This window comes from Rhodococcus sp. GQ147, from assembly GCF_059759155.1.
The window spans coordinates 222,747-276,826 of record NZ_JCAXDU010000005.1; the positions used below are offsets into that span (position 1 = coordinate 222,747).

A 54,080-nucleotide genomic window follows, 5' to 3' on the forward strand; every position below is an offset into this window, starting at 1 on the left:
CTGATCCCCGCGCTCGTCGTGTGCGGTGCGACGCAGAGCTGGTGGCCGCTGGGTTTGATCGCGCCCGTCGCTCTGCTCGTGCTGGGTCTGCTCCGCTACACCGTGGTGGTCGACGCGGACGGGATCCGGGTGTCGAATCTGGCCACCGACGCGCTCGGATACGACCTCGACGAGATCGTCGGGGCGAAGGTCACCGAGACCCGCCCGTTCCAGGACTGGGGCGGCTGGGGCCTGCGGGCCGAGGGCGGCAAGCGGTACGGCCTGGTCACGCGCACCGGGCCTGCCGTCGTGGTGACCACGGCCTCGGGACACGAATTCACCGTGACCGCAACGAGGGCCGAGGAGATGGCCGGCGCGCTCAACACTCTCGCCGACGCCCGCTGACCGGTCCCGGTCGCCCGAGGGGGCTCAGTTGCGCTCGACCTCGATGGGGTGCGTCGCGAGCAACGCCATCGGCAGCGGCTGCCGGCGCAGCACCCTCGCCCACACGTCGAGGTGCGCGGGGGCGAGCACATCGGTGGGCAGTGCCGAGACCACCATCCAGTCGTCGTTGCGTAGTTCGCCGTCGAGCTGACCTGCGCTCCACCCCGCGTATCCCGCGAAGATCCGCACACCCTCGACGTAGTGGGCGATGTGCCCGGGGTCGACATCGAGGTCGATCATCACCACTCGGCCGTCGACGTGGCGGATGCCGGGGACGTCGGTGATGTCGGCCCCCACCCGCAGCGTGCCGAGGCACAGCGCCGAACTGCGGTGGACGGGACCGCCTACGAACAGGGTCTTCGGTTCGGCGGCGAGCCACGACCATTGCGGCAGCATGGCGTCGACGGAGGTGTCGCTGATGCGGTTCAGGACGACACCGAAGCTGCCTGCATCGGTGTGCTCGATGATGTAGACGACGGTGCGGCGGAAGGTCGGCTCGGTGAGATCGGTGGCGGAGACGAGCAGGCTTCCGGCCCGCACCCTGGGTGTCGAGGGTGCGGTGCGGTCCTCGGGTTCGTCCTGATGCTGCGCCACGTCAGCCATTCTGTCACCGCCGTCACCGGCGCGTGGGGTGGAACCCGACGGTCTGTGCCAACAGGGCGAGATGATGTTCGAACAGGACCTCGCGGTCCGGAAAAGTGTCGGGGCCGTACTGCCCGAAGACCTCGAAGCTCACGGACCCGAACAACGACGGCCACACCCAGAGACCGCGTGCCAGTACGGAATCCGGGGCCGTGAGGGAGAACTCGTCCCGGATCCGGCCCAGCGGTTCCCCCAGGCTCTCCGGAGGTGGGGCAGCGGCCGTGTCGTCCAATACACCCGCGGCGTGGGCCTCGTCCACGATCCGGGCCAGTCGCAGGACCACGCGGATACCGGGTGCGGTGGTGCGCTCGGCCGGGGCAGCGTAACCGGGCACCGGACTGCCGAACAGCAACCCGTAGCGGGCCGGTTCGGCCAGCGCCCACGAGCGCACCGCCCGGCCGAGGGCGAGAAACCGTTCGCGGTGATCGGAGGGGTCGACTGCGTCGACGGCACGGTCGACACTGTCGCCGAGTTCGTCGTAGGCGTCGACGACGAGCAGGGTGAGCAGCTCGTCGCGGCTCGAGACGTAGCGGTAGACGGCGGAGGAGACGACGCCCAGGTCTCGGGCGACGGCACGCAGCGACAGCGCCGCCGCTCCGTGGGTGCCGAGATGCTCGCGGCCGATCCGGAGGATGTCGGCCATCGTCTGTGCGCGTGCGCGCGCCCGTGGTGTCGTCACCGGACCATTCTGCCGTCGAACAGAGAGCACCGTCAACAAATGAGAGCACTGCTCTTGACAAGCACGGCTGCACGGAGGATCGTCGGCGGCATCAGAGAGCAGTGCTCACACTTTTCCGAAGCGAGGAATCATGTCGCATCTCCAGGTGGTCGCAGGAGCCGGACCCGTCGGCTGGACCGTCGCCGAACAGATTGCCGCACAAGGACATCGCGTGCGCGTTCTCACCCGATCGGGCAGTGGACCGGAAGGCGCGGGCATCGAACGCCTGCGTGTCGACGTCACGGATCCCGAGGCCGCGGCCGCAGCACTCGTCGACGAAGACGGACTTGTTGCCGACGCGGTGTACATGTGCGTCCACGGGTCGGCCTACCGCGCCGACGTGTGGGCACGCGAACTCCCCGTCGCCGAGCGGGTCGTTCTCGACGCCGCCGCGAACCTGTCGGAGAAGACGGTCGTCGTCTTCCCCGAGAGCCTCTACTCGTACAGCGAACCCGACCGGGTCATGACCGAGGACTCGCCCCGCGAGGCCGACACCGGCAAGCGCGGTGTCCGACGGCAGCTCCTCGCCGCCCGGGCAGCGCATCGCGCACCGACGGTGAGCGTGGTCGCGTCGGACTTCTTCGGTCCGCGGGTACTGAACGCGATGGCCGGCGCACGCATGGTGCCCACCGTGCTCGCCGGGAAGAAGGTGCGGGTGCTCGGCTCGGCCGACGTCCCGCATTCGTTCACCTACGTTCCCGACCTGGCCGCGGCGATGATCGCGGCAGCGGGGGAGCCGACCGTGTGGAACACCGTGATCCACGCACCCACCGGACCGGCCGTGGCACAGCGCGAGATCGCCACCGCCTTCACGCGGACGGCCGGCCTGCCCGCGCCCGCGGTGGGGACGATCCCGTCCTGGCTGGTGCGGGCCGGCGGCCACGTGAACCGGGACATGAAGGAACTCGCCGAGATGCTCTACCAGTTCGATGCCCCGTTCGTCATGGACTCGACCCGCACCGAACAGGTACTCGGCCTGTCGCCCACCCCGCTCGACGAGGCGGCCGCCCGCACCGTCGAATGGTGGCGGAGCCGATAGTGTCGTGCTTGTGCGAGACTCCGGGCGGCAGTCCAGGCAGCGGGCGTGGCGATCGACCGCAACCGCCCTGCGGAACTCGCCGGGTCTCGTACGACTGACCGGAGTGCGGTTCGCGAGCCAGTTCGGTGACGGACTGTTCCAGGCCGCACTCGGCGGGGCGATCCTGTTCAACCCCGAACGTCACACCGACCCGGTGACGATCGCGGCAGGCTTCGCGGTGCTGCTGTTGCCGTACTCGGTGATCGGTCCGTTCGCCGGCGCCCTGCTCGACCGGTGGGACCGGCGCCTCGTCCTCGTCTGGGCCAACCTGCTCCGCGGAGTGTTCATCGCGGCAGCGGCGGCCGTGTTGCTCCTCGGGGGACCGCAGACCCCACTCATGCTGCTCGCGCTCGCCGCCATCGGTGTGAGCAGATTCGTCCTGGCGGGCGTCTCGGCCTCGCTCCCACACGTGGTCGCCCAGTCGTGGCTCGTCCCGGTCAATTCCGTTCTGGCAACGGTCGGTTCGGGTGTCTCGGCGGTCGGGGCCGCCACGGCGGTCGCGACCATAGGATTCGTGGGCGCGGGCGACACTGGCTCCGGGACGGCCGTCCTCCTCGGAGTGAGCGGTTCGCTCGTCGGTGCGGTCGCCGCAGCGGGATTCGCCGCGAATGCCCTCGGCCCCGAGGGAATACGTCCCCGTGCCGTGATCCCCACCGTCCTGTCAGGTCTGCGGACCGGTGCAGGGGCCGTCCTCGAAGCTCCTGGCGTGACGATCGCGATGCTCGGAATCGGCGTGCACCGCATCGTGTTCGGCATCGACACGCTCATCATGGTGCTCGTCCTGCGTGCCGAGGAGAATGGCTCCGACCTGCTCGCGGGATTCTCCGGATTCGGTGTCGCGGTCGCCTGCACCGCCACCGGCATGCTCCTCGCAGCGGTGCTCGCACCGATCCTGATCCCGCGGCTGGGCCGGCCGCGCACCGTCACAGTCGGGTTGATCGCCGCCGCGATCGTGCAGTTCGCGTTCGTCACCACCGTGTCGGCCGGACCGTTGCTCGTCGCGGCCTTCCTGCTCGGCCTCGCCGGTCAGACCATCAAACTCACCGGCGACGCCGCGATGCAGATCGATATCGACGACGCGCGCCGAGGTCAGGTCTTCGCGCTGCAGGACACCGTCTTCAACATCGCCTTCCTCGGCGCGATCGTCGTGGCGGCCTTCGTCATCGACCCCGACGGGCGCACACCCGAGCTGGCCGTCGCAGGTGGGGTCGTCTACCTGATCGGGCTCGTCGCCGTGTTCGTCGTGCGCCGCACGCGGCAGTAGCGATCACGCGCTCAGCGCGGCCGGATGGATCCCCACCTCCGTGGCCTTGACGACGAACCATACGGAGTCGCCCGGATGGACGTCGAGGTCGGCGAGTGCCGCCGTCGTGATCTCCGCGGCGATACCCGTATCCGATCGCACGAGCACCGACGAACCCTGCGCCTCGAGTTCCGCGATCCTCACCCTCAGGGCGTTGCGCGGGCTCCCGTGCGGGGCCTCGGTGTAGACGGCGACCGCCGACGGCGCGAAGACGGCGACGGCGGCCGTACCCGGGACGCAGTCGTCGTGGACGCGGCCGTGGACGAGACCGTCCGCGGATTCCAGCGCCTCAGCTCGCACGATGCCGGTGACGAGATTGCTCCCCGCGATGCGGGCGGCGAAGGCACTGCGCGGCCGGGTCAGCACCCGGCGTACCGGCCCGTCCTCGACGATCCGCCCGGCCTCGATCACGATCACCCGATCGGCGAGGGCGAGCACGTCGAGCGGGTCGTGGGTGACGAGCAGGCCCGTGCGTCCACTGTCGCGCAGGACGCGTCGCAGCAACGACCGCAACACCGGTGTCGCGGTGACGTCGAGCGCGGCCATCGGCTCGTCGAGCAACAGCAGGTGCGGTTCGGCCGCGAGGGCACGTGCGAGCGCGACCCGTTGCGCCTGCCCACCCGATAACTCGTGCGGACGACGATCGGCGAGTGCTGCGGCATCGACCTCCTGCAGCCACCTCTCGGCGCGCACACGGGCCTCACGCCGACCCGCACCCGCACTGCGCGGTGCGAACTCGACGTTGTCCGCGACCGTCAGGTGCGGGAAGAGCAGCGCCTGCTGGGCGAGCAGCACCACCGACCGGTCGTGCGGAGCGACGGCGACGCCGGTCGCGGTATCGGTGAGGACGCGACCGTCGAGTTCCACGCGACCCGCATCGGGACGCAGCAGACCGGAGACCACTCCCAGCAGCGTCGACTTGCCGGCTCCGTTGGGGCCGAGCACCGCGACGATCTCACCCTGCGCGACCTCGAGGTCGACGTCGACATCGCGTGCGGCGACCCGGGCCCGCACCGTCAGGCTCACAGCGGGCGGTCCTTCCGCCGCGAGTACACGGCCACGACGATCACGACGGCCACCAGGATCAACACGAGCGACAGCGCGACGGCGGCATCGGGATCGGTTTCCCGCTGCAGATAGATCTCGAGCGGCAGCGTGCGCGTCACACCCTGGAGGCTGCCGGCGAAGGTGAGGGTCGCGCCGAATTCGCCCAGTGCGCGGGCGAATGCGAGTACCGAACCGGAGACCAGGCCGGGCAGCACGAGGGGCAGGGTGATGCGCCGGAAGACCGTCGTGGGACGCGCACCGAGTGTGGCCGCGACGTCCTCGTAGCGTGAACCCGCACTGCGCAGCGCACCTTCGAGACTCGTGACGAGGAAGGGCAGTGCGACGAAGGTCTGCGCGAGCACGACCGCGGTGGTGGTGAAGGCGATGTGGATCCCGAGCGCATCGAGGTGCTCACCGATCAGTCCGCGACGACCGAAGGTGTAGAGCAGGGCGATACCGCCCACGACCGGGGGCAGCACGAGCGGCAGCAGGACGAACCCGCGGATCACCGACATCCACCGGAAGCTACTGCGCGCCAGCACCATTGCGAGAGGCACGCCGAGCAGGATGCACAGGATCGTGGCGGCCGCGGAGGTGCGCAGGCTCAGGACGAGCGCGTCGAGGGACGCCGGGGATGTCACCAGCGCGGGGAAGGTCGTCCAGTCCACGGTGAGCAGCATCGACACCAGGGGCACGACGACGAACAGCAACCCGAGTGCCGCGGGAACGAACAACCACCGGGGCAGTCCCGTCGCGGTCACGGTGCACCGAATCCTGCGTCGGCCAGGACGGCACGACCGCCCGTGCCGGTGACGAAGCGCACGAAGGCGTCGGCGCGACCGGGATTTCGGGAATTCGACAGTGGTGCAACGGGATAGATGTTGACGATCTCCGCAGCTTCCGGGACGGGGACAACGGTGACCTTCTCGCCGGCCCCCCTCGCGTCCGTGACGTAGACCAGACCGGCGTCGGCCTGACCGGAAGTGACCTTGCCGAGCACGTCGGTCACCGACGATTCCTCGGACACCGGCGCGAGCTCGACACCGCCGGTCTCCTCGAGTCGCTCGGTCGCCGCCCCGCACGGCACCTGGGGCGCACACACGACCACCGAGAGACCGTCGCCGGTGAGATCGTCGAACGAGGTGACGTTCTTCGGGTTCCCCGGTTCGGTGACGATCGTGAGCATGTTGGTCGCGAACGGGATCGGCTCACCGGCAACGAGCCCGGCCGCGACGGCGGCGTCCATCGTCCGGGTGTCGGCGGAGGCGAAGACGTCGGCGGGTGCCCCCTGCTCGAGTTGGGTCTCGAGATCGGACGAGCCGGCGAACGAGAATTCCACCGACACTCCGGGGTTCGCCTCCTCGAATCGTTCGGCGATCTCGGTGAACGGCGCCCGGAGCGAGGCCGCCGCATAAACGGTGAGGACATCCGAGCCACCGCCGGTGCCGCACGACGTCAGTGCCGCAGCGGTGAGACCGGCAGCGAACGCGGCGAGCGCCCGGCGCCTCATCCGTCCCCTCCGGGTGTCTCGACGATGACAGTGGTCGCCTTGACGACGGCCACCCCGATGCTGCCCGGCTCGAGACCGAGTTCGTTCACGGCCTCGGTGCTCATGAGCGAGACGATGCGGTGCGGACCGCACTGCATCTCCACCTGCGACATGACGGTGTCGGAGACGACGCGCGTAACCAGCCCGACGAAGCGATTGCGAGCGGAGCTGCCCACCCCGAGCGGATCGGGACCGGCATCGGCCTGAGCGCGGGCGAACTCCGCCAGCTCGCGACCGTCGACTGTCTTGCGTCCGGCGGAATCCTTGCCGGCGCGCAGCAGCCCCTGGTCGATCCAGCGACGGACCGTGTCGTCGCTGACCCCCAGCAACGACGCGGCGTCGCGGATCCGGAGGGAGGTCACGGGTATCTCCGCAGATGCGTCATGAACCCTACGTTATACCCGCATCTGCGGACCGACAAACAGATCAGTAGACATCGCGGACGTACCGCTTGTCGGCGGCCATCTGCTCGACGTACGCCGCGGCGGCGTCCCGGTCGAGCCGTCCGTGCGCCTGCACCACCTCGCGCAGGGCCGCGTCGACATCCTTCGCCATACGTCCGGCGTCGCCGCACACGTAGAAGTGGGCACCGTTCTGCAGCCACTTCCACACCTGCGCGCCATGCTCGCGCATCCGGTCCTGCACGTAGATCTTCTGCCGCTGGTCGCGGGAGAAGGCCAGTCCCAGCTCGGTGAGGAAACCGTCGGCGTGCATCGACTCGATCTCGTCGCGGTAGAGATAGTCGGCCTCGGATCGCTGGTCGCCGAAGAACAACCAGTTGCGGCCCGTGTGCCCGGCCTCGCGACGGTCGTGGAGGAAACCGCGGAACGGTGCGATGCCCGTACCGGGACCGACCATGATCATGTCGGTCTCGGGTGCCGGTGGCCGGAAGTGCTCGTTGCGCTGCACGAAGATCGGGATGTCCACACCCTTGCTGTGATCCGCGAGGAACGACGAGCACACGCCCGCCCGGGATCGACCCTCGAATTCGTAGCGCACCACCGACACCGTCAGTTGCACCTCGCGCGGGTTCGTCTTCGGGCTCGACGAGATCGAGTACAGGCGCGGACGCAGACGGCCGAGGAGGTCCTTCCATTCGTCCCAGGGCGCCTTGAACGGGTACTCGGCGATGACGTCCATCGCCTGCCTCCCGTACAGCCACTGCTGCAGCTCGATCTTGTTGCCCGGTCGCAGGAGTTTCGCGAGTTCGGCACTGCCGCTCTGCTTCTGCACGAACCGGAGCAGTTCCGGTGTCACCCGGGTGATGTCGAGGTGACGGGTCGCGGCCTCGCGCAGCGGCACGGTAGGACGGTCGCCGAGTTCGACGGCGGTCTCCGGGTCGAGGGCGGTGACCTGCAGCCATTCGTCGACGGCCTCCGGGCCGTTCGTCGGCATCACCCCGAGTGCGTCGCCGGCCTCGTATTCGAATGCTGGATCGAAGATCTCGAATCCGAACTGACGCACGTCCTTCGCCGAACCCGCACCGCTCAGTGCAATGTTGCGGGTGATCCGGGTGACGAGCGGCGAGTTGCGGGTATAGGCAGGGGCTGCGGGAGCAGCCGATGCGACCGGGGTCGTCGAGCCTCCCAGCAGCGGTACGAGGGCGTCGAGCCAGTTCTGCGCGCGCTCGTCCTCTCCGGGTTCGCAGTCGACGCGCTCGGCCAGGCGGGTCGCGCCGAGAGTGCTCAGACGGTCATCGACACGGCGCCCGAAGCCGCAGAAATCGTCGTAGCTCGAATCGCCGAAAGCCATTACTGCGTAACGCGTTCCGCTCAGTTCGGGCGCGGTGTCCGCCGCGAGCGACCGCCAGAACGACCCGCCGTTGTCGGGTGGGTCGCCGTCGCCGAAGGTGCTCGTGACGACCACGAGGTCGTCGATGTCGGCCAGCGCGGCGACGTCGAGTTCGTTCAACCCCCTCAGCCGCACGGCCCGACCGGCATCGCGGAGCCGTTGTGCGCAACTCGCCGCGAAGGATTCGGCGTTGCCCGTCTGCGACGCCCAGGCCACCACGACGACCGGCCCGTCCGGCACCGCCTCGGTGGGCGTCGCGTCGGGAACCGGGGCCGAGTGCGCGTACATCCCGGCGAGCAGTCCGTTGACCCATACCCGCTTGTCGGCCGGGAACGGCGCGGTCGGCGGAAGGGTCGGCGCGGCAGTGATCTCCGCCGTCCTGAGTCCGGCGAGAAGACCTGCGAGATAACCTCGTTCGGCGTCGTCGAAGGTGGGTGCGGGAATCGTCCCGAGTCCCAGCGCAGACTCGAGACGGTCGAGCACCGAACCGCTCTCGAGCACCGGTTCGACCGCACCCGCGACCTTCTCCACCGACACGGCGCAGACCTTGAACTCGGGCTGCAGGGATGCCGGGTCGACGGCGTCGTTCGTCACGGCGTTGATGGCGAGATCGTCGCCGAAGAGGTCGTTCCAGTGGAAGGGCGCGAAACAGTTCCCGGGCAGCACCCGGTCGGTGACGACGGCCGGCAGCACGGCCCGGCCGCGCCGCGATGCGATCTCGACCCGGTCGCCGTCGACGATCGACAGTCGCTGTGCATCATCGGGATTGATCTCGACGAACGGTCCGCGATTCAGTTTGGTGAGTTTCTCGACCTTCCCGGTCTTGGTGAGGGTGTGCCACTGGTGCGGGACGCGTCCGGTGTTCAGGACGAAGGGGTGGTCGTCGTCCGGCATTTCCGCGGCGGGCATGTGCGGGCGAGGGAAGAAACGAGCGCGGCCGTCGGGGGTCGCGAACGCCAGTCGCGGACGGGAACCGTCCTCGCGCACCACCGGGGTCCGGCTCGTCCCGTCGTTGAGATAGCGGACGGGGTGCCGTGTCGCGGCCGACTCCGGCGGGCACGGCCATTGCACGGGCCCTTCCCGCAGTCGGTCGTAGGTCATGCCGCGCAGGTCGTAGCCGGTCTGCGGATTCGCGAATCCGGTGATCTCCTCGAAGATTTCCTCGGCACTCGAATAGTCGAAGGCGTCGCCGAAACCCATTTCCTGAGCGACCCGCGCGATGATCTCCCAGTCGGGCAGCGACTCACCGACGGGTTCGACGGCCTGCTGTAGAAGATTGACGGTGCGGTCGGATCCGACGGTGACATACTCGGATTCGGCCCACAGAGCTGCGGGTAGGAGAACGTCTGCGTACGAAGCGGTTTCGGTCTCGCGATAGACGTCCTGCACGATCACCAGCTCGGCCTTCCCGAGTGCCTCGAGAACGGTGCTCCGATTCGCGATCGACGCTACGGGATTGGTGCAGATGATCCAGCACGCCTTGATCTCTCCGGCGGCCATGCGCTCGAACATGTCGACGGTGCCGGCGCCGCCCTCGGTGCGCAGCGTGCCGCGCGGCAGCGACCAGCGATCTTCGACGAACGCGCGGTCGTCGTCGGAGAGGACACTGCGCTGACCGGGCAGACCCGGTCCCATGTATCCCATCTCGCGGCCGCCCATCGCGTTGGGCTGACCGGTGAGGGAGAACGGCCCGCTGCCGGTGCGGGAGATCGCCCCGGTCGCGAGGTGCAGATTGCAGATCGCGTTGGTGTTCCACGTGCCGTGGGTGCTCTGGTTCAAACCCATCGTCCAGCAACTCATCCACTCCCCGGCCTCGCCGATCCACTGCGCCGCGGTGCGGATGTCGGCCTCGGCCAGACCGGTGACTTCGGCGACGACGTGCGGTGGGTAGTCGGCGAGGAAGGACTCCATCGCGTCCCAGCCGTCGGTGTGCTTCTCGACGAAGGCGCGGTCGACGTGTCCGTTCTCGACGATCAGGTGCAGCAGACCGTTGAGAAGCGCCAGGTCGGTGCCCGGCGCGATCTGCAGAAACAGGTCGGCCTTGTCGGCGGTCGCGCTGCGCCGCGGATCGACGACGATCAGTCGCGCTCCCGCCTTGACCCGATCCATCATGCGCAGGAACAGAATGGGATGGCAGTCGGCCATATTGGAACCCGACACGAAGAAGACGTCGGCGCGGTCGAAGTCCTCGTACGAGCCGGGCGGGCCGTCGGATCCGAGCGACTGCTTGTACCCGGTCGCGGCGCCGGCCATGCACAGTCTCGAGTTCGATTCCATGTGCGAGGTGCGCAGGTATCCCTTCGCGAGCTTCGTCGCGAGATACTGGGCCTCGAGCGACATCTGTCCCGAGACGTAGAGAGCCACCGCGTCGGAGCCGTGGGCCGAGACGATATCGTTCAGGCGCCGCGCGGTCTCGGCGATCGCATCGTCGAAGGGGAGCGGGGCGACCTCGGCCGCCCGCTCGGAACGCATCCACGCCGTATCGAGCCGGCCCCCGGCCGCGAGCATCTCCGCGCTGGTCGCGCCCTTCGTGCACAACCGACCCCTGTTGGTCGGGTGATCCTTGTCTCCGTATGCCCTCACCACGCGTCGGTCACCCGTCTCCGGGTCGACGGCGACGTCGAGGAGCATCCCGCATCCCACACCGCAGTAGGAGCAGGTGGATTTCACCGTGGTGATCTCGTCCTGCATCCCGCAACTCCTCGACACCGTCTCGACTACGCCGGTGTCCATGCTGGAGAAGCGGTGTTGCGGTGGCGTCACCCGCGGTGAGCACGCGGTGACATCTGGCTCACGCCGCCGTCACGACGATGTGAGATCAGACGTTCGGAGTCAGGCCTCCTGCTGCTGTGCCCACCACTCGAGCAGCGCGGCCTCGGCCTCGTCGCGCTCGAGCGGGCCGCGGTCGAGTCGCAGTTCCTTGAGGAAGTTCCACGCCTTGCCGACCGTCGGACCTGCGGAGATACCCAGCAGTTCCATGATCGCGTTGCCGTCGAGGTCGGGCCGGACCTTGGCGAGATCCTCCTCGGCGGCGATGCGCTCGATCCGTTCCTCGAGACCGTCGTAGGTGGCCTGCAGCGCGGCGGCCCGACGCTTGTTGCGGGTCGTGCAATCGGCGCGCACCAGCTTGTGGAGCTTCGGCAGCAGCGGCCCGGCGTCGTGCACGTAACGGCGCACGGCCGAATCCGTCCACTGTCCCCTGCCGTAGCCGTGGAAGCGCAGGTGCAGGAAGACCAGACGGCTGACGTCCTCGATCATCTGCTTCGAGTACTTGAGGGCGCGCATGCGCTTGCGCACGAGCTTCGCTCCGACCACCTCGTGGTGGTGGAAGCTGACGCCGCCCTGCGGCTCGTTGCGTTTGGTGTCGGGCTTGCCGATGTCGTGCAGCAGCGCGGCCCACCGCAGGACGAGATCGGGATCGCCGTCCTCGAGGTCGATGGCCTGCTTCAGGACGGTCAGCGAGTGCCAGTACACGTCCTTGTGCTGGTGGTGCTCGTCGATCTCGAGCTTCATCGCGGGGATCTCGGGGATCACCCGCTGCGCCAGACCGGTCTCGACCATCGTGTCGATGCCCTCGATCGGATAGTCGCCGAGGATCAGCTTGTCGAGCTCGGCCTGCACCCGCTCGGCGCTGATCCGCAGGATCTCGTCGGCCATCGAGACGATCGCGGTGTGCACGCGCTCGGTGAGGGCGAAGCCGAGCTGGGAGACGAACCGCGCCGCGCGCAGCATGCGCAGCGGATCGTCGTGGAAGGAGTCCTCGGGCTTCGCCGGGGTGTCGAGCACGCCGGCGAGCAGGGAGTCCATGCCGCCGAGCGGGTCGACGAACTCACCCGCACCGTCCGGTCCGATCCGCACGGCCATCGCGTTGACGGTGAAGTCGCGGCGCACGAGATCGTCCTCGAGACTCGTGCCGTACTTCACGATGGGGTGACGCGTGACACGGTCGTAGGCGTCGCTGCGGAAGGTGGTGATCTCGAGTTGCTCGAGTCCCTTCACCGCACTGATGGTCCCGAAGTCGATACCCGTGTCCCACTGGTGGTCGACGAATCCGCGCAGCAGCTCCTGCACGACCTCCGGACGCGCATCGGTGGTGAAGTCGAGGTCGGTGCCGAGGCGACCGAGCACCGCGTCGCGCACGCTGCCCCCCACGAGATACAGCTCGTGTCCGGCTTCGGCGAATCGCGCCCCCAGCGGGGCGAGGATGTCGGACAGATCGCGCAGAGTGGCCTCGGCTCCGGCGAGCAGCCGGGTACGACGGTCGGTGTCTGCGGTGGGGGAGTTCACGTCTTTGCACCTTACCGAGCAGCGCGTTCGTGTGGTTGAGCCGGGACCGACGTCGGTCCATCTACTATCTATGAGGTGTCGCCCGCCGAACGTGCCAACCGTAACCGCCGCAGCTCGCGGCGGCGTGGCGCGGGCGCAAAGAAGACCGCACACGGTGCTTCGCCCGGATCGTCCGCTTCGCCCGGACCTCGCATGCGGACCGTCCGCGAGACTTCCGCGGGAGGTCTGGTGGTCGACGGACTCGGTGGTCCGCCCGAGAAACTTTGCGCAGCCCTGATCGGCCGCACCGACCGGCGGGGACGCCTGCTGTGGTCGTTGCCGAAGGGCCACATCGAGCAGGGTGAGACCGCCGAGGAAACCGCGATGCGCGAGGTCCGCGAGGAGACCGGCGTGCGCAGTTCGGTGCTCGCCGAGCTGGGCAGCATCGATTACTGGTTCGTCACCGAGGGCCGCCGGGTCCACAAGACCGTGCACCACTATCTGCTGCGTTATCTCGGCGGAGAACTCTCCGACGCGGACGTCGAGGTCACCGAGGTGGCGTGGGTGCCGCTGCGCGAACTGCGGACCCGCCTGGCGTACGCCGACGAACGCAAGCTCGCCGACATCGCCGATCAGCTCATCGCCGAGATGGACCACACGCGACTCCCCGATGCCGACGAACCGGGGGCCCCACGCGGATGACGGTGGTGGTGTCCCGGGCGGGCGCCGCGGTGCTCGCCGTGCTCGTACTCGTCCTCACAACGGCAGGCGTGACGCCTCTTCTGCCGACGACTCTTCTCCCGACGGCCTCGGCGAATCCGGCCGCAGCCCAGACCGACCCCGACGAGCCGCGCTTCCTCGAGTTGAGTATCGACGAGGTGACGCCGCAGACGGTGACTCTCACGAGCGAGTCCGTCGTCACGGTCCGCGGCACGGTGGCGAACATCGGCGACCGGGACGTCGAGGACGTCTGGGTGCGGCTGCAGCGCGCACCGGTGGTCTCCGACTCCGCAGCGCTGCGCACCTCGCTGTCCCTCGACCAGGCCGGATTCGACACGGTCGGTGAGTTCGAGGAGGTCGCCGACCGGCTGGGGCAGGGCGAACGTGCCGACTTCGAACTCGAACTGCCGCTGCGCTCCGATCTCGTGCCGTCGCTCGACATCGACACTCCCGGCGTCTACCCGCTGCTGGTGAACGTCAACGGGGTCCCCGAATACGGCGGGGCGGCCCGGCTCGACGACGCACGCTTCCTGCTGCCCGTGCTCGCGGTTCCCGCGAGCGACGAGGTCACCGAGGAGACCGAAACCGGGAACGGCGGGTCGCGGGGCACGACCCGCTCGTCCGACGACGGCCGGCTCGACCGCGAGGAGAAGGCGTTCCCCGCCGTACCGCCCGACGTGTCCCGCCCCGCCGCGGTCACGATGCTGTGGCCACTGGCCGATCGGCCGAGGCTCGCCGCCGGCGTGGCCGGTTCCGGCACCGAGCCGGTACGCCTGGTCGACGACGACCTCGCGGCCTCGCTCACCGAGGGCGGGAGGCTCGACGGTCTGCTGCGCGCCGTCGAGGACACCGCCCGCACCGAACCCCGCGTCCTCGAGGGACTGTGCCTGGCCGTGGACCCGGACCTGCTCGTGACCGTCGCGAACATGACGCGCGATTATCTCGTCGTCGAGGATCCGAACGAACCGACCGGCGATGCGCGTCCGGGCTCGGGCACGGATGCCGCGGTCGCCTGGCTCGAGCGGTTGCGTGCCCTCGCGGCGACGACCTGCACGATGGCCGTGCCGTTCGCACAGGTCGACCTGACCGCGCTCGGCGACCTCGCCGACTCGTCCCTGACCGACTCCGCGCTCGAATCACCGGCGGCCATCGTCGACTCCATCCTCGGCGTCACCTCCACCCCGGGCGTGATGTGGCCCGACTCCGGCGTACTCACCGAGAAGACCGGATCGATGCTCGCCGCCGACGGCCCGGTGACCGCTCTGGTGTCCGACAACGCCCTCGAGGGCGGACGCGCCCTGCTCGCGGGCACGTCGTCGACGCCGTCCACCGCGCCGGGCGGCAACGGCTTCCGGATCTCCGGTGTCTCCGGCCTCACCGCCGCCCTGTTCGACTCGTCCGCGTCCGCGGCACTGGCCGGGATGGGCACCGACCCGCAGACGCCGTCCTTCGTCCCCTCCTCGGCGCGCTACGACCTCTCCCGCGATTCCTCGACGGCCCGCCTGCAGGACGCCCTCGGCGCGCTGGCCTGGCCGGCCATGGTGCCGACGGTCAGCGAGGTCACCGGGGCGGCACTGCCGGCCGCAGGCCGATCGGTGCTGTTCGCGCCGCCGCAGAACTGGTCGGCATCGCCCGACGACGCCGCCTCCGTGCTGTCGATGCTCTCCACGCTCGTCCGCTCGGGCCTGACCACGCCGCGACCGCTCGCCGCGCTCGTCGACGCGGCCGCGAACACCGCGAACGACCCGACGGCCTCGATGCTGGTCTATCCCGAGCAGGCGATCACCGACGGCGCCTCCGCGGCGGTCGTGTCCGAGGCCGAGGAACAGATCGGCCGCCTCGACGCGATCCAGACGGCGCTGGTCGAGGACCCGCAGGCCCAGCTCACCCCGCAGCAGTTCACCGCCCCGCTGCGCGAGGACCTGCTGCGCGCGATGAGCCTGGCCGGTCGTCGCGGTGCCGACGCCGACGGTGCCTACGCGACCGGCGAGCACCGCGCCTCCGAGGTGCGGGAGGCCGTCGACGACATCTACGACGCCGTGACGGTCATCTCGACCGGCGGTGTGTACACCCTGACGTCCGAACAGAGTCCGCTGCTGCTCACCGCGCGCAACGACCTGCCCGTGGGCATCACCGTGCGGCTGCAGGTGGACGCGCCCGACACGGTGGACATCACCGATATCGGGCCGACCCAGCTCCCGCCGCGCGGCAGCCGCACCCTCACGGTGCCGGCTCAGATCAGCGACTCGCGGAACCTCCGGTTGGAGTTCGCACTCACCACCGACTCCGGCCTGCCTCTCGGCAGCTCGACGACGGTGACGGTACGTTCCAATGCGTACGGCCAGATCCTCGCCGTCGTCACGGGATGTGCGGGAGCCCTCCTGCTGTTCCTGGCGGGCAGGCGACTTCTGCACCGGTTCCGGGGAGAGCCGGATCCAGCCGACGAAGGGTATGAGAAATGACCGGGAACTCCACACGGGACGACGTGGAGACACACCCGAACCCGGGACCGTCGGACTCTCCCACCACCTCACCGGACGTCACGGGTGCCGGTGCGGGTCGCCGCAGGCCGCAGAGCCTGCTCGCGGCGACCGGCTCCATCGCCGTGGCGACCCTGGTCAGCCGCATCACCGGCTTCCTCAAGCAGCTGCTCATCCTGACCCTGCTCGGTGCGAGCGTCGCGTCGTCCTTCACCGTGGCGCACCAGATCCCCAACATGATCTCCGAACTGGTGCTCGGCGCCGTCCTGACCTCGATCGTCGTGCCGGTGCTGGTGCGGGCCGAGCGGGAGGACCCCGACGGCGGTGAGGCCTTCGTCCGGCGACTGTTCACCGCGGCGCTGGTGCTGCTCGGCACGGCGACCGTTCTCGCGGTGGCCGCGGCCCCGGTCCTGACCACCCACGTCTTCCTCGACGAGTCCGGCAAGGTCTCGACGTCGCTGACCACAGCGCTGTCGTACCTGCTCCTGCCCGCGATCATGTTCTACGGGTTGTCGGGCCTGTTCACGGGCATCCTCAACACCCGGCAGGTGTTCAAGCCGGGCGCCTGGGCCCCGGTGTGCAACAACCTCGTGGTGCTCACCGTGCTGGTGATCTACTACCTGATGCCGGGCGAGATCACGCTCGATCCGGCGCGGATGAGCGATCCGAAACTGCTCGTCCTCGGCATCGGCGTGCTGCTCGGCGTCATCACGCAGGCGATGTGCCTGGTACCCGCGCTGCGCCGCGAAGGCATCAATCTCAGGCCGTTGTGGGGTCTCGACGACCGGCTCCGGCAGTTCGGTGGCATGGCCGCCGCGATCGTGCTGTACGTGCTGATCAGCCAGGCCGGGATGGTCTTCGCCACGCGTGTGTCGTCAGGCGCCGACGAGGCAGGTCCCGCGATCTACAACAACGCGTGGCTGCTGCTGCAGCTGCCCTACGGCGTCCTCGGTGTCACCGTGCTCACCGCGATCATGCCGCGCCTGAGTCGCAACGCCGCCGCGGACGACACCCCGGCCGTCGTCGACGACCTGTCCGTCGCGACCCGCCTCACCATGATCTCGCTCATCCCGATCGTCACCTTCCTGACGATCGCGGGTTCGCAGGTCGGCGCCGCGCTGTACGGCTACGGCAACTTCGGCGGCAGCAACGCCGAACGCCTCGGCCAGGCGGTGAGCTGGTCGGCGTTCACGCTCATCCCGTACGCGCTGGTGCTCATCCACCTGCGCGTGTTCTATGCCAGGGAACAGGCCTGGACCCCCACCTGGATCATCCTCGGCATCACCGCCGTCAAGATCGGCCTGTCCGCGCTGGCGCCCGTCGTCGCGGCGAACGGCGAGCAGGTGGTGCTGCTCCTCGGCGCGGCCACGGGCGTCGCGTTCACCGTCGGAGCGTTCATCGGCGGCTATCTGCTGCACCGCACACTCGGCGACCTGCAGATGGCAAACGTCGGACGCACCGTCTGGCACGTCGTGCTCGCGTCGCTCGCCGCGGCGATTGTCGTGCTCGTCACCGACCGTCTCCTGCAACTCGACGTCCTTGCCGACCGCTTCGGGGGCATCGGCTCGCTCGTGCGGGTCGGGCTCAACGGTGTGCTCATGGTGCTCGTCGCGCTGGTCGGGATGTACCTGCTCAAGGTGCCCGAGATCCTCGCGATCGAAGCGGCCGTGCGACGGAAGGTCGCGGCACTGCGCGGCACCGTCCCGGTCGAGGAGGCCCCCTCCGGACCCGAGACCGGAACCACCTCCGACGAGGCACCGGCTCCCGCCCCCGTCCCGCGTCCGCGCTACGCCGAATCGGATGCCGAGAAAACCGTCATCCTGCCGCGTATCGACTACGGCGAGTACGGCGTCGGACCTTATGACGCCATCACAGAGGTCATGCCCGCCATCAGGGACGTGCCCGGTCGCAGCAATGCGCACGGACAACTCCCGTACCCTGATCAGCAGCAGGTACGGTCCGGGAGCCGTCGACCACGGTTCTTCGCGGCCCCCAGCGGCGACCCGCGTCTGCACACCGGAAGTGGACGAGTCGACAACGAAGGAGTGAGGGTGAGCGACGACCACGCTGCCGGCAAGTCCACCATCGATGCCGCCGCACGGCAGAAGTCTGCCGACAAGGACGGCAAGCGCCCGCCGCGCGATCCGAACCTCGACACGGGTGTCATCCCCGTCGGATCCCCGCAGCTCCCGCCGGTGCGTGTCGCGGGCCCGGCCTCCCAGCCGCGCCGTCCGATGCGCGGCCCCGATCTCATCGCCGGTGCCTCGGTCGCCGGTGGTCGCTACCGTCTGCTCGCCCCGCACGGAGGCGCGCGTGGTCTGCGTTTCTGGCAGGCACTCGACGTCAAGCTCGATCGCGAGGTCGCGCTGACCTTCGTCGACGCGGAACAGCGCGCGGCCGACGGCACCGGCCCCGACTCGCCGCAGGCCGTGCTCTCGCGCACCCTGCGCCTCGGTCGTATCAATTCGCCCGGACTCGCCCGCGTCCTCGACGTGGTGCGCGGCAGCTCGGGCGGCATCGTCATCTCGGAGTGGACTCCCGGCCGGTCGCTGAAGGAGATGTCCACCACCGAGCCGTCGCCGATCGGTGCGGCACGCGCGATCCGCGCGCTCGCGGCCGCCGCCGAGGCGTCGCACCGTGCGGGCAGCGCGCTGTCGATCGACCACCCGGATCGCATCCGCATCAGCGTGGCGGGTGACGCCGTGCTGGCCTTCCCCGCGACCTTCTCCGATTCCGACGCGATGTCCGACGTGCGCGGTCTCGGCGCGAGCCTGTACGGACTCATCACCGGACGGTGGCCGCTCGGTGAGCCATCGGCTCCGGGCGGCGTTCCCGTCCCGCACCACAGCGGTGCCACCGTCGGCGGAATGCCGGAGCCCGACCGCAAGGACGGTGTGCCGGTGGAGCCGCGCGTCCTGCGTCCCGATGTGCCGTTCGAGATCTCGGCGGTCGCGGTGCGTGCCCTGTCCGAGGACGGCGGTATCCGGACCGCCGCGACCGTGCAGCACATCCTCGACCAGGCGTCGGTCGTCGATCAGAAGACCGAGATGATCCCGGCACTGCGGATCGGGCAGCGCGCTGCCGCCGCGGAGACGCATGCACTCGCGGATCCCGAAGCGCTGGAACAGAAGAAGAAACATTCGCAGCGGATGCTCATCGCCCTGGCCGCGCTCGGTGCCACGACAGTGCTGTTGCTCGCGCTCATCGGATGGTGGATCGCGAACCTGCTCGCCGGCGATGCCAACGATGCTCCGCTGACGAGTCAGGAGTTCGGTCTGACTCCCACTGCCGAGGCACCCGCCGAGGAGGGGGCGGGCGACGAGCAGGTCGAGGCCGCGCCGCCGCGACCGGCGGCGAGCGCTCCGGTCTCCGCGACCTCCGTGTCGGTGTTCTCGCCTCAGGGCACACCCGATTCGCCCGCCACCGCGTCGCAGGCGATCGACGGTGATCCGTCCACCTCGTGGAGCACCGATGCCTACTTCGATCCGTTCCCGTCGCTGAAGAACGGTGTCGGACTTCTGTTCACGCTCGCCGACGCGTCGGAACTGTCCGCGGTGAAGGTCACCACCGACACGCCGGGCACGGTCGTCGAGGTGCGCAGCGCACCGTCCGAGTCGACGTCGCTCGATCAGACGCAGGTGATCGGTTCGGGCACACTGGCTTCCGGTGAGACCACGATCCCGGTCGAGGCGGACGGCCAGACTTCGCACGTGCTGGTGTGGATCACCGATCTGAGCTCGAGCGGCGGAAGCAACAAGAGTTCCCTCTCCGAAGTGGAATTCGAAGCCGCACGCTGACCGCGGACAGCCGGGCGGAATCGTCCGGATCGGCTACCATCCGCGCGTGCGAATTTTCGGGGGGATCGCAAAAATCGCCGTGCCCGACGGGGGTGTCGACGACGGCGGAAGCGTGTCGGACGGGGTGGCGTCCGATGGAGCAGTGTCGGATGCCGAGCTGCTCGCAGCACACATCGCAGGCGATCGGCATGCCTTCTCCGCCTTGCTGGCACGACATCACGACCATCTGTGGCAGGTCGCGCGGCGGACGAGTTACTCGAACGAGGACGCGGCCGACGCGCTGCAGGAGGCACTGCTCTCGGCGCACCGGAGGGCTTCGGGTTTCCGGGAGGACGCCGCGGTCCGCAGCTGGTTGCATTCGATCGTCGTCAACGCGTGCCTCGATCGCATCCGCCGCAATCGTGTCCGCGTGACCGTCCCACTGTTCGAGGACGATTCGCACGACCTGCGTACCCCGCGCGATCCCATCCACGACACCGAGATCGCACTCGACATCGAATCCGCCCTGTTCGCACTGCCACCCGACCAGCGGGCAGCCGTCGTCGCGGTGGATGTGGAAGGTTTCTCCGTCCGGGAGGCGGCGCAACGTCTCGGTGTTCCGGAGGGAACGGTCAAGAGCCGCTGTGCCCGCGCGCGGAGCCGGCTCGCAGTTCTTCTCGACGACCTTCGCTCCGAGGGGAACCGATCGTGATCCCCCTCCGTCTTACTCTGGTGAGGGATGCCGAACCGCGGAGGAGAGTCGCGCATGAACGAGGACGAGATGCGTCCGTCGAACTCCGCCGAGATGCGCCCGCCGTACTCCGCGGAGTTGCTCGCCGATCTGCATGCCGGGGTGCTCGACGAGGAGCTCGCCGCCCGGTTGTGGCCGCGCGTGCGCCGCGATCCCGGGGCCGTCGTGTATCTGGCGCGGCTCGACGCGACGCAGGCGCGGTTGTCGGCCCTGCGCGGCGCTCCACCGAAAGAATCGATTCCGCCCGAGATCGCCGCGCGTATCGGTGCCGCGCTCGCGGAGGATCGATCCGACGACCGGTCCGATGTCCGGTCCACACCGTCCCGCATCGCACGGCGTCGCCGGTGGGCGGTGGCCGGTGCCGCGGTCGCGGCTGCAGTGGCGGTGTTGCTCGTGGTGGTCGTGCGCGAAACGGCTTTCGGTAGCGACGACCCGACCGGTGTTCCCGTCGCGGCAGCGGAAGACGAGGCCCTGTTCGAACCCTCCACCCTGCGGGCGATGATCGGCGACACCGATCCCGGTCTCCTCGGTGGAGCCGATCGTCTCCGAGAATGCTTGGACGCGAACGGTTTCGAAGGCCGGTCACCGATCGGTTCACGCGCGGTGCGGTACGCCGGCGACGATGCCGTCCTCGTCCTGTTGAGCGGACCGGACGCACCGGCGCTTACCGCTCTGGTGGTCGGAACCGACTGCGACGCAGATGATCCCGCGATATTGGTCCGCAAGACGATCGGCTGACCTTTCGGCGCTCGGGTCCGGCGCTCGGGTCCGGCGCTACGCCACGGTCGACAACAGTTCCAGGATCCGCGCGCGCAGCGCGGGTGTGTCGTCCTCCGCGGCGATAAGGCCGGCGAACAACGCCGACCCCGCTGCCATCACGAGCACGGCCTTGGCGTCGATCTCGACGTCCGAGCCGTCGCCGTCGGCGAACAGGGCGGTGCTGGGGCCGCTGAACGTGCGCCAGAGCGTGTTGCGGAGGTCGTCGTGGTCCCGCAGTGCCGCGAGAAGCCCCGGGAGCGCAGCGCGGACCTCCGGCCGGGAGAACAATTCGATGCTCCCGGTGACCACCCATTCGATCCAGCCCTTGCGATCGATGCCGTCGTAGGGCGTCAGATCGGGTGCGGAACCGAGCAGTGCGTCGAGCACCAGGTGGGCCTTGGTCGGCCACCGACGCGTGAGTGCGGCGCGGCCGACGCCGGCGCGGGCGGCGACCGCCCGCAGGCTCAGCCCGTCCCAGCCGTGGGAGCGGAGCATCTCGCGGGTGGCGGTGAGGACGTCGTTGTCTATTCGGGGGTCGCGGGGGCGCCCCGGAGCGGTGCTGGGCATGGGATCCGTGATGTCGGGACCGAGTGGGAATCGATCTGGCGCGGAGTGTGACGAGCGTTATAGTCGAAGCGCAATTACGATACCACTGGCATCGAAAGTAGGGGCATGTCTTCGCCGCGACCCACCGTGTTCGAACCGGCCCGACTCGGGCCGCTCACCCTCCGCAACCGCATCGTCAAGGCGGCAACCTTCGAAGGGGTCATGCCTCGAGGAGCCGTCAGCGACGAACTCGTCGAATTCCACGCCGAGGTCGCCCGCGGCGGCACCGCCCTCACGACCGTCGCCTACTGCTCGGTCTCCCACGACGGCCGCGTCCACCGCGACACCCTCGTGCTCGACGCCGACTCCGTCCCCGGCCTGACCCGGCTCACCGACGCCGTGCACGCCGCCGGGGGTCTGGCCTCCGCGCAGATCGGCCACGCCGGACTCGTCGCCAACCAGATCTCCAACAAGATGAAGACGCTCGCGCCGTCCACGCGCATCAGCGCCCCCGCCATGGGGCTCGTCCGCGGCGCGACACTCGAGCAGCTCGATCGGGTGGTCGAGGACTACGCACGCGCCGCGCGCTTCGCCGTCGAGGCCGGATTCGACGCCGTCGAGGTCCACCTCGGGCACAACTACCTGCTCAGCTCCTTCATGAGCCCGAATCTCAACAAGCGCTCCGACAAGTACGGCGGCAGCATCGAGGGCCGTACCGCCTTCCCGCGTCGCGTGCTCGAGGCCGTCCGCACGGCGGTGGGGGAGGGGGTGGCCGTCATCGCGAAGTTCAACATGACCGACGGCGTGCCCCAGGGTCTGTGGCTCGACGAGTCCCTGCCCATGGCCAAGCTCATCGAGTCCGACGGCACCATCCATGCCATGCAGCTCACCGGCGGGAGCTCGCTGTTGAACGGGATGTACTTCTTCCGCGGCGACGTCCCCATGAAGGAGTTCCAGGCGTCGCAGCCGAAGGTCGTCGGCTGGGGACTGAAGGTCTACGGGCCGAAGATCTTCCCGAAGCTCCCGTTCGAGGAGGCATTCTTCCTGCCCATGGCCCGGCAGTTCCGCGAGGAACTGAAGATCCCGCTGATCCTGCTCGGCGGCATCAACCGGCTCGACACTATCGAGACGGCGCTCGACGAAGGCTTCGAGTTCGTCGCCATGGGCCGCGCGCTGCTGCGTGATCCGTATCTCGTCCGCAAGTTCGAGGAGAAGACGGCACACGAAGGTCTGTGTATCCACTGCAACAAGTGCATGCCGACCATCTATACGGGCACGCGTTGCGTGATCCGCGAGACGCTGCGGGACGTGCCCGGCGCGGCCTGAGACCGTACCGGTTCGCATCGAGGGCGGGCCGGTCGGGCGACCGGCCGGTCCGTACAGGGCGTCTGTGGCGGGACGCACGGCGGAAGGGGAACAACACCGTTTACCCTGGTGTTGACAGTATCTGTAGGCTGCCGTCCGGTTCCGGCCGGATCGCCCGCAGTCCTCGCGCCCCCGTTCACCCAACCGGAAGGCTCCGCCGCATGACGACCTCGCCCACGATTCACGACCTCATCATCGTCGGTTCGGGACCGGCCGGATACACCGCCGCCATCTACGCGGCCCGCGCCGAACTCACCCCGCTCGTCTTCGAGGGAACGCAGTTCGGTGGCGAGCTCATGACCACCACCGAGGTCGAGAACTTCCCGGGCTTCAAGGACGGGATCATGGGCCCGGAGCTCATGGACCAGATGCGCGAGCAGGCACTGCGTTTCGGCGCCGATCTGCGCACCGAGGACGTCGACGAGATGGACCTCACGGGCCCGGTCAAGACGGTCGTCGCCAATGGCGAGACCTACCGCAGCCACGCCGTCATCCTCGCGATGGGCGCCGAGCCGCGTTACCTCGGTGTGCCCGGGGAGTCGCAGCTGCTCGGCCGCGGCGTTTCCGCCTGCGCGACCTGCGACGGCTTCTTCTTCCGCGACCAGGACATCGCCGTCGTCGGCGGTGGCGACTCCGCGATGGAGGAGGCGACCTTCCTGACGCGCTTCGCGCGCAGCGTCACCCTCATCCACCGCCGCGAGGAGTTCCGCGCCTCGAAGATCATGCTCGAGCGCGCCCGCGCCAACGAGAAGATCCGCTTCGTCACCAACGCGAAGGTCGCCGAGGTGCAGGGCGAGAACAGCGTCACCAACCTCGTCCTCGAGGACACCGTCACCGGCGAGCGCAGCGACCTGCCGGTCACCGGCTTGTTCGTCGCCGTCGGCCACGACCCGCGCAGCTCGCTCGTCAAGGGTCAGGTCGACCTCGACGACGAGGGCTACGTGAAGGTCTCGGCGCCGTCCACCGCGACCTCCGTGCCGGGTGTCTTCGCCGCGGGCGACCTCGTCGACCACACCTACCGCCAGGCGATCACCGCCGCCGGCACCGGATGCTCGGCGTCCATCGACGCGGAGCGGTGGCTCGTCGCGAACCGCGAGGTCGAGGCGCCGACGCTCGCCGAGGCCTGATCCACCACCCCGTTCCACATTCCACCCCGAGATTCAGGAGACATCCGTGGCCGACAAGAACACCGTCACCATCACCGACTCGTCGTTCGTCGAGGACGTACTGCAGTCCGAGAAGCCCGTCCTCGTCGACTTCTGGGCCACTTGGTGCGGTCCGTGCAAGATGGTCGCTCCGGTTCTCGAGGAGATCGCAGCCGAACACGGCGACAAGCTGACCGTCGCCAAGCTCGACATCGACGCCAATCCGTCGGCCGCACGCGACTACCAGGTCATGTCGATTCCCACGATGATCCTCTTCTCCGGTGGCAAGCCGACGAAGACGATCGTGGGGGCCAAGGGCAAGGCGGCGTTGCTTCGGGATCTCGCGGACGTCCTGTAGTACCGTCCCAGGATCAACCTCTCGGATGTGCCCGTGAGCCCGTCTTCACGGGCACATCCTTCATCCCACTCCCGTTCGATGCTGCCCAGCCCTCACGCCGGGCACCGATCCTGTCAGCACGGAAAGGCCCGATACATGCGCCCTCTTCGTCACGGCGACCACGGTCCGGCGGTCGCCGAGATCCGGAGCACCTTGGCCGGCCTGGGCTTCCTGCACAACGAGCCCGAGGAGTCGGGCGACTGGATGGGATCGGACGTCCCCTTCGATCGTGAACTCGACGGAGCCGTGCGCGCGTTCCAGCAGCAGCGCGGTCTGCTCGTCGACGGGACCGTAGGCCCCGCGACCTACCGTTCCTTGAAGGAAGCGTCGTACAAGCTCGGTGCGCGCACCCTGATGTATCAGCTCTCCGCTCCGCTTTACGGCGACGATGTCGCGGCCCTGCAGACCCGTCTGCAGGATCTCGGCTTCTACGTCGACCGCGTGGACGGCTACTTCGGGCCGAAGACCCACGAGGGTCTGTGCTCCTTTCAGCGCGAGATCGGACTCGCCTCCGACGGCATCTGCGGTGCCGAGACACTGCGCTCGCTCGAACTGCTCGGCACGCGCGTGTCGGGCGGGTCGCCCCACGCGATCTCCGAGGAGGAGATCGTGCGCCGCTCCGGTCCGCAGCTCAGCGGCAAGCGCATCGTCATCGACCCGGGTCTCGGCGGTAACACCCACGGCATCATCGTGCCGAGCCCTCACGGCCCGATCTCCGAGGCCGACATCCTGTGGGATCTCGCGCGTCGGCTCGAGGGCCGGATGGCGGCGACGGGCATGGAGACCTTCCTGTCGCGGCCGTACCACGTGAATCCGACCGACGTCGAACGCGCGGGCACGTCCAACGCGTTCGGTGCCGACCTCATGATCTCGCTGCGGTGCGACGCGAGCCACAGCCCCGCCGCGAACGGCATCGCGAGCTTCCACTACGGCAACTCGCACGGGTCCGAGTCGATGATCGGACAGGTGCTCTCCGGTTACATCCAGCGCGAGATCGTCGCCCGCACGAGCCTGCAGGACTGCCGCAGCCACGGCCGCACCTGGGATCTGCTGCGCCTGACGAACATGCCGACGGTGCAGATCGATCTCGGTTACCTCACCAACGAGCAGGACGCCGCGCTGCTCGCCGATCCGCGCAGCCGCGACATCATCGCCGAGGCGATCCTCATCGCGGTGAAGCGGCTGTACCTGCTCGGCCAGGACGACCAGCCGACCGGCACGTACACCTTCGCCGAGTTGCTTGCCGAAGAGTTGTCCATCTCCGACAGTCGCTAGCAGGCCCGTAGACGAGAAAAGGACCGCCTCGCAGAGTCTGCGGGGCGGTCCTTTTTCGTCGGTGTCGGGTGTACGTCAGTGGGCGCCGACGGCCGAACCTGCGGTCAGATCCGCGACGGTGAGAGAGGACTCCTCGAGGAGCCGATCGAGGGCGGCCTCCACGGCGAACTTCCACTCGTGGTCGCGGTCGAGCTCGAGACGCAGCCGCGGGTAGCGGTAGTGCGGGGCGACGACCTCGAAGCCCATGTCCTCGAGGAAGTCTGCGTCGATCATGCACTCCGTGTCGGAGCACCCGAGTGCGGCCGTCGCGTGCGGCACATCGCTCGCTTCTACGTCGGCGGTACGTCGGATCCCGAAGGCCTCGATGGCACGGACGTTACGACGGACGAGATCGGCGACGACACCGCGGATGAGGTCGGCTCCGACATCCGGCTCGTCCGCGTGCGGTTCGGTCCGCATGGATGTCAGCAGGATCGCGTCGGCGCTGACGGGCGCGGTAGGGAAGGCCTGCGCGCGGGGAACCATGCCCGGCGGAGCGTAGAGCGCGCACCCGGCGGCCTTGTCGCCGATCGTCGCGATCTGGCCGCACGACCCCCATTCGAGAAGGACCATGGACAGCCATGCTTCCTTCTCGAATTCGGGGTCGGCGAATTGCTGAACGTCGGGCGATGAGGTGGGATCCAGCTCCCAGAAAACGCACCGTCGCGCATGAGCAGGCAACTGCTCGATCCCACTCAACGTGAGCGGTGATACTCGGGTCGACACGGGATAGCTCGCCTCCACGTCTTTCGTCTACAGACTGTTGTCTTGCTCCGACGAGGAGTCAAGAAAGGTCGGTCTGAGACTCCATCATCTTCACGATGCGTTCGAGGTCGTCGACCGAACCGAACTCCACCACGATCTTGCCCTTGCGCTTGCCGAGGCTCACGGTCACGCGCGTGTCGAAGGAGTTCGACAGACGCTCCGCGACGTCCTGCAGCCCCGGCATCTGGATGGGCTTCCGACGCTTCTGCTGCGGAGCGTCGGGGGTGTCGTTGCGGTTGGCGAGCACGACGGCTTCTTCCGTCGCCCGCACGGACAGGCCCTCGGCGACGATGCGTGCGGCGAGTGCCTCCTGAGCGTCGGCACCGGCCTCGAGCGCCAACAAGGCACGCGCGTGCCCGGCCGACAGCACTCCGGCCGCCACGCGTCGTTGCACCGCGACCGGCAATTTGAGCAGCCGGATCATGTTCGTGATGACCGGCCGCGACCGTCCGAGCCGACTCGCGAGTTCCTCGTGGGTGACCTCGAACTCCTCGAGCAACTGCTGATAGGCCGCGGCCTCTTCGAGGGGGTTGAGCTGCACCCGGTGGATGTTCTCGAGCAGCGCGTCGCGCAACAGCGATTCGTCCTCGGTGTCGCGGACGATCGCGGGGATCGTGCCGAGGCCTGCCTCCTGGACGGCACGCCAGCGACGCTCACCCATCACGAGCTGGAATCGGTCGCCTTCGAGACGGCGGACCACGACCGGCTGCATGAGCCCGAACTCGCGGACGGAGTGGACGAGCTCGGCGAGCGCTTCCTCGTCGAAGACCTGCCGCGGCTGCTTCGGGTTGGGCTCGATCCGGTCGATCGGGATCTCGAGGTACACCGCTCCGGTGGGGGAGGGGAGGGGTTCGCTTTCGGATGCCGCTCCGGACGCCCGTGCCGCGTCGTCCTCGACAGGCTCCGCCGGGGACGCGGGCGCCGGCGTTCTGCCGTCGCCGATGATGAGATCGGCGGCTGCCATACCCAAACCCGAGGACGGGAGGTTCAGGACCGACGAGCCGGGGCGACGCGACGCAGCCGACTTGGACTGTCCGCCCGAAGCAGGCTTCGACGGTTCACCCGCGGCCGGTGCGGACTTGGCCGGCGCCGCGGTATTGGTGGGAGCGGTGGCCGTGGGGGCGGCGGCAGTGGAACTCGGGGCGGTCGTGGGCTTCTGCTCTGCATCCACCGGGGGACCGGTGGGGATGAGCGCTGCCAGACCTCGACCGAGCCCACCTTTACGTGTCGCGCTCATCCGTTCCCCTGATTCTCGTGTACCCCGCGTGCCGCCAACTCGCGCCCGGCGTCGAGGTAGCTCATCGCGCCGCGCGATCCAGGATCGTAGTCGAGAACGGTCATCCCGTAACCGGGAGCTTCGGAAACCTTCACGCTGCGGGGAATGACCGAACGCAGCACCGCGCTGCCGAAGTGCGCACGCACCTCTGCGGCGACCTGATCGGCCAGCTTGGTGCGACCGTCGTACATCGTCAGGAGGACGGTGGAGACGTGCAGTTCGGGGTTGAGGTGCGACTGGACGAGCTCGATGTTGCGCAGGAGCTGCCCGACACCTTCGAGTGCGTAGTACTCGCATTGGATGGGTATGAGAACTTCCTTCGCCGCGACGAGCGCGTTGACCGTGAGCAGACCGAGCGACGGCGGGCAGTCGATGATCACGTAGTCGAACTCGCGGTCGCCTAGCGCCTCCTTGGTGAGGGCGTTCCGGAGGCGGTTCTCGCGCGCGACCATCGAGACGAGTTCGATCTCGGCACCGGCGAGATCGATCGTGGCGGGGATACAGAAGAGGCGTTCGTTGTGCGGGCTCTGCTGCACGGCCTCGGCGGCATTGATCTCGCCGAGGAGGATCTCGTAGCTCGAGGGCACACCGGAATAGTGCGGCACGCCCAGGGCGGTGCTCGCGTTGCCCTGCGGATCGAGGTCGACCACGAGGACCGACAATCCTTGCACGGCGAGCGCGGAGGCGATGTTCACCGCCGTGGTGGTCTTACCGACCCCGCCCTTCTGATTGGCGATCGTGAAGACGCGACGCTCGCGCGGCTTGGGCAGTGCGTTGGCATCGCTCGGATGCAGGACCTGGGTGGCGCGATGAGCAGCCGCGCCGATCGGGGTGTCGACGGTGGAGAAACCGTCGAAGGGTACGGGGGAGAAGTCGTCCTCGGCGCCTCCGGTTTCACGTGAAACAGCGGATTCAGATCCACCCGTCATAGAACACTCCTTACACGTAGATCCGCTCGGTTCGCACGCTACATCCTCGTCGCTTCCCGGTCGCGACTTCGAAGACCGGGTCGAGGCGCCGAAGGGAGAATGCGAGTCCCGGGCCCGGAGCTGTCCCCGGCCTTCCGGCCACGCGCACGCATTCTCAGTTGGTTCAGTATCCCATCCGCATTCTAGGTTCCGTCGGCGACATGGCCGGGTGACGTTTCACGTGAAACGGGGAGCGGAGTTGTTTCACGTGAAACAGGCGGAGGAGCGGCTCGGTGGTTTCACGTGAAACAATCCCGACCCACACGAGTGGGCCCGAGAACCGCGAACACCCAGACTGAAATGCTCTGGTCCGCAATACTATTCACATTAGTGAGTTTCAATCGGAGTGCACAGGAAGATAATTCGTTTGATAAACACATTTCAGGGAATCTGAAACATCACAGTGACGAAACGCCATGGGGTGATCGGGTCTGGTGTGACAACGTCCGAAACAACCGTTTTGCACCGGTAATGTACTCGAGTAGATTCCTCGAGTCGGAAAGAATGTCTCGGAAACGGCAACACCCTCCCGACCCGGTAGGGGAGGGGAGGGTGTCGGGGCGATCGTCGCGCCAGGCGATTCGCTCAGCGCTTCTTGCGACGCCGCGCCGGCCGCGGAATCCGCTCGGCCTTCACGACGATCGTGGGTGTCGGAAGGAGATTGCCTCCGCACTCGAGCACCTCGAGATTGCCGGCACCGAGGCGAGCGAGTTCGTCGTGATCGCGGTCGATCTCTTCTCGAGCGGACGAACCCTTCAACGCCAGCATCCGGCCTCCCTCGTGTACGAGGGGGAGCGACCACTTGGCGAGCTTGGCGAGAGGTGCGACGGCACGGGAAGTCACGACGTCTGCGCCGCCCGCCTCCTGGAGGACGCTCGGCTGCTCAGCACGGCCACGGACCACGAGAATGTTCTCGATCCCGTGGGATTCGACGAACTCCGCCAGATAGACGGTGCGGCGCAGAAGCGGCTCGACGAGCGTGACCTGGAGGTCGGGACGGGCAAGTGCGAGAGGAATACCCGGCAGACCGGCACCGCTGCCCACGTCGACGACTGTCTCACCCTCCTGGATGAGTTCGCCCACCACGGCGCAGTTGAGAATGTGTCGTTCCCACAGGCGCGGCACCTCACGCGGCCCGATGAGCCCCCGCTCGACACCTGCCGTCGACAACGAATGGTGGTACCGCTCGGCAAGTTCGGTCCGATCCCCGAAGACCCGCTGCGCGACCGCCGACAGTTCCGCCTCGTGCTGTTCCACGTGAAACATCCTTTCCTGTCGGCTCACCCGAAACAACATCGGGACCCACAGCATCAGTTACGAAAAGGCGAAGAGGGACCCTGACGACGCAGAGTCCCTCTTCGGTCGGCACGGCCGACTCAATCCTTGACGATCACCACACGGCGGTGCGGTTCCGCACCCTCGCTCTCGCTGGACACACCGTCGATCTTCGCGACGGCGTCGTGCACGATCTTGCGCTCGAACGGCGTCATCGGCTCGAGCTCTTCGCGCTTGCTGGTCTCGAGCACGCGCTTCGCGGCCGACGCGCCGAGCGATGAGAGCTCGGCACGCTTGCCTGCACGCCACCCGGCGATGTCGAGCATGAGCTTGCTGCGCTCGCCGGTCGCCTGCTGCACGGCTAGACGGGTGAGCTCCTGCAGAGCGTCGAGAACCTCACCGTTGCGACCCACCAGCTTGGTCAGATCCTTACCGCCGTCGATGCTCACGACCGCGCGGTCGCCCTCGACGTCGAGGTCGATGTCACCGTCGAAATCGAGAACGTCGAGCAACTGCTCCAGGTAGTCGCCGGCGATCTCGCCTTCTTCGATGAGGTAGTCGTCATCGAGATCGGCGTCCGCCGCAGTGTCGCGCTCCTCGGGTGCCACCGCGAGGTCCTCTTCCACCTTGTCCAGGTCACTGGCCATATTCAGCTCTCTTCTACTTCGGTCAGCGCCGCTTGCGCTTGGAGTTCTTGGGTCGGCTACCCGGCTTGGGAGCGGACGCACCGGACTTCGAAGCCGCAGGGGAGCCGTCGCCGGCCGCGGCGTCCTTCTGCAGCGACACCTCGCCGGTCTCGTCGACCGTGGCATCGACGGCGTCGGACGCTGCGGCCGAGCCCTTCTTCTTGGACTTGTCGGGGCGAGCACCCGGCTTCGGTGCGTTCTCGTTCCGGCGGGCCAGAGCCGCAGCCTTCTTCTCCTCTTCCTCCTTGTCGATACGGCGGAAGACGAGGTGCTGCTGTCCGTAGGTCCAGATGTTGTTGCTGACCCAGTAGATGATGACGGCGATCGGCAGGAACGGACCACCGACGAGCACACCGAGTGGGAAGACGTACAGGGCCAGCTTGTTCATGATCGCGGCCTGCGGGTTCGCGGCGGCCTGCGCGCTCTGGCGGGAGACCGAGGCACGAGCGTTGAAGTGCGTGGCGACGCCGGCGACGATCATGAGCGGCACCGCGACGGCGGCAATTTGCCAGCGCGTCGGAATGCCGCCGAAAGGCTCGAACGCCTCGAGCGACGCCATCGGCTGCGTGATCCACGACGAAATCGGAGCACCGAACAGGCGGGCGCTCAGGAACGACTGGACGTCATCCGGGCTGAACGCATAGTTGCCGATCTGCGCGTTCTCCTCCGGAGTCAGCCCGAGCTGGCCGAAGCCGGTACCCGTGCGGTTGAACGAGCGCAGCACGTGGAACAAGCCGATGAAGACCGGGACCTGCAGCAGAACGGGCAGACAGCCCATCAACGGATTGAAGCCGTGCTCCTTCTGGAGCTTCTGCATCTCGAGTGCCTGGCGCTGCCGGTCCTTGGCGTACTTCTTCTGAAGTGCCTTGATCTGCGGCTGCAACTCCTGCATCTGGCGGGTCGTGCGAACCTGCTTGACGAAGGGCTTGTAGAGAATCGCGCGCAGGGTGAACACGAGGAACACCACCGACAGCGCCCAGGTCCAACCGCTGTCCGGTCCTAGGAACGGGATCGCGGCGAAGACTTTGTGCCAGACCCAGAGGATCCAGGACACGGGATAGTAGATGAAGTCGAGCACGGCTCTATGTACTCCTCTGGTCGTCCATGATCGCCACGAAGAGGCGTCGGTCTCGGGTCTCGGCTCCGGTCAGGTACCCACTGGGGACGACCGATGTTTCCGTTCGGGTACCGGATCCCACCCACCAGGGTGCCAGGGGCCACACTTGAGCAGTCTCACCGATGCCAGGACCGCACCGACGACGACACCCCGCGTGCGCAGCGCCTCCACGGCGTACTCGCTACAAGTCGGGGTGAATCGACAGGTCGGCATCCGTGTGGGCGACACATAGGTGCGATAGAGCTCGATACAGAAGATCAATGCCCGGGCCGGGGCGGACCGCAGGGACCGCCACCACGACCTCCGCTCGGGCTCGGTCATGCGCGAGCACTCCCATGCGAGGCGGAAGCACCGGCGTCGAGCAGTCCGAGGCGGGTGAGACCCGACCGCACCTGCTTGTCGAGCTCACGGGAATCCGCGATGGCAGCGCCGGGTAGTGCGCGCAGCACGATGTCGGTCTCGGAGGGCAGAGCCTCGACGAGACCTGCACAGATATGACGAAGCCGGCGTGCGACTCGATGTCGAATCACCGCCGGCCCGACAGCCTTGCTCACGACCAGTCCGAAACGCGGACCGCCGACACTCACCAAGGACTCGGTGCGATCGCGTTCGAGAACGTGAACCACCAGATCCCGCCGCCCCTGACGACGCCCTCGGCGGACGGTATCCGAGAAATCCGAGTGGCGCCGCAGTCGATACGGCTCAGGTAGCACCCCGAGCTCCCGTTAGGGAATCAGGCGGTGAGAGAAGCGCGGCCCTTACGGCGACGCGCCGAAACGATCGCGCGACCCGCACGGGTGCGCATCCGGAGACGGAAGCCGTGAACGCGCGCGCGGCGTCGGTTGTTCGGCTGGAACGTCCGCTTGCCCTTGGCCACGGTCGACACTCCTCGATAATTCTGCGACGGCGCGGCAAGCACCGTCGTCCAACGTGTACGTGAATTCGCAGGATTCGTATTGCTCGACTCGAGCCGGACGAACCCGTCACCTCGGTATGAGTGACTGTTCGAGGCTACTCGGACGCGGGCGCGAAATCAAACCGCGACGAACAGCGCCGATCAACGCGACACGCCGGACCTGTTCGGCGAAAACCACTCGCCGAGAAGATATGTGATCCGGAGCACAGCTCGGGTACGCTTTGGGCCATGTCTTCGACGGCGCATCGCGACTACCTGTGCAGTCCCGCGTCTCGCTCCATTCGACGACGATGTGCCGGCCGGTGACGGCCTGCTGCCCCGCGCCTCTTCGGGCGTCGTCGCGCAGCTTCTCCGGGCGCGTTCACCGAACACGGAGTCGGACCGCGTCGCACCGTGTGTCACACTGATCCCCGCAGACCGCCCGGGCCCACGAGCCCCGCCGAGCGAATACACACCTCCCATCCACACATCCACCGGGTGATTCCCCCGGTTGTCCACACCTGTGGATAATCGTGTGGAAAACCGGTGACCAAAGGGAGGGAAGCTGCGTGAGCGACGAGCCGAACGCGCTGGCCGATGTGTGGACGGACGTCGTATCCGAGCTGACCATCGACGACGGAATGCTGACGAAGAGCCAGAAGGCATGGCTCGCGCTGGTAAAACCGATCACGCTCGCACAGGGATTCGCGCTGCTCTCGGTGCCGTCCACCCTCGCCCAGCAATCGATCGAACGCGATCTGCGCGAACCCATCCTCCGCACCCTCAACCGGCACCTCGGTCACCGGGTCGAGGGTCTCGGTGTGCGTGTCGAACCGCGGGAACGCGTGGACGACCCCGCCGAGGATCCCTACGCCGAACCCCGCGACACGCTGCCCCTCGAGGGTCTGCCGGAAGATGCACAGCCTGTGAATCCGCGCACGGCAGAGCCCCGCAGCCGTGACCCGCGCACGGCAGAGCCCCGCAGCCGTGATCTGCGCACGGCAGAGCCCCGCAGCCGTGATCTGCGTCGCGACCCTCCGATGCCCCGGGATGTCGCCGGCGCGCGGGACGGGGCTGTGGCCAGGGACGGCGTCGGGCCGATGGACGGGGGCTTCACCCGGGACGGCATGCTTCCCGGTGAGGGTGCGGCCTATCGGCGACGCCTGATCTCCTCGCGCGAGCACGACATGCTCGAGGCCGACCACGGCGAACTCGAGGAGGTCGACGACGACCGGGAGGCGATGACCGCCGTCCGCGAGTCGTGGCCGTCCTATTTCACCCAGCCCCCGCCGCCCGAGACGCCGCCCATCGGCAGCAGCAGCCTCAACGCGAAGTACACCTTCGACACCTTCGTGATCGGTGCGTCGAACCGGTTCGCGCACGCCGCGGCGGTGGCCATCGCCGAGGCACCGGCGCGCGCCTACAACCCCCTGTTCATCTGGGGCGCCTCGGGCCTGGGGAAGACCCATCTGCTGCACGCCGCCGGCCACTATGCACAGCGCCTCTTCCCGGGCATGCGGGTGAAGTACGTCTCCACCGAGGAGTTCACCAACGACTTCATCAACAGCCTCCGCGACGACCGCAAGGTCGCGTTCAAGCGGCGCTACCGCGAGACCGACATCCTCCTCGTCGACGACATCCAGTTCATCGAGGGCAAGGAAGGCATCCAGGAGGAGTTCTTCCACACTTTCAACACCCTCCACAACGCCAACAAGCAGATCGTCGTCTCGTCCGACCGGCCGCCCAAGCAGCTCGCGACGCTCGAGGAACGACTGCGGACCCGGTTCGAGTGGGGACTGATCACCGACGTCCAGCCTCCCGAACTCGAGACGCGCATCGCGATCCTGTCGAAGAAAGCACGCATGGACGGTCTGAACGTGCCGCACGACGTGCTCGAGCTGATCGCGAGCCGGATCGAACGCAATATCCGCGAACTCGAGGGTGCCCTGATCCGTGTGACGGCCTTCGCGTCGCTCAACAGGCAGCCGCTCGATCTCACCCTCGCCGAGGTCGTGCTGCGTGATCTGATGCCGGATTCCTCGGCTCTCGAGATCAATGCCGCCACGATCATGGCTGTGACCGCGGAGTACTTCGGGACGTCGATAGACGACCTGTGCGGGCCCGGAAAGGCACGGCCGCTGGCGCAGGCCCGCCAGATCGCGATGTATCTGTGCCGCGAGCTCACCGACCTGTCGCTGCCGAAGATCGGGCAGACCTTCGGTCGCGACCACACCACAGTCATGTACGCGGACAAGAAGATTCGCAAGGAGATGACCGAGCGTCGCAAGGTCTACGACCAGGTTCAGGAGCTCACCGCGCGTATCAAACAGCGGTCCAAGCGCTGATTCCTCGAGCCTCGAGTTTCCATCCACAGGGAGCGTCCACAGGGCGCTCCCTGTCCCGTATCTCGAGAAATTTCCGGTCCCCACACCTGTGGACAAGGGTGTGCAGAACGTGGGATCTTTGTGGACGAACGGTGGACAAAGAATGAACAGTCTCGAGGAATCCACATTCATCCTCGAGAACTCCTCGAGTTCATCCTCGAGTTCGACGCCCTCGAGAACGTTGCCCCACCAGCCTAGACGGTCGTTCGTCCACAGATTCCACAGGCCCTATTACTACTTCTGTGAGTTCTCTTCAGAAATCTTCTTTCAAAACAGGTGTGTGGAGAGCGTCGGTCCACAGGCCCTCGAATGAGGCTCACGCCTCGAGCCTCCCGGCTTTCCAAGCAGCGAGGGAAGGCATAACGTGGACCCGCATCCCCCGGCTCCGCTCTCATCGGTGTCGGGGTTCTGTGACAGACTTCGTAGACTTGTCGAGACCACGATCGAAGGGATCCACCGGGCGATGGAGCTGGGAAGTATGAAGTTTCGTGTGCCTCGCGAGGACTTCGCTGATTCCGTTGCATGGGTTGCCCGAAGCCTTCCGTCGCGACCCCCCGTTCCCGTCCTGGGCGGTGTCCTGCTCGGAGCGGACGAACGCGGGCTGACGGTCTCGGGCTTCGATTACGAGGTATCCGCGCAGGTCCACGTCTCGGCCGAGGTCATCACCCCCGGTCAGGTGCTGGTGTCCGGCAAGCTGCTCGCCGACATCACCCGCGCGTTGCCCCACAAGCCTGTGGATGTCGTGCTCGACGGCACCCGTGTGCTCATCACGTGCGGTAGCGCCAAGTTCTCGCTCCCCACCATGCCTGTGGAGGACTACCCGCAGCTGCCCGCGCTCCCGCAGCAGACCGGTGCACTCTCCGGCGATCTGTTCGCCGAGGCCATCAGCCAGGTCGCCGTCGCCGCCGGCAAGGACGACACGCTTCCCATGCTCACGGGCATCCGAGTCGAGATCGAGGGCACCGACATGGTGCTCGCTGCCACCGACCGTTTCCGTCTCGCAGTGCGCAAGCTCGAGTGGATGCCCACCGCGGAGTCCACCAGCTCGGCCGTGCTCGTGCCCGCAAAGACCCTCTCCGAGGCCGCGAAAACTGTTGGCGGGTCGTCCAACTCCCCGGTCCAGCTCGCGCTCGGCAGCGGGTCGTCGGTGGGCGCCGAGGGCCTGCTCGGCATCGTCGCCGAAGGTCGCCGCACCACCACGCGCCTGCTCGACGCCGAATTCCCCAAGTTCCGCCAGTTGCTCCCCAACGAGCACACCGCGATGGCGACCGTCGAAATCGCACCGTTGGTCGACGCGATCAAGCGTGTCGCGCTGGTCGCCGAGCGCGGTGCGCAGGTCCGACTCGAGTTCACCGAGGGCAGCGTGATGCTGTCCGCCGGTGGCGACGACGCCGGCCGCGCCGAGGAATCGCATCCCGCGGAGTTCTTCGGTGAGCCGCTGATCATCGCGTTCAACCCCGGCTACCTGCTCGACGGTCTGACGTCGCTGCACACCGACAAGGTCTCGTTCGGGTTCACCACTTCGAGTCGTCCGGCCGTGCTGCGGCCGGCGCTCGACGAGGAGCCCGTGCCGGATTCCTCGGGTACGTTCGCCGCTCCGGACAGCGATTACACCTATCTTCTGATGCCGGTGCGCCTGCCGGGCTGACCGGCCCCGAGACTGGACCCCCGTGTACGTTCGCACCTTCTCGCTGCGCGACTTCCGTTCGTGGAGAACGGTTTCCGTCGACCTCACTCCGGGGGCGACGGTCTTCGTCGGGCGCAACGGACACGGGAAGACCAATCTGCTCGAGGCCCTCGGATATCTGTCGACGCTGTCGTCGCACCGGGTGTCCTCCGACGGCCCGCTGCTGCGGGCCGGCACGTCGCGGGCGTTCGCCGGGGCGCTGGTCGTCAACAACGGTCGTGAGCTCGGTATCGACATCGAGATCAACGAGGGCAAGCAGAACCGGGCGCGGATCAATCAGTCGCCCGCCCGGCGTCCTCGAGAGATCCTCGGCATCCTCCGCACGGTGCTCTTCGCCCCGGAGGATCTGTCGCTCGTGCGCGGCGACCCGGGTGATCGCCGGCGGTTCCTCGACGAACTGCTCAGCACGCGTTTCCCGCGGATGAGCGGGGTTCGGGCCGACTACGACAAGGTGCTGCGCCAGCGATCCGCCCTGCTCAAGACCGCGGGGGGAGCACTGCGGCGAGGGAGTCGCTCGAGCGACGGGGCGGGCGCTCTGGCGACCCTCGACGTGTGGGACGGTCATCTCGCGGCCCACGGAGCCGAGCTGCTCGCCGCGCGCATCGCGTTGCTGCACGAACTGGCCCCGCACGTGTCCGAGGCGTACCGGTCGATCGCACCCGAGTCGCGTCCGGCGAGCCTGCGTTATCGCAGCAGCCTGGCCGACGCGCTGCCGCCGGAGTTCTCCGACCCGGCCCGCACGCCCGCGCCCGACGACCGGGAGTTTCTCGAGACCGTCTTCCTCCACCGCCTCGCGGAGGTGCGGTCGAAGGAGATCGAACGCGGCGTCTGCCTCGTCGGACCCCACCGCGACGATCTCGACCTGACGCTCGGTGCCGAACCCGCGAAAGGCTATGCGAGCCACGGCGAATCGTGGTCGTTCGCGCTCGCACTGCGGCTCGGGGCATTCGCCCTGCTCCGCACCGACGGCACCGATCCCGTTCTCATGCTCGACGACGTCTTCGCCGAACTCGACCGACGGCGCCGCTCCGCCCTCGCCGAGGTCGCCGCGACGGCCGAACAGGTGCTGATCACGGCGGCCGTGCCGGAGGACGTGCCGGCCGAACTGAACGGCGCCCGATACCCCGTGCATGCCGAGGACACCGAAGAAGGTCGTATCTCTGTGCTGGGATCGGTGCAACGGGAGACGGACCCGCTCACCGGGGAGGTCGGATGAACGACGAACAAGCAGGTCCCGAACGCGGTGCCGGGCCGGAGCGCAGCGCGGACGAGCCGGAGCCGAAGGGCATCGATCTGGCCCGCCGCGCGCTCGAGGAGGCTCGAGCTGCCGCCAAGGCGAGCGGTAAGGCCGTCGGCCAGGGACGCGCGTCGCGCGGGCCGCTGCGCCCGAAACGCCGACGCCGTGGCTGGTCGGGGCCCGGGCCGGACGACCGCGATCCCCAGACCCTCGGTTCGCTCGCGCAGTCGCTGTCCAAACAGCGGGGCTGGTCGGCGCACGTGTCCGAGGGCACCGTCATGGGAAGCTGGGCGCGGGTCGTCGGCGACGACATCGCGAGCCATGCCCAGCCGACCACACTGCGCGACGGGATCCTGCACGTCTCGGCCGAGTCGACCGCCTGGGCGACCCAGCTGCGGATGATGCAATCGCAGATTCTCGCCAAGATCGCCGCGGCCGTGGGGCACGGGGTGGTCAAGGAACTGCGGATCACCGGCCCGACGGCTCCGAGCTGGCGGAAAGGCGAACGCCACATCCGCGGCCGCGGACCGCGCGACACCTACGGGTGATCCCGGGCTCGCTCCCGGCCCGTACGAGGGGCGAAAATCGGAGCGCGTAGGAAATCACGTTGTCCGGGTCGCGAAGAGGCCGCTACGGGGACGTCAGCGGTACGGAACGCCCGCTTTCGTGTCCGCCCCGGCGCAAGGCTCACGGGCACGTAGGATGGACAGGAATGCGTCGCGCGCGTGCGCGGGGCCGATCGGAGAAGGAGAGCTACCCACCCGTGGCTGCCCAGAAGTCGAACAACAACAAGAGTGAGTACGGTGCGTCGTCCATCACCGTCCTCGAGGGTCTCGAGGCGGTGCGCAAGCGCCCCGGTATGTACATCGGTTCCACCGGAGAGCGTGGCCTGCACCACCTGATCTGGGAGGTCGTCGACAACTCCGTCGACGAGGCCATGGCCGGTTACGCGTCGAAGGTGGAGGTCACCCTCCTCGCCGACGGCGGTGTCCAGGTCGTCGACGACGGTCGCGGTATCCCCGTCGGTATGCACGCCTCCGGTGTGCCCACCGTCGAGGTCGTCCTCACCCAGCTCCACGCGGGTGGCAAGTTCGACTCCGATGCCTACGCCGTCTCCGGCGGTCTGCACGGTGTCGGTATCTCCGTGGTGAACGCCCTGTCCACAACCCTCGAGGTCGAGATCGACAACGACGGCTACCACTGGGAGCAGACGTACACCGCCTCGAAGCCGGGCGAGCTCGTCCGCGGTGAGGCCACCAAGCAGACCGGTACCACCGTCCGCTTCTGGCCGGACCCGGAGATCTTCGAGACCACGACGTTCAACTTCGAGACCGTCGCGCGTCGCCTGCAGGAGATGGCGTTCCTCAACAAGGGACTGACCATCACTCTCACCGACGAGCGGGTCGCTCCCGAAGAGGTCACCGACGAGGACGTCCCGGAGACCGCCGAGGCGCCGAAGACCGCCGAGGACCAGGCCGTCGAGGCGACCGAGCCCGAGGTGCACAAGGTCAAGGTCCGCACCTACCACTACCCGGGTGGTCTCGAGGACTACGTGCGCCACATCAACCGCACGAAGTCGCCGATCCACAACTCCGTCGTCGGGTTCACCGCCAAGGGCACCGGCCACGAACTCGAGGTCGCGATGCAGTGGAACTCGGGTTACTCCGAGTCCGTCCACACCTTCGCCAACACCATCAACACTCACGAGGGCGGTACGCACGAGGAAGGCTTCCGTGCGGCGCTGACCACGGTCGTCAACCGCTACGCGAAGGACAAGAAACTCCTCAAGGACAAGGACCCGAACCTCACGGGTGACGACATCCGTGAGGGTCTCGCGGCGATCATCTCCGTCAAGGTCGCTGAGCCGCAGTTCGAGGGCCAGACGAAGACCAAGCTCGGCAACACCGAGGTGAAGTCCTTCGTGCAGAAGGCGTGCAACGAGCACATCTCGCACTGGTTCGAGGCCAACCCGGCCGACGCGAAGACGATCGTCACCAAGGCCGTGTCGTCGGCGCACGCGCGTGTCGCCGCTCGTAAGGCGCGCGAGCTCGTCCGCCGCAAGAGCGCGACCGACATCGGTGGTCTGCCCGGCAAGCTCGCCGACTGCCGGTCGAAGGACCCGAGCAAGTGTGAGATCTACATCGTGGAGGGCGACTCCGCGGGTGGCTCCGCCAAGTCGGGTCGCGACTCGATGTACCAGGCGATCCTTCCGCTGCGCGGCAAGATCATCAACGTCGAGAAGGCCCGGATCGACAAGGTCCTCAAGAACGCCGAGGTCCAGTCGATCATCACGGCGTTCGGTACCGGCATCCACGAGGAATTCGACATCTCGAAGCTGCGGTACCACAAGATCGTCCTGATGGCCGACGCCGACGTCGACGGTCAGCACATCGCGACGCTGCTGCTCACGCTGCTCTTCCGCTTCATGCGGCCGCTGGTCGAGGAAGGCCACGTCTTCCTGGCACAGCCGCCGCTGTACAAGCTCAAGTGGCAGCGCAGCGAGCCGGAGTTCGCGTACTCCGACCGCGAGCGCGACGCCCTGCTCGAGGCGGGTCTGAAGGCCGGCAAGAGGATCAACAAGGACGACGGCATCCAGCGCTACAAGGGCCTCGGTGAAATGAACGCCAAAGAGCTGTGGGAGACCACCATGGATCCGAGCGTCCGCGTCCTGCGTCAGGTGACCCTTGACGACGCCGCTGCCGCCGACGAGCTGTTCAGCGTTCTGATGGGTGAGGACGTCGCGGCACGACGGAGCTTCATCACCCGTAACGCGAAGGATGTCCGCTTCCTCGACGTCTGATCACGGCCGGCAGCGCCGGAGAACTGCATGCGAATCCCCGCTGTGTCGTACATCACGGCGGGGATTCGCATGTCGTGCGCCCGGAAGTGGGCAGGGCCGTTAGCCTTCTTCGTTACTCGTGAGTACACTTCTATCGGCCATCTGTACGTGTGGCTGCCGACGAGGGGGCTGGGGCAGCGCGGGGTACGGGAAGAACTCACTCTTCCGTATCCGCTGTATGTCCCGATATGGTGCCCTCACCCGAAACGTCTCGTTCGACTGCACTCGATCGAAAACGCGCTCAACGGAGTGCAGTGCCGACTGGTGTTCGTCGCCCGGCGCGGACGGGGTGGAAGGAGAGCTGTGATCCATGAGTGACAAGTCGCCGCCCCAGCAGCGGTGGTGGAACATCGAGGGGTGGGGTCTTCGCAGGAAGGTCACCGCCGTTCTCGCTGTCCCCGTGACTGTGGCAATGGTCCTCGGTGGTCTTCGGGTCGAGAACGAGCTCAGCAACGCCGTCCACTTCTCGTCCGCCGCCGATCAGGTCGCAGCCGTGCCGGACATCGTGGATTTCTCGACGGCGTTCGCCACCGCCACCGCGGATGCCGCGGTCGGAACGGCGACCCCCGAGGAAATGGCGGCTCTCGGTGACGCTTTCGGCACGATCGCCGCGATCACGGAGAATCCCGAGCTCGATCCCGCCGTGACCGCCGACCTCAGCCGCACCGCCGCCACGGCCCAGTCGCTCTACACGAAGATTCAGGCGGGTCCGGTGCCGATCGAGGAGATCGGTGCCGTCACCAACGAGGTGCGCGACAGCCTCAACCGTGTCGTCGAGGCCATCCTCGGCGAGGTCGACGATCGCGAGATCATCGGCTATGGCGACCAGCTGATCAACGCGTGGTACTCGCAGCGCTACCTCTTCGGTCAGGTTCTCGGTCTGCTCCAGCTGATCGACGACCCGACCCAGCCGGGCACCGCGCTGGTGTCCGCCTCCGGCGCCGAGCTCGCGATGCTCGACCTGCTCGCCCGCTCCTACCTGATGGCCGATCAGCAGATCGCCGAACTGCGGGCCGGCGTCCAGGAACGTGCCGACATGGTCGACGCGGCCGGTTCCGGTCCGCTCCCGATCCTCGACATCCGCGCGTCGCTGCTCGACAGTGTCGACATCTACGGCACCATCATCGACGAAGCGTCGTCGCAGGTCAGCACCACGATTCAGGACCGCGCCGCGGAAACCCGCTCGGCCGCTCTCCGCGACACCGCGATCGTGCTCGCAGCCCTGCTCGCAGCCCTCGTGCTCGCATTGCTCGTGTCCCGCTCACTGGTCGGCCCGATCCGCCGCCTGCGTTACGGCACGCTGAAGGTCGCGCGGCAGGAGCTGCCCGAGGCCATCGACCGCATCAAGGTCGGCGACAACATCGAGGATATCGAGTTCACCCGAGTCCCGGTGCACACCACCGAGGAGATCGGTCAGCTCGCCCGCGCCGTCGACGACATGCACGGGCAGGCACTGCGTCTCGCCGGCGAGCAGGCACACCTCCGCCTGCAGATCAGCGACATGTTCGAGACACTCGCACGTCGCTCCAAGTCGCTCGTCGAGCAGCAGCTCGGCCTCATCGAACGACTCGAGTACGAGGAGAAGGATCCGGCCCGACTCGAGAGCCTGTTCCGCCTCGACCACCTCGCCGCGCGTATGCGCCGGAACGGCGACAACCTGCTGATTCTCTCCGGTACCCGCACGCGCCGCGGTCACTCCGCGCCCGTGCAGCTCGGCGACATCCTGCGCGCCGCGATGTCGGAGGTCGAAGACTACCAGCGCGTGCAGATCGGTTCGACTCCCGACGGTGCCCTCAGCGGCGCGGTCGCGACCGACATCGTGCATCTGCTCGCCGAGCTGGTCGACAACTCGCTGCGCGCGTCGCCGCCCGACAGCAACGTCACCTTCAGCTTCGCGCGAGCCGTCGACGGTGGCCTGCTCGTCGAGATCGCCGACCGCGGTATCGGTATCCCGGCCGACGAACTCGAGTCCATCAACCAGCGTCTCGCCAAGGGCGGCGAGGTCGGTCCCGACACCGCACGCCACATGGGTCTGTTCGTGGTCTCGCGACTGGCCGAGCGGCACGGTCTCACCGTGCGCCTGCGCCCGACCTTCGACACCGCGCGCAACCCGGGTATCACCGCGAGCGTCCACATCCCGGACGTCCTGCTGGTCTCCCCGTTGGCGTTGTCGCACACCGGTCCCCAGCCGCGCATCGAGATCGAAGCGGAGGAGTACTCGGCACCGCAGGCGCTCTCGGCGCCCGTCGCCCCGCAGGGTCTGCCCGCGGCCGACGACCGGCACGAGTACGCGTCCTCGCAGCCGCTCGACTCCGCCGACGATGTCCGTGCGGACGAGTCCGACGATGCCTACGACAACGGCTACGCGAACAACGGTTACGCCGCCGATGTCGACGAGAGCGCTTCCGCCGCATGGGATGCGGAGCCGTCCTACGACGACGAGCGACGCGACGAGCCGCAGCGCGACAATCAGGCACCGCCGGCATCCCGCGAGTTCGGCCCGTCGGGTCTTCCGCAGCGTCGCCCGGGTGGAACTCCGGGTCTGCCCACGCGTCAGCCGGGCGAGACGCCTGGTCTCCCGACTCCACCCCGGTCGCCGCAGCCGCGCCGGATCGAGCCGGACGCCGCAGCAGCCTTCGCGTCGTCGCTGCCTCCGCGCGGTCCTCGTCGCGGGCCGGACGAGACCAACGGTCACCCGCTCGACGGCCGCAACGGCGACGGCCGCAACGGTGCCGGGCCACGACCCGACGCCGATCGGTCTCGCCGGGAAGGGCTTTCGGGTCTTCCGCAGCGTCGTCCCGGTGCCACACCGGGCCTGTCGCCAACGGACTCCCAGCAGTCGCAGTCGCAGTCCTTGCCGGTCCGTGAGCCCCAGCAGGGTTCGGCGCATCGTGCACCCGCCCCGCAGCAGCGACCCGCGTCCCCCGGTCTTCCGCAGCGTCGGCCGGGCGCGACTCCCGGCCTGCCGGGACGGGCTTCCGGATCGTCCCCGTCCGTTCCACAGAACCGGCCGCAGCAACAGCCGTCGGCGGGACCGCTCGCAGGTGGCGACGCCGCAGGTCGCCCGGACACACCGAACCGTCCCGACCTGCCCCAGCGCGCCCCCGCGCCGGACGCACAGCGCGCCCCCGAGCAGGATGCGGACCGTCGGCAGCAGGAACCCTCGACGGGTTTCCCGCAGCGTCGTCCGGGAAGCGCGCCCGGTCTGCCGCGTCGTCAGCCGGGCAGCACGCCGGGGCTTCCGCAGCAACCCGCTGCGTCGACCAACGCTTCCGAACCCGATTCGGCCGCAGCGGTCTCCGGCCCGAGCATCGCCGACGGTGGCTCCGTCTCACCGCACAGCGACGCGCAGCAGGCGGCCCGCCATCGCTACCGGACCAACTCGGCGAAGACCGCATCGTTCTTCCAGCCGCGGTCCGACCTCGCGTCGGCCCGTCCGCAGCCGGCGAACACCCCGATCTTCACCACGATGATGTCGGACTGGCTCGTCGACCCGACGAGCCTTCCGGAGGACCGCAGGAAGCGGGAGTGGCACTCCGCGGCGGACGCGGGTTGGGAAGCCGCACAGCGTGCTACCGAGTCCCCCGTGGAGGAGCACACCACCGCGGGTCTTCCGCGGCGCGCTCCCGGCGAGCGTCTGGTGCCGGGTGCTGTTCGGGCACCGGCAACGGGTGAGCTGCCGAGGACCATTCGACGTCGAGACCCGGAAGCCATCCGGGCCAACTTGAGCCGCCATCAGCAGGGTGTCCGCAACGGACGCGCCTCGGCGAATTCCAGCAATCGCGAGAACGACGAACAGGGAGTTCGATGAATATTGATCATGGATCCGACGCAGCTCGTCCATTGGACTGGTTGGTTTCCAACTTCGCGCGCGAAGTCCCGGGTGTCTCGCATGCCGTGCTCGTGTCCGCCGACGGTCTGCTCATGGCCGCCAGCGCCCACCTCCCGGTGGATCGTGCCGAGCAGCTCGCTGCGGTGACCTCGGGCCTGGCCAGCCTGTCCAACGGTGTGTCGCAGCTGTTCGACGGTGGGGGTGTGCTGCAGTCCGTCGTGGAGATGCAGCACGGCTACTTGCTGCTGATGAGCGTCGGCGACGGCTCGCACCTGGCGGCTCTGACCGCCTCCGAGTGCGACATCGGACAGGTCGGTTACGAGATGGCGCTCTTGGTCGATCGAGTGGGTGCTTCGGTCGAAGCCACCCCGCGGGTCGGTCTAGGGTCCTGACGTCGAGGTGGCCATGGAATCGCGGAAGCCGGAGTCCGTGCCGGATCAGCCCAGTCTGGTCCGGCCCTACTCCCTGACTTCGGGACGTACGAGTCCTGCGGTCGAACTGGCGTTGGAGGCGCTCATCCAGGCCATTCCGGGAACCGACGATCGGTCCCGGGATCTGGACAACATCAATGCCACGATCCTGGAGCTGTGCAAGGAATCACCCTCCGTCGCGGAGATCGCCGCGCGCGTGGGGGTGCCGATCGGCGTGGCACGCGTGCTCGTCGCCGATCTCGTCGAAGCCGGACACGTACAGATCCTGGCCACGCTGAAAGACGATTCGAGCGACGCGGAGCGTCGTGAGCTGATTGAAAGGGTCCTCAGTGGACTTCGCGAACTCTAACGCCACGAAGCGCGTGACCTCGACCAAGATCGTGATCGCCGGAGGCTTCGGCGTCGGTAAGACGACTCTGGTCGGGACGGTGTCGGAAATCGTGCCGCTTCGTACCGAGGCGCTCGTGACGAACGCCAGCGACGGCGTCGACAACCTCTCTGCGACACCGCAGAAGGCGACCACCACGGTCGCCATGGACTTCGGTCGTATCAGTCTGGCCGACGACCTCGTCCTCTACCTGTTCGGCACGCCCGGACAGCACCGCTTCTGGTTCATGTGGGACGACCTGATCCGCGGCGCCATCGGGGCGATTGTGCTGATCGATACGCGTCGCCTGGATGAGAGCTTCGCCGCCGTCGACTTCTTCGAGGCGCGCAATCTCCCGTTCATCGTCGCCATCAACGAATTCGACGATGCTCCCCGGTACCCGCTCGAGGACATCCGTCAGGCGATGGCGATCTCGGCGGATGTGCCGATCGTGTCGATCGATGCGCGAGCACGTGAGTCGGCGAAGCAGGCCCTGGTCACCGTCACCGAATACGCACTGCGGAAGCTGCACCAGCCGGTGACCCAGTAATGGGGGAGGGCCTCGAACTCTTCACGATGGGCTCGTGGGTCACGGTCCTTGCCTATCTGACCTCGGCGATCGGGGTGTTCATCGGGGTCACCGGTGCTCGACGGGTCCGTACCACCTCCAGCGACCGATTGCGTTCGTACTGGATGATTCTCGCTGCCCTGGTGAGCGGTGGCGTCGGTGTCTGGCTCGCTATGTTCCTTCCGATGGCGGGCTTCAACGTCGAGGACAGTGTGGTGCGGTTCGACACCGTCACCATCGTGTTCTCGATGCTCGTCGCGCTGGTGTCGGTGTACGTGGCGCTGCTCGTCGCGATCCCGGACAACGCTCCCGCCACCCTCGCCCGGACGGTCACGGGTGCTCTCGTGCTGGGCGCCGGCCTTGCGGGCGCGCCGTTCTCGGTCCTCGCAGCGGTGCGGATCCAGGGATCGCTGACCTTCGATCCGCTCTGGGTCGCCGCAGCGGTGGGGCTGGCGATCGCGACGGCCGTGGGCTTCCTGGCCCAGGTGAAGACGGCGGACACGTGGCCCAAGCGCCTGCTGAGCAGCGCGTTGGCCGGCGTCGCCGTGATCGCGGTGCACTTCCTTGCCGCCGCGTCGGTCCGTGTGGAGATCGACCCCGCCGTGGTGGTTTCCGGTGGGATCGAGGTCTTCTCCATTCTCTTCCCGCTCTTCGTCGTAGGCCTGTTGCTGCTGGCCGTTCCGATCGTCCTGGTGCTCCAGGCCCCGGATCGTCTTGCGGCGGAACTGGAAGAGGAATCCGAGCGGTGGGCGGCCGACGGCCCGGTAGATCCCGTCGACGGTCGGACCTTCTGAATATCGTCCGAACATGTTGTAAGTCAACATATCTGGTTGAAATCCCGGAAGTGGAGTAGTCTTCTGTGCAGCGTCGGGGGTCGCTGTCGGTCTACTCGGCACGACACGGATCGATGTGCCGTGCGTGCCGCTTCCTGGGGGGCAACATGTCGCACGAGGTTCACCATTTTTCCATGGGCGGTTGGCTTTTCGCACTCGCCTACATCACGTCCGCAGTGGGGTGCTATGCCGGTCTGTCCTGCGCGCGCAAGGCTGCGAACGCATGGACGTCGGTCGCCCGGACCCGATGGACACTCATGGCAGCCCTGTCCATCGGGGGCGTCGGAATCTGGTTGATGCACTTCATCGGGATGATGGGCTTCGACGTACCCGGTTCCGCGATCCGTTACGACCTCGGACTGACGCTGCTGTCGGTCGCGCTCGCCGTGACGGCCACGCTGGTCGGATTGCGGATCCTCGACACCGACGTGCAGTGGATCCGTGGGTTGCCGTCGGATGTCCGGCTTCTCGTCGGCGGCGTGATCATGGGCTTCGCGGTCGCCGGCATGCACTACAGCGGCATGGCCGCGGTGCGGATCCAGGGCGAACTCGAGCAGGGACGGTCGTACGTCGCGGCGTCCGTCGCGATCGGTGTCGTCGCGTCGATCGTCGCGTTGTGGCTGTCGCGGGTCGCGGAACGGCCGGCCGTGCGGATCCCGGCCGCCGCCGTCATGGGATGCGCCGTGGTGGCACTGCACTACACGGGCATGGCCGGGATCGCGGTGACCGTCGATCCGTCCGCTCCGAATCCGGAGGGGATGACCATCATGACCCTGCTGTTCCCTGGGTTCATCATCGGTGTCGCGCTGCTCGCGGTGCCGGTCGTAGCTCTGATGGCATCGGCGAGCACACAGGACCTCGAGCAGGAGCGGGAGATGGCGATCTGGCTCGGTGGGGACGGCCCTGAGACGGTCTCCCGTCCTTACGGGCGACATGTGAAACGGTGATGTGATGTGAACACCCACAGCGCGATAAGCTCGCTTACGCTGCTGGAAAGTCGGGGTGCAGCCCGCATCGGGTAGGTCGTGGCGCGTGCCCTCCGAGCGCGGTGGTGACAGCGCGCCGCTGTGAGGACCTCACGTGTCGCACGACGTACACCACTTCTCCATGGGGATGTGGGTTTTCCTCCTCTCCTACGCCACCGCTGTGATGGGCTCCTTCGTCGGATTGTCCTGTGTCCGGCGGTCGCTCGAAGAGCCGCGGCGCAGCGGCAACTGGTGGCTCCTCATGGCATCGTGGTCCATCGGCGGCGTGGGCATCTGGCTCATGCATTTCATCGGCATGATGGGCTTCTCCGTGCCGGGTACGACCATCCGATACGAACTGGCACCGACCGTCTTCTCTGTCGTGCTCGCCGTCGTCGCGACCCTCGTGGGTCTGCGGATCGCCGACGTGCACGACGTCAGCAAGCACCGCATTCCCGAATCGGTGCGGTTGCTCATCGGCGGTCTGCTCATGGGCGCCGCCGTCAGCATGATGCACTACAGCGGCATGTACGCCATCCGCATCCGGGGCGCGATCGAACACGAGACGGGGTACGTGATCGCCTCGGTGATCATCGGTGTCGTCGCCTCCACGGCCGCGCTCGCACTGGCCCGCCGCACGCGTCGTCTCGAGATCCGCGTCGTCGCGGCCTTCGTCATGGGATGCGCGGTCGTGGCGCTGCACTACACCGGCATGGCCGGCGTGCGGGTCACCCTCGATCCGAGCATGCCCGCGCCCGAAGGCATGACCGTGATGTCGCTGCTGTTCCCTGCGTTCGTCCTCGGCATCATCGTCCTGGCCGTGCCGATCACCGCGCTGCTGCTCGCCTCCGACCCGGAGGACGCCGTGCGCGACGCCCGGCTCGGGCAGTGGGCGTCGGAGGCGGAACGGCAGGTGGACCGCGACCCGGTCACCGGATCCCACATGTGAGAACTCGGTTCCGGACAGATCTCGGGCTGTGAAGTGCCTGTCCTTCTCGGCATCGGCTGACCTGCACCTATAGACTCGTGTGGTTGCGAGACGTCCGTCGGGCCGAAGGCCGGAGCCGGGCGTGCGAGCCGAGTAGAAGAAGGAGCTCATGACCGACACCACGTTGCCTCCGGAGGGGCCGGGGCACGACCGCATCGAGCCCGTCGACATCCAGCAGGAGATGCAGAGCAGTTACATCGATTATGCGATGAGCGTGATCGTGGGCCGTGCTCTGCCCGACGTGCGTGACGGTCTCAAACCGGTGCACCGTCGCGTGCTCTATGCGATGTTCGACAACGGCTTCCGTCCCGACCGCGGGTACGTGAAGTCGGCGCGCGCGGTCGCCGAGACCATGGGCAACTACCACCCGCACGGCGACGCGTCGATCTACGACACGCTCGTGCGTCTGGCGCAGCCGTGGTCGATGCGCTATCCACTCGTCGACGGCCAGGGCAACTTCGGTTCCCGCGGCAACGACGGCGCCGCCGCCATGCGGTACACCGAGTGCCGGCTCACGCCGCTCGCGATGGAGATGCTGCGGGAGATCGACCACGAGACGGTCGATTTCCAGCCGAACTACGACGGCCGCACGCAGGAACCGACGGTTCTCCCCAGCCGTATCCCCAACCTGTTGATCAACGGTTCGGGCGGTATCGCGGTCGGTATGGCCACCAACATCCCGCCGCACAATCTCGGGGAGGTTGCGGAGGCCATCTACTGGGCGCTCGACAACTTCGAGGCCGACGAGGAGACCACCCTCGCCGCGGTCATGGAGCGGATCAAGGGACCGGACTTCCCGACCGCCGGCCTGATCACGGGCACGCAGGGCATCCACGATGCCTACACGACCGGTCGCGGATCGGTGAAGATGCGCGGCGTCGTGGAGATCGAAGAGGACTCCAAGGGCCGCACCAGCATCGTCATCACCGAGCTGCCGTACATGGTCAACCCGGACAACCTCATCACGTCGATCGCCGAACAGGTCCGCGACGGCAAGATCGCGGGCATCTCCGACATCCACGACGAGTCGTCCGACCGCGTGGGCATGCGCATCGTCGTCACTGTCCGCCGCGACGCGGTGGCCAAGGTGGTTCTCAACAACCTCTACAAGCACACGCAGCTGCAGACGAGTTTCGGCTGCAACATGCTGTCGATCGTCGACGGGGTGCCGCGCACGCTGCGCCTCGACCAGATGATCCGGTTGTACGTCGACCACCAGATCGAGGTCATCGTCCGGCGTACGCGGTACCTGCTGCGCAAGGCCGAGGAACGCGCCCACATTTTGCGCGGCCTGGTCAAGGCCCTCGACGCGCTCGACGAGGTCATCGCGCTCATCCGCGCGTCGCAGACCGTCGACATCGCGCGCGCCGGCCTGATCGATCTGCTCACGGTCGACGAGATCCAGGCCGACGCCATCCTGGCGATGCAGCTGCGTCGCCTGGCTGCTCTCGAGCGTCAGAAGATCGTCGACGACCTCGCCGAGATCGAGCGCGAGATCGAGGACTACAAGGACATCCTGGCCCGTCCGGAGCGGCAGCGCGCCATCGTCCGCGACGAGCTGAAGGAGATCGTCGACAAGTACGGCGACGAGCGCCGCACGCGGCTTGTCGCGGCCGACGGCGATGTCAACGACGAGGACCTCATCGCACGTGAGGACGTCGTCGTCACCATCACCGAGACCGGTTACGCCAAGCGCACGCGCACCGACCTGTACCGCTCGCAGAAGCGCGGCGGCAAGGGCGTCAAGGGCGCCGAGCTCAAGCAGGACGACATCGTCAAGCACTTCTTCGTGACGTCCACGCACGACTGGCTGCTGTTCTTCACGACGAAGGGCCGCGTCTACCGCGCGAAGGCGTACGAGCTGCCCGAGGCGAATCGCACGGCGCGTGGTCAGCACGTCGCGAACCTCCTGGCCTTCCAGCCCGACGAGCGCATCCAGGGCGTCATCCGCCTCAAAACCTACGAGGATGCGCCGTACCTGGTGCTCGCGACCCGCAACGGCCTGGTCAAGAAGTCGCGCCTGTCGGACTTCGACTCCAACCGTTCGGGCGGCATCGTCGCGATCAACCTGCGCGGCGACGACGAGCTCGTCGGCGCGGTGTTGTGCTCCGCCGAGGACGATCTGCTGCTCGTCTCGCAGCAGGGCCAGTCGATCCGTTTCTCGGCCACCGACGAGGCGCTGCGTCCGATGGGCCGCGCGACCTCCGGTGTGCAGGGCATGCGGTTCAACGGCGAGGACAAGCTGCTCTCGCTCAACGTCGTCAAGGAGGGCACGTACCTGCTGGTCGCTACCTCGGGTGGTTACGCCAAGCGCACCCCGATGGAGGACTACCCGGTCCAAGGTCGCGGCGGTAAGGGTGTTCTGACCATCCAGTACGACCGCAAGCGTGGCAACCTGGTCGGGGCGCGCATCGTCGAGGACGACGACGAGTTGTACGCCATCACCTCGAGCGGCGGTGTCATCCGCACTGCGGCGAAGCAGGTGCGCAAGGCAGGCCGTCAGACCAAGGGCGTGCGGCTCATGAACCTGGCCGAGGGCGATACATTGCTCGCGATCGCGCGCAACGCCGACGAGCCGGACGAAGCCGACGCAGCCGGAGCTAAGGAGTCGTAAGTGAGCACTCCCCAGGGACCGAACGGGGCCGATCGCGGGCAAACCGGTCGGAAGCCGGAGGACCGTACAGAGAACGAGGTGAAGCCCGAGAACAAGGGCACGCAGCAGGGCCCGGCCTCGGAGCAGAAACCGGCGCCGGAGAACCGGCCGTCGCAGTCGTCACCGGCCCAGCCTTCGCAGGCTCCTGGGGCACCGGCGGAGGGTTCGTCCGCTCCCGCAGCGGGAGCAGCGGACCCGGCACCCGTGCAGGGTCCGGCCGACCAGCAGCCGGCAGCAGGCCGGAAGGCCGCCGAGCCGACGGCGAAGGCGGCGCAGGACACGCCTGCTCAGGGCGGCCCCCAGAAGTCCGGTGGTGCCTCAGCGGACGGTAAGAACGGATCGGCTGCGGCCGATCAGCCGGCCACAGGTCAGCAACGCACCGCCCAGATGCCCCGCTCCGGCGGCCCGACCCCTCCCTGGCAGCGGGGAGCGGCGTCGGCGCAGTCGGGCTCCCCGCAGAACGCTCCGCAGACGAACGTTCCAGGTGTGGGTCAGGGTCTGTCCAAGCAGGGTGGAGCGCCTCAGCGCCCCGCTGGGGCCTCGGCCAAGGGCTCTGCGGCCGGAGGCCCGGAGCCGTCGACGCGTCCCGTCGTGACCGGCACAGCGGCTCCCAATGCCGCCGGAGGAGCTAGCCCGGCCGGGGGCGGAGACGCCGCGCGCGGGACGCGCGACCGGGCTGCTGCAGCGAAGGCGAAGTCCGCGGTAATCGACGGCCCGACACGGCACATCGAACGCAAGGATCTCGCCAAGGACCTGCCGGATCTGTCCGCAGTGAAGCATCCGTCGACCGGTTCGCCGAGCACGGGGGAGACCCCGCAGGTGAGCGCCCCCGCCACCACCGCGGTGCCCACGGCGATCCCCGCCGCCGGACCGCTGCGGGCCACCGTGCAGATCCGCCGTATCGACCCCTGGTCGATGCTGAAGATCTCGTCGGTGATCTCGGTGTCGTTGTTCTTCGTGTGGATGATCGCGGTCGGCCTACTCTACGGCGTGCTGGCCGGCATGGGGGTATGGGAACGCCTCAACAGTGCGTTCACCGACATCGTCTCCGACGCCGGTAGCGGTGCGCTCGTCTCGGCCGGCCAGGTGTTCGGCTACGCGACGATCATCGGCATCGCCAACACGGTGTTGCTGACGGCTCTCGCGACCCTCGGTGCGTTCATCTACAACCTCTGCACCGATCTCGTAGGCGGCGTTCAGGCCACCCTCGCGGACCCGGATTGACCTGCCGGAACGCTGCCCCGCCGAGGCGATTTGTTTCCGGCGACCCCGGTGGGGTAGTGTTCCATCTCGGTTCGAGGGCCTATAGCTCAGGCGGTTAGAGCGCTTCGCTGATAACGAAGAGGTCGGAGGTTCAAGTCCTCCTAGGCCCACTCCCGTGCCGAAAGGATGATCGGAATGAGGGTTCTCGCACTCGTGGGAACCGGGATTCTGATCGTTCTCGAAATCGCTCGCATGCTTCGGAGCGAAGACGAATGGCACGCGGTTCCCAGTCGCTGACGCGGCGGACGGGGCCTTAGCTCAGTTGGTAGAGCGCTGCCTTTGCAAGGCAGATGTCAGGAGTTCGAATCTCCTAGGCTCCACAAGAAAATATCGAGGTAGAGGGCGTTTTCCGGGATTTCGGAAGACGCCCTCTTCTCGTTCTGCCCACTTTTTGCCCACATCCGCACCAGAGATGGTCGGGGAACGCGCGGTGGACCGCACGGTCTATGTCGCCTAGGGATACCGCCTCCATACAGATCTTTTGGCCGCCGCGAACCGAGTCAGTACTTCAACTCGAATCGATCTGTACTGACGTAGTCGGCTGGTTCCAAGATCACCGTGCCGGACGTGCCCTGCTGGGGAACCACGAAGCTCGCCCTATAGATCGAGTTCGTTTCCCAACTATCAAGATCCGCCCCGTCTTCTTCGACGCTGAGGCAGTACGAGGCATCTTCGTCCATCCCCGCTTCGTCGATTACCACACCGTCATCCCCTCGTACCTTCCAAAGGAACGGGTCGAAGATCGATGTGTAGTCCTCTGGAACGGTTTCGCCGGTGCGAACTGTCAGATCAACTCGCAGAAATTGCTTGTCGAGCGGACCGTCATATGCCGCGCCAGTGCATTCGGCCCCGCTAAGGGGAAGGAACGAGTCCACGGTGAACACGAGCTCCACGCCGTTGCTCAAGGTGAGTGTGTTGGGCTGGCCGACGACCACTTCTGTCGCGCGTGGCGGCAGTTGCGTAGTTGTGGTGGGTGGGCAG

45 protein-coding genes and 2 tRNA genes (1 of these 47 only partly in view) are annotated in these 54,080 nt (G+C 67.7%); 28 read left to right on the forward strand and 19 right to left on the reverse strand.

The window, feature by feature from the left end; translation table 11 throughout:
* On the forward strand, positions 1–384 hold the 3' end of the coding sequence (locus tag AC6CID_RS08640) for a DUF1648 domain-containing protein (RefSeq protein WP_006550880.1). Its footprint begins 570 nt before the window's first position; only the last 384 of its 954 coding nucleotides appear in the window; the start codon falls outside the window, past its left edge; it ends in the stop codon at positions 382–384.
* Between the two features lie 24 nt (positions 385–408).
* Here AC6CID_RS08640 and AC6CID_RS08645 read toward each other — a convergent pair whose 3' ends face one another.
* Positions 409–1,026: a YqgE/AlgH family protein gene (locus AC6CID_RS08645; RefSeq protein WP_019290494.1), complete on the reverse strand. Its 618-nt coding sequence runs from the start codon at positions 1,024–1,026 to the stop codon at positions 409–411.
* A gap of 13 nt (positions 1,027–1,039) precedes the next feature.
* On the reverse strand, positions 1,040–1,708 hold the full coding sequence (locus AC6CID_RS08650) for a TetR/AcrR family transcriptional regulator (protein WP_039584422.1): 669 nt from the start codon (positions 1,706–1,708) through the stop codon (positions 1,040–1,042).
* Between the two features lie 166 nt (positions 1,709–1,874).
* Here AC6CID_RS08650 and AC6CID_RS08655 point away from each other — a divergent pair, with 166 nt between their 5' ends.
* Together AC6CID_RS08655 and AC6CID_RS08660 are read left to right on the forward strand one after the other, a co-directional pair.
* Positions 1,875–2,822: an NAD-dependent epimerase/dehydratase family protein gene (locus AC6CID_RS08655; RefSeq protein ID WP_006550883.1), complete on the forward strand. Its 948-nt coding sequence runs from the start codon at positions 1,875–1,877 to the stop codon at positions 2,820–2,822.
* 10 nt (positions 2,823–2,832) lie between these two features.
* Positions 2,833–4,125, forward strand: a complete 1,293-nt coding sequence (locus AC6CID_RS08660) for an MFS transporter (RefSeq protein WP_498353835.1) — start codon at positions 2,833–2,835, stop codon at positions 4,123–4,125.
* Between the two features lie 3 nt (positions 4,126–4,128).
* Here AC6CID_RS08660 and AC6CID_RS08665 read toward each other — a convergent pair whose 3' ends face one another.
* The 6 genes from AC6CID_RS08665 to AC6CID_RS08690 form a co-directional block, all read right to left on the reverse strand.
* Positions 4,129–5,190: a sulfate/molybdate ABC transporter ATP-binding protein gene (locus AC6CID_RS08665; protein WP_006550885.1), complete on the reverse strand. Its 1,062-nt coding sequence runs from the start codon at positions 5,188–5,190 to the stop codon at positions 4,129–4,131.
* The gene (locus AC6CID_RS08670; RefSeq protein WP_200359098.1) at positions 5,187–5,972 is read right to left on the reverse strand and encodes an ABC transporter permease; all 786 of its coding nucleotides are present in this window, start codon (positions 5,970–5,972) and stop codon (positions 5,187–5,189) included. The genes AC6CID_RS08665 and AC6CID_RS08670 overlap by 4 nt, the downstream gene beginning before the upstream one ends.
* Positions 5,969–6,721 carry a molybdate ABC transporter substrate-binding protein gene (gene modA / locus AC6CID_RS08675; protein ID WP_064062045.1) on the reverse strand — a complete coding sequence of 251 codons (753 nt, stop codon included), beginning with the start codon at positions 6,719–6,721 and terminating at the stop codon, positions 5,969–5,971. Before modA ends, AC6CID_RS08670 begins: the two co-directional genes overlap by 4 nt.
* Positions 6,718–7,122, reverse strand: a complete 405-nt coding sequence (locus tag AC6CID_RS08680; protein WP_019290487.1) for a TOBE domain-containing protein — start codon at positions 7,120–7,122, stop codon at positions 6,718–6,720. Before AC6CID_RS08680 ends, modA begins: the two co-directional genes overlap by 4 nt.
* 64 nt (positions 7,123–7,186) lie before the next feature.
* Entirely contained in the window at positions 7,187–11,242 is a 4,056-nt protein-coding gene (locus tag AC6CID_RS08685; protein ID WP_498353836.1) for a bifunctional nitrate reductase/sulfite reductase flavoprotein subunit alpha, read from the reverse strand.
* A gap of 141 nt (positions 11,243–11,383) precedes the next feature.
* On the reverse strand, positions 11,384–12,838 hold the full coding sequence (locus AC6CID_RS08690; RefSeq protein WP_006550891.1) for a CCA tRNA nucleotidyltransferase: 1,455 nt from the start codon (positions 12,836–12,838) through the stop codon (positions 11,384–11,386).
* 75 nt (positions 12,839–12,913) lie between these two features.
* On the opposite strand from AC6CID_RS08690, the gene AC6CID_RS08695 reads away from it, so the two are divergent.
* From AC6CID_RS08695 to AC6CID_RS08715, 5 genes are all read left to right on the forward strand, one after another.
* Entirely contained in the window at positions 12,914–13,519 is a 606-nt protein-coding gene (locus tag AC6CID_RS08695; RefSeq protein WP_033098068.1) for an NUDIX hydrolase, read from the forward strand.
* A complete protein-coding gene (locus AC6CID_RS08700) occupies positions 13,516–15,999 on the forward strand; it encodes a DUF6049 family protein (RefSeq protein WP_033098069.1) in 2,484 nt (827 codons plus the stop codon). Before AC6CID_RS08695 ends, AC6CID_RS08700 begins: the two co-directional genes overlap by 4 nt.
* Positions 15,996–19,814 (forward strand): murein biosynthesis integral membrane protein MurJ, encoded by a 3,819-nt coding sequence (murJ, locus tag AC6CID_RS08705; RefSeq protein ID WP_498353837.1) that lies wholly within the window; start codon positions 15,996–15,998, stop codon positions 19,812–19,814. Before AC6CID_RS08700 ends, murJ begins: the two co-directional genes overlap by 4 nt.
* A 142-nt stretch (positions 19,815–19,956) precedes the next feature.
* Entirely contained in the window at positions 19,957–20,505 is a 549-nt protein-coding gene (gene sigM / locus AC6CID_RS08710) for an RNA polymerase sigma factor SigM (RefSeq protein WP_033098127.1), read from the forward strand.
* Between the two features lie 54 nt (positions 20,506–20,559).
* Positions 20,560–21,282, forward strand: coding sequence for an RsmA family anti-sigma factor (locus AC6CID_RS08715; RefSeq protein WP_019290481.1), 723 nt, complete (start codon positions 20,560–20,562; stop codon positions 21,280–21,282).
* 36 nt (positions 21,283–21,318) lie between these two features.
* Here the strand turns inward: AC6CID_RS08715 and AC6CID_RS08720 are convergent, their stop codons facing one another.
* Positions 21,319–21,870: a TetR family transcriptional regulator gene (locus AC6CID_RS08720; RefSeq protein WP_006550897.1), complete on the reverse strand. Its 552-nt coding sequence runs from the start codon at positions 21,868–21,870 to the stop codon at positions 21,319–21,321.
* A gap of 105 nt (positions 21,871–21,975) precedes the next feature.
* On the opposite strand from AC6CID_RS08720, the gene AC6CID_RS08725 reads away from it, so the two are divergent.
* The 4 genes from AC6CID_RS08725 (at position 21,976) to AC6CID_RS08740 (ending at position 26,031) form a co-directional block, all read left to right on the forward strand.
* On the forward strand, positions 21,976–23,175 hold the full coding sequence (locus AC6CID_RS08725; RefSeq protein ID WP_006550898.1) for an NADH:flavin oxidoreductase: 1,200 nt from the start codon (positions 21,976–21,978) through the stop codon (positions 23,173–23,175).
* A 200-nt stretch (positions 23,176–23,375) separates the two neighbouring features.
* On the forward strand, positions 23,376–24,341 hold the full coding sequence (gene trxB, locus AC6CID_RS08730) for a thioredoxin-disulfide reductase (RefSeq protein WP_006550899.1): 966 nt from the start codon (positions 23,376–23,378) through the stop codon (positions 24,339–24,341).
* A 46-nt stretch (positions 24,342–24,387) separates the two neighbouring features.
* A complete protein-coding gene (gene trxA / locus AC6CID_RS08735) occupies positions 24,388–24,717 on the forward strand; it encodes a thioredoxin (protein ID WP_006550900.1) in 330 nt (109 codons plus the stop codon).
* A gap of 135 nt (positions 24,718–24,852) precedes the next feature.
* The gene (locus AC6CID_RS08740; protein WP_024102537.1) at positions 24,853–26,031 is read left to right on the forward strand and encodes an N-acetylmuramoyl-L-alanine amidase; all 1,179 of its coding nucleotides are present in this window, start codon (positions 24,853–24,855) and stop codon (positions 26,029–26,031) included.
* A gap of 75 nt (positions 26,032–26,106) precedes the next feature.
* On the opposite strand, the gene AC6CID_RS08745 is transcribed toward AC6CID_RS08740, so the two are convergent.
* From AC6CID_RS08745 to rpmH, 9 genes are all read right to left on the reverse strand, one after another.
* Positions 26,107–26,796 carry a hypothetical protein gene (locus tag AC6CID_RS08745; RefSeq protein ID WP_033098129.1) on the reverse strand — a complete coding sequence of 230 codons (690 nt, stop codon included), beginning with the start codon at positions 26,794–26,796 and terminating at the stop codon, positions 26,107–26,109.
* A gap of 58 nt (positions 26,797–26,854) precedes the next feature.
* Complete coding sequence (locus AC6CID_RS08750; RefSeq protein WP_498353838.1) at positions 26,855–28,072, reverse strand: ParB/RepB/Spo0J family partition protein; 1,218 nt, start codon at positions 28,070–28,072, stop codon at positions 26,855–26,857.
* Positions 28,069–29,040, reverse strand: a complete 972-nt coding sequence (locus AC6CID_RS08755) for a ParA family protein (RefSeq protein WP_006550904.1) — start codon at positions 29,038–29,040, stop codon at positions 28,069–28,071. The genes AC6CID_RS08750 and AC6CID_RS08755 overlap by 4 nt, the downstream gene beginning before the upstream one ends.
* 624 nt (positions 29,041–29,664) lie before the next feature.
* Positions 29,665–30,345: a 16S rRNA (guanine(527)-N(7))-methyltransferase RsmG gene (gene rsmG, locus AC6CID_RS08760; protein ID WP_033098073.1), complete on the reverse strand. Its 681-nt coding sequence runs from the start codon at positions 30,343–30,345 to the stop codon at positions 29,665–29,667.
* A gap of 110 nt (positions 30,346–30,455) precedes the next feature.
* Positions 30,456–31,001: a Jag family protein gene (locus AC6CID_RS08765; protein ID WP_006550906.1), complete on the reverse strand. Its 546-nt coding sequence runs from the start codon at positions 30,999–31,001 to the stop codon at positions 30,456–30,458.
* Positions 31,002–31,023: 22 nt separating this feature from the next.
* Positions 31,024–32,118, reverse strand: coding sequence for a membrane protein insertase YidC (yidC, locus tag AC6CID_RS08770; protein WP_064061425.1), 1,095 nt, complete (start codon positions 32,116–32,118; stop codon positions 31,024–31,026).
* Positions 32,119–32,187: 69 nt separating this feature from the next.
* Positions 32,188–32,478 (reverse strand): membrane protein insertion efficiency factor YidD, encoded by a 291-nt coding sequence (gene yidD / locus AC6CID_RS08775; protein WP_006550908.1) that lies wholly within the window; start codon positions 32,476–32,478, stop codon positions 32,188–32,190.
* Positions 32,475–32,870, reverse strand: coding sequence for a ribonuclease P protein component (gene rnpA / locus AC6CID_RS08780; RefSeq protein ID WP_024102541.1), 396 nt, complete (start codon positions 32,868–32,870; stop codon positions 32,475–32,477). The genes yidD and rnpA overlap by 4 nt, the downstream gene beginning before the upstream one ends.
* Before the next feature lie 20 nt (positions 32,871–32,890).
* Complete coding sequence (gene rpmH / locus AC6CID_RS08785) at positions 32,891–33,034, reverse strand: 50S ribosomal protein L34 (protein WP_006550910.1); 144 nt, start codon at positions 33,032–33,034, stop codon at positions 32,891–32,893.
* A 587-nt stretch (positions 33,035–33,621) separates the two neighbouring features.
* On the opposite strand from rpmH, the gene dnaA reads away from it, so the two are divergent.
* From dnaA to AC6CID_RS08865, 16 genes are all read left to right on the forward strand, one after another.
* Positions 33,622–35,397 carry a chromosomal replication initiator protein DnaA gene (dnaA, locus tag AC6CID_RS08790; protein ID WP_498353839.1) on the forward strand — a complete coding sequence of 592 codons (1,776 nt, stop codon included), beginning with the start codon at positions 33,622–33,624 and terminating at the stop codon, positions 35,395–35,397.
* 502 nt (positions 35,398–35,899) lie between these two features.
* On the forward strand, positions 35,900–37,084 hold the full coding sequence (gene dnaN / locus AC6CID_RS08795) for a DNA polymerase III subunit beta (RefSeq protein WP_024102543.1): 1,185 nt from the start codon (positions 35,900–35,902) through the stop codon (positions 37,082–37,084).
* Positions 37,085–37,106: 22 nt separating this feature from the next.
* Positions 37,107–38,339 carry a DNA replication/repair protein RecF gene (gene recF / locus AC6CID_RS08800; RefSeq protein ID WP_064256044.1) on the forward strand — a complete coding sequence of 411 codons (1,233 nt, stop codon included), beginning with the start codon at positions 37,107–37,109 and terminating at the stop codon, positions 38,337–38,339.
* Entirely contained in the window at positions 38,336–38,908 is a 573-nt protein-coding gene (locus tag AC6CID_RS08805) for a DUF721 family protein (RefSeq protein ID WP_019290471.1), read from the forward strand. Before recF ends, AC6CID_RS08805 begins: the two co-directional genes overlap by 4 nt.
* Before the next feature lie 215 nt (positions 38,909–39,123).
* Positions 39,124–41,160 (forward strand): DNA topoisomerase (ATP-hydrolyzing) subunit B, encoded by a 2,037-nt coding sequence (gyrB, locus tag AC6CID_RS08810; protein ID WP_019290470.1) that lies wholly within the window; start codon positions 39,124–39,126, stop codon positions 41,158–41,160.
* 349 nt (positions 41,161–41,509) lie between these two features.
* Entirely contained in the window at positions 41,510–45,010 is a 3,501-nt protein-coding gene (locus AC6CID_RS08815; RefSeq protein WP_006550916.1) for an ATP-binding protein, read from the forward strand.
* The gene (locus tag AC6CID_RS08820; protein ID WP_006550917.1) at positions 45,007–45,423 is read left to right on the forward strand and encodes a roadblock/LC7 domain-containing protein; all 417 of its coding nucleotides are present in this window, start codon (positions 45,007–45,009) and stop codon (positions 45,421–45,423) included. The genes AC6CID_RS08815 and AC6CID_RS08820 overlap by 4 nt, the downstream gene beginning before the upstream one ends.
* Positions 45,424–45,436: 13 nt before the next feature.
* Entirely contained in the window at positions 45,437–45,811 is a 375-nt protein-coding gene (locus tag AC6CID_RS08825) for a DUF742 domain-containing protein (protein ID WP_006550918.1), read from the forward strand.
* 13 nt (positions 45,812–45,824) lie between these two features.
* Positions 45,825–46,379 (forward strand): GTP-binding protein, encoded by a 555-nt coding sequence (locus tag AC6CID_RS08830; RefSeq protein WP_024102547.1) that lies wholly within the window; start codon positions 45,825–45,827, stop codon positions 46,377–46,379.
* Positions 46,379–47,191: an MHYT domain-containing protein gene (locus AC6CID_RS08835; RefSeq protein WP_006550920.1), complete on the forward strand. Its 813-nt coding sequence runs from the start codon at positions 46,379–46,381 to the stop codon at positions 47,189–47,191. The genes AC6CID_RS08830 and AC6CID_RS08835 overlap by 1 nt, the downstream gene beginning before the upstream one ends.
* A gap of 146 nt (positions 47,192–47,337) precedes the next feature.
* The gene (locus tag AC6CID_RS08840) at positions 47,338–48,177 is read left to right on the forward strand and encodes an MHYT domain-containing protein (RefSeq protein ID WP_024102548.1); all 840 of its coding nucleotides are present in this window, start codon (positions 47,338–47,340) and stop codon (positions 48,175–48,177) included.
* A 133-nt stretch (positions 48,178–48,310) separates the two neighbouring features.
* A complete protein-coding gene (locus AC6CID_RS08845; protein WP_498353840.1) occupies positions 48,311–49,144 on the forward strand; it encodes an MHYT domain-containing protein in 834 nt (277 codons plus the stop codon).
* Positions 49,145–49,292: 148 nt separating this feature from the next.
* Positions 49,293–51,797: a DNA gyrase subunit A gene (gene gyrA / locus AC6CID_RS08850; protein ID WP_006550923.1), complete on the forward strand. Its 2,505-nt coding sequence runs from the start codon at positions 49,293–49,295 to the stop codon at positions 51,795–51,797.
* Positions 51,798–53,060, forward strand: coding sequence for a DUF3566 domain-containing protein (locus AC6CID_RS08855; protein WP_019290463.1), 1,263 nt, complete (start codon positions 51,798–51,800; stop codon positions 53,058–53,060).
* Between the two features lie 75 nt (positions 53,061–53,135).
* Positions 53,136–53,209, forward strand: a tRNA-Ile gene (locus AC6CID_RS08860).
* A 137-nt stretch (positions 53,210–53,346) separates the two neighbouring features.
* A tRNA-Ala gene (locus tag AC6CID_RS08865) sits at positions 53,347–53,419 on the forward strand.
* Positions 53,420–53,599: 180 nt separating this feature from the next.
* Here the strand turns inward: AC6CID_RS08865 and AC6CID_RS08870 are convergent.
* On the reverse strand, positions 53,600–54,080 hold a 481-nt coding region (locus AC6CID_RS08870), incomplete at its 5' end, for a hypothetical protein (RefSeq protein WP_498353841.1).

What these genes read in the sequence shown, in the direction of transcription:
- AC6CID_RS08645 (WP_019290494.1), bottom strand. Translation starts at nt 1,026, where the DNA reads ATGGCTGACGTGGCGCAGCATCAGGACGAACCCGAGGACCGCACCGCA.
- AC6CID_RS08650 (WP_039584422.1), bottom strand. Translation starts at nt 1,708, where the DNA reads ATGGCCGACATCCTCCGGATCGGCCGCGAGCATCTCGGCACCCACGGA.
- AC6CID_RS08655 (WP_006550883.1), top strand. Translation starts at nt 1,875, where the DNA reads ATGTCGCATCTCCAGGTGGTCGCAGGAGCCGGACCCGTCGGCTGGACC.
- modA (WP_064062045.1), bottom strand. Translation starts at nt 6,721, where the DNA reads ATGAGGCGCCGGGCGCTCGCCGCGTTCGCTGCCGGTCTCACCGCTGCG.
- AC6CID_RS08685 (WP_498353836.1), bottom strand. Translation starts at nt 11,242, where the DNA reads ATGCAGGACGAGATCACCACGGTGAAATCCACCTGCTCCTACTGCGGT.
- AC6CID_RS08700 (WP_033098069.1), top strand. Translation starts at nt 13,516, where the DNA reads ATGACGGTGGTGGTGTCCCGGGCGGGCGCCGCGGTGCTCGCCGTGCTC.
- murJ (WP_498353837.1), top strand. Translation starts at nt 15,996, where the DNA reads ATGACCGGGAACTCCACACGGGACGACGTGGAGACACACCCGAACCCG.
- AC6CID_RS08715 (WP_019290481.1), top strand. Translation starts at nt 20,560, where the DNA reads ATGAACGAGGACGAGATGCGTCCGTCGAACTCCGCCGAGATGCGCCCG.
- AC6CID_RS08720 (WP_006550897.1), bottom strand. Translation starts at nt 21,870, where the DNA reads ATGCCCAGCACCGCTCCGGGGCGCCCCCGCGACCCCCGAATAGACAAC.
- AC6CID_RS08725 (WP_006550898.1), top strand. Translation starts at nt 21,976, where the DNA reads ATGTCTTCGCCGCGACCCACCGTGTTCGAACCGGCCCGACTCGGGCCG.
- trxB (WP_006550899.1), top strand. Translation starts at nt 23,376, where the DNA reads ATGACGACCTCGCCCACGATTCACGACCTCATCATCGTCGGTTCGGGA.
- AC6CID_RS08740 (WP_024102537.1), top strand. Translation starts at nt 24,853, where the DNA reads ATGCGCCCTCTTCGTCACGGCGACCACGGTCCGGCGGTCGCCGAGATC.
- AC6CID_RS08750 (WP_498353838.1), bottom strand. Translation starts at nt 28,072, where the DNA reads ATGAGCGCGACACGTAAAGGTGGGCTCGGTCGAGGTCTGGCAGCGCTC.
- AC6CID_RS08755 (WP_006550904.1), bottom strand. Translation starts at nt 29,040, where the DNA reads ATGACGGGTGGATCTGAATCCGCTGTTTCACGTGAAACCGGAGGCGCC.
- rsmG (WP_033098073.1), bottom strand. Translation starts at nt 30,345, where the DNA reads ATGTTTCACGTGGAACAGCACGAGGCGGAACTGTCGGCGGTCGCGCAG.
- AC6CID_RS08765 (WP_006550906.1), bottom strand. Translation starts at nt 31,001, where the DNA reads ATGGCCAGTGACCTGGACAAGGTGGAAGAGGACCTCGCGGTGGCACCC.
- yidD (WP_006550908.1), bottom strand. Translation starts at nt 32,478, where the DNA reads ATGACCGAGCCCGAGCGGAGGTCGTGGTGGCGGTCCCTGCGGTCCGCC.
- dnaN (WP_024102543.1), top strand. Translation starts at nt 35,900, where the DNA reads ATGGAGCTGGGAAGTATGAAGTTTCGTGTGCCTCGCGAGGACTTCGCT.
- AC6CID_RS08805 (WP_019290471.1), top strand. Translation starts at nt 38,336, where the DNA reads ATGAACGACGAACAAGCAGGTCCCGAACGCGGTGCCGGGCCGGAGCGC.
- AC6CID_RS08815 (WP_006550916.1), top strand. Translation starts at nt 41,510, where the DNA reads ATGAGTGACAAGTCGCCGCCCCAGCAGCGGTGGTGGAACATCGAGGGG.
- AC6CID_RS08820 (WP_006550917.1), top strand. Translation starts at nt 45,007, where the DNA reads ATGAATATTGATCATGGATCCGACGCAGCTCGTCCATTGGACTGGTTG.
- AC6CID_RS08825 (WP_006550918.1), top strand. Translation starts at nt 45,437, where the DNA reads ATGGAATCGCGGAAGCCGGAGTCCGTGCCGGATCAGCCCAGTCTGGTC.
- AC6CID_RS08835 (WP_006550920.1), top strand. Translation starts at nt 46,379, where the DNA reads ATGGGGGAGGGCCTCGAACTCTTCACGATGGGCTCGTGGGTCACGGTC.
- AC6CID_RS08840 (WP_024102548.1), top strand. Translation starts at nt 47,338, where the DNA reads ATGTCGCACGAGGTTCACCATTTTTCCATGGGCGGTTGGCTTTTCGCA.
- gyrA (WP_006550923.1), top strand. Translation starts at nt 49,293, where the DNA reads ATGACCGACACCACGTTGCCTCCGGAGGGGCCGGGGCACGACCGCATC.